Origin of the sequence: Streptomyces sp. PA03-5A, from assembly GCF_033792725.1 — a bacterium.
GTDB lineage: Bacteria > Actinomycetota > Actinomycetes > Streptomycetales > Streptomycetaceae > Actinacidiphila.
In genome coordinates this window covers 57,672-99,492 of sequence record NZ_JARAVL010000037.1, presented here as the reverse complement: position 1 = coordinate 99,492, position 41,821 = coordinate 57,672, and the positions used below count along the sequence as shown (strand labels likewise).

Here is a 41,821-nt window from a genome sequence, read left to right as displayed (position 1 = left end):
AAGTCATCAGGGACAAGATCATCGGACACTCCGCAGACCCTGCCGATGAAGATCATTGACTGCCAGCCGACACGCCGATCTCATTCTGAAACGATCAGTGAGTCGGGCACGTCCGTTAACGACATCCATCACGCCGGCTCTCCACCGCCCCGCTCTGGGCGGCCTCGTGAAGGGAAGCGCGGGGGTCGCGCTGCATTTCGAGCCGGCACGTCGTGCACCGCACCTGTCCCCTCGGGGCGTAGGCCGCCCGCGCGTGTTGCCTGCTCGGACGTGCCGACCGCGAACCGGCCGTCCGTGGCTTCGCTCTCTGACTGCCCGACCGACCGAAGTCAGCCGCAGCACCTGCGGCTATGAGTAGCTATCGAGATCCCCGCGGACCCTCGGTACGAGGAGCACCGGGACTGTCCGGACGGCTCGGCACTGGGGCCAGCGGACCACTTCTGGCTCACTAGCGCCACCCGGGCCGACTCTGCAACGTCGGGCCCTGCGACCGTGCTGGACTACACGTGCTGCCGCCCGCCCTCGCCAGCCGATTGGAGCCGATGGCCATCACCTTGTCGGTCGAGAGCAGTGACCGTGCCTTCCCCGTCGTGGACAACCGGAGCCAGGAAGGGGCTGGGGATGCCGTGGCATGAGACGAGGAGGTCCTCGCGGGCGCGTGTGCAGGCCACGAAGAGGAGGCTCAGCTCGGTGGCGATGTCCTCCTGATGCTGTTGCGGGTCGATGTCGGCCGGCGTGATGGCCGCGCGCATCGGCAGTGTGCCCTCGTTCACGCCGAGGACGGCCACGCAGCGGAACTCCAGACCCTTCATACGGTGCATGGTCGCAATACGTACGCCTGGCTGGGGTGCGGAGTTGCCCAGGACGTGAGCGGAGGCGCCGGCGCGCTCCAAAGCAGCCGCGACATCGCGGCCCAGCTGCATGAAGCGGACGGCCACGACTATGTCTTCCGGGGCCACGCCCGAGGCTGTCCACTGTGAGATCCGGGTGACGGCCGCGGTGATCTCCTCGGCCTTCGACGGGTGACGTGTGAGGGTGGGGCGGCGACCGTGAAGGGTGGACCGGTAACCGGCCAACGAATCGTCGTCCTCGGCGGTGGGACCGACGGGGTTCGCGGTGAGGAGCGCCGACGACCAGTTCAGGATCTCGTGCGTGGTGCGGTAGTTGATGCGCAGCAGGTGAGAACGTCCGAGGACGGAGATACCCAGGGAGCGCAGGGAGGTCTTGTTGCCGTATATGCGCTGGTGGGTGTCACCTGCGATGAACAGATCGTCGTGCCCCACGGGGACGAGCGCACGCAGGAAGCGCCACTGGGCCGGGTGGAGATCCTGTGCCTCGTCCACGACGACATGGCGGAAGGGCGGACGGGTGTGTTCGGCGAGGATGTCCGCCGCTTCGGCACAGATTTGCAGGAAGGTGCGCTCACGGGCCTCGCGAAGCTGCTGCTCGAAGGCATCGACGGCGCGCCACACCTGAAGTCGGCGGGTGGGAGGCAGTGCAGTGCCGCGCCCGTGGCGGGAAGCCCTGAGGTAGCTCTCGGGAGTGCGTATGTCTTGTGCCAGAACGACATGGCGCCACTCCTGATCCAAGAACACGTCGGCGTAGGGCAGTCCGAGCCGGCGGGCGATGCGTGCCCAGCGTGCCGTGATCTCTTTCTGGTCGGCGAGCAGTTTGAGCGAGCCGCCGCCCTGTCTGTTGCGAACGATGTCGTAGGCCAAGGCATCCAGGTTGGCCACCGTGATCTTCGCCCGCAGCTTGGCGTCAGGGATCAGCAGGCCCAGGCAGCGTTCCAGCTCGGCAGCCAGTGCCCGGGTGTATGTGGTCAGCAAGACACTGCCATCCGGCGCGTCGGCGGGCAGCCGTTGGGCCAGGTGCAGGGCGCGGTGCAGGGCCACCACCGTCTTGCCAGTGCCCGGGCCGCCCTTGACCTGCGCGGGACCGCGGTACGACTCGTGGTACGCAATGCGGTACTGGCTGGGGTGCAGGAAGACACGCCAAGCGTCGAAGGGCCGGTCCAGGATCTCGCGCAGCTCGTCCGTTCCCGACACGAGGGCGATGCGTCCGCGGGCGTGGGCCATGGCCGAATCCAGCGATCCGGCGGACTCGCCGGTGGTGTCACGTGCTGTGCCGGCGGCGTAGACCTGCACCACCTCGCGGTCCACCTGCTCCGGCGACATCCCGGTAGCCAGTCCCAGCAGGACGTCGTACTGCTGCTCGGGGAGGACGCGGTGCAGGGCCTCCAAGTGGATCTCATCGGGGATGAGCCGGACGATGGGGATGATCTCGGTGTCGATGCCGAGGCTGCGCATCACCTTGTCCGGGTACGTGACCTCCGGGAACAGCTGTGTGGCGTGCTGCCGGGTGACAGCCTGAAGTTCGGTGGTCACCCGCTCCAGTGCTACGTCGTCGCGGATCTCGATGCCCTGGCTGGCCGCGTTGACCGAGGCACGGTGTTTCTCCGCCCAGCTGTTGGCCTTGTCGTGGGGAAGCACCTTCAGTAGCAGGTACCCATCGCCTTGATCGGGCTTGAGGACCACGCCACGCCAGAAGCCGTTGATCCGGATGGTGCGCAGGCGCGGATCGCGCTGGTGCGTCAGCTTCTCCAGATGAAGGCCAGCGTGTGTGGCGTTGGTGAACTTCTCGAAGACCTCGAAGACACGCTTCTGCACGTGCTTTTCGAGTGCCGCGAACTCCATCAGGAAATCACGATGTATGCCGAGCTTCGCCATGCCGTCCCCGGAGTCCGCTTCGTCGCCCCGATAATGGCGATCACTGTACTGGGTGGAGGGTGGACGAGTGCGTCGGATCGGCCGTGGTGACGTCTTCGGGAAGCGCTACGAACTGGAGGTGCCTTTGGGGCGCGGCTCCATGGGGCAGGTCTGGCGCGGGCGTGATCGGGATCTGGGACGTCCGGTGGCGGTGAAGCTGGCGACTCTCCATTCCTCGGCCGATGACGTCGCGCGGTCGAGACGGCGTTTCGAGCGGGAGGCCATGGCGGCGGCAGCGCTCGACAGCGCCAACGTGGCCACGGTGTACGACGCAGGTACGGACGCCGGTAGAGATGGCGAGATCCACTGGCTCGTGATGCAGCTGGTCGAGGGAGCGACGCTCGGCGAGCTCCTCGACGAGCGGGGAACGTTCGACCTGGCCACGGCTACTGCTACGGCGGCGCAATTGTGTTCCGGGCTCGCGGCCGCTCACTCTGCTGGGCTCGTCCACCGAGATCTGAAGCCGGACAACGTGATGGTCCGGCGTGACGGCGTGGTCAAGGTGCTGGATTTCGGGTTGGTGAAGGTCCTGTCGGAGGTCGGGCCCCGGCTGACCGCCACCGGTGAGCTGATCGGCAACCTGATGTACGCGTCGCCGGAGCTGCTCGGCGGCACGGCCGAACTGGACGCCCGTAGCGATCTCTACGGCGTCGGTTGTCTGCTGCACCGCATGCTGACTGGCGTACCGCCCTTCCCGTCGAAGGTGCCGATGGAGATTTTCGACGGGCATCTGGCGCAAGAGCCGCCGTCTTTGGCGAGCAGGGGTGTTGTGGTGCCGGACGGGGCGCAGGAGCTGGTGTCGTCGTTGCTGGCCAAGGACCCGCGGGAGCGACCCGGCTCGGCCGCCGAGGTCTACCTGGCGTTGCGGCCGTGGCTGCCGGAGCCCCCGGGCACGACGGGCGCCGGGGACGGCGATCTTGGCTCGGCGGGCACGGAGGACCCTCGGCGGCCTTTCCTGCTGCCTCAGGCGCCTTTCCTGTTGTAGCTGCGTGATGGGGCACTGGAGACGCTGTTTCTCAGTGTGCCGGGGAGACAGATGCTCCCCGTGTGCGGGGTGTCCGTCCCGACGGCATTTCCGACGGAGAGGGTGACGCGGGCCGTGTTCGGGCGACAATGCCATGGTCGATGCGCGTGAGAGACGATGAGCGGCAAGGAGCACAGGGGCTTTGGGGGAGACGATCGGCGGGCGCTACCGCCTGGAGGACAAGCTCGGACACGGCGGTATGGGGGAAGTGTGGCGCGCTCGCGATCTCCGGTTGCAGCGGGACGTGGCGGTGAAGCGCATGCTGGCCGACGGTCCCTTCAGCCCTGAGAAGGCGAAGAAGCGCTTCATACGGGAGGCCAAGCTGACCGCCCGCATCGCACATCCGGCGGTGCCCACCGTCCACGACTGGGGGAGGGACGGCTCCGGGCACGCGGAGAGCCTGTACCTGGTGATGGAACTCGTCCGCGGACGGACGTTGGAGGACTTGCTTCACGAACACGGCCGGTTCTCTCTCGCGAAAGTCGTCGCCGTTGCCGACCAGGTTTCCGACGCCCTCGCCTACGCGCACCGTCTCGGTGTGGTGCACCGGGACCTCAAGCCGTCGAACGTGATGCTCACACCCGACGGCCTGGTGAAGGTGCTGGACTTCGGCATCGCAGCAGCGCTGGAACCCGAGGAGGGGGAGCCCGTGCTCACGGGCACGGGCGATCTGCCCGGTACGCCGGGTTTTGTCGCCCCTGAGCGTGTCAAGGGCGGCGCTGCGATGCCGAGCGGCGACCTTTATTCGCTCGGTTGTCTGCTGTACGAACTGCTCGCCGGGAAGCCGCCGTTGACCGCCCTCAATCCGCTGGCACTGCTGTACGCACACGTGCGCGATACTCCGCCTTCGGTGACGTCGCACCGCGACGACGTCCCCGCGGACCTCGCTGGCCTTGTGGACGCCCTGCTGGCGAAGACCCCGGAGGACCGTCCCTCCGTCGCCGGTGTCCGTGCCGTCGCGGCGAATTGTCTGACGCCGTCGACGCAGGGTAGGCGGGGTAGGCAGGCGGTGCCGCGACAACAGGCGGGTGACACGGTGCTGCAGGAGGGCCGGCGTGCGCCCCGGGCGGAACACCCGCTCCGGGGTTTCGCGACCCCCGATGGCCCGGGAGGTGTGGCGGACCGCCTGCGCGGGCTGCAGGAGCTGCTGGCCGAGGAGCGGTTCGCAGAAGCGTATGACGGATATCACCGCCTTGGCGCCCAGCTGCGGCGCACCCGACCGCAGACCGACCGGGACGTGCTGATGTGCCGCGCAGGCGTGGCCACGTGCCTTGCAGAACTCGGGAGCACCCCTGAGGCGCTTGCAGACCTCGAGCGGCTACTCCCGGCTCAGGAGCGAGTCCTCGGAGTGAGCAGTTCCGAGGCCTTGGACACGCGGTTCCGTATCGCGGAGCTGCGCGCGCGTATGGGGTTGACACGTGAGGCGCGTGATCTCCTGGCCGACCTGCGAGACCGGCAGGCGGGAGTGCTGCCGGACGACGACCGGCGCCACGCACGGGTGGGATCCCTGCTCGACCGGCTGGACCGCGTGCTGGGCACGGCGAACTGACAGCGGTCCACGGGCCGAGAACCCCCCAAACGGGTAGCGGTGAACTAAGTTCACAGATATGCTCTCCTGTGTAGCGCACGGGCAGGGGGTGGGCCCGGAATGCGTAATCTGTCAGTGGCGAATCAGGTGCCGGCGGGCCGGGTAGGCCCGCCGGCACCTGCCATCGAAGAGTGGGGACGAGGCGGAGCGGCGATGGTGCGCACCAGTGAACATGAGGAGGCAGGCGCCGCGGCATCGCCGCAGCAGCTGCCGACGGAGGGGGAACTTGTCGAGGTACGCGGCCAGAACTGGGTCGTAGCCCGGGTCGAGCCCTCCGCCCACCGCGATGAGGACGAGAGCGAGCCCACACAGGACGGCACGACGGCGCGTACCGCGACCCTGATCCACCTCGAGTCCGTCGCTGACGGCCGCTTCGGCGACTCCCTCTCGGTGATCTGGGAGGTTGAACCCGGTCGACGCGTCCTGAACAGCCGTACGCTGCCCGACGCCTCCACCGGCCGTTTCGACGGACCCTCGCGGCTCGCCGCGTTCCTCGACGCCGTGCGCTGGTCGGCCGTCGCCTCCGCCGACGTGCGCACCCTCCAGGCCCCGTTCCGTTCCGGCGTTGCTGTCGAGCCCTACCAGCTGGAGCCCGTGGCGCGGGCCGTGCGCGCACCGCGCGTCAATCTGCTGCTCGCCGACGACGTCGGCCTCGGTAAGACCATCGAGGCAGGCCTGGTGGTGCAGGAACTGCTGCTGCGCGGCCGCGCCCAGCGCGTCATGATCGTGTGCCCCGCCGGCCTGACCCTGAAATGGCGCGACGAGATGGCCGAGAAGTTCGGCCTGGACTTCACCATCGTCGACGCCGAAGCCTGCGCGCGGCTGCGCCGCACCCACGGAAGCGCCGCCAACCCCTTCCGCGTCCACCCGCTTACCATCGTCTCGCTGCCCTGGCTGCGTGGCCCCAAGGCACAGCGACTGCTCGATGAAGTGCTGCCGACAGGTGGCGACGCCCAGGAAGAAGCTGGCGGTCGCCGCTTCTTCGACCTGCTCGTCCTCGACGAAGCCCACCACGTTGCTCCCGCCGCTCCCAAGCAGGTCTACGCCGTCGACTCGCAGCAGACCAAGCTGATCAGGCGACTCGTGCCCCACTTCGAGCACCGCCTGTTCCTGTCGGCCACCCCGCACAACGGCTACTCCGAGTCGTACACCGCCCTGCTGGAACTCGTCGACGACCAGCGGTTCGTGCGCGGCATGGAGCCCGACGAGGAGGCCCGCAAGGAAACGGTCATCCGCCGCCTGAAGTCCTCGGTAACCGACCGGGACGGCAACCCTCGATTCCGGTCCCGCAAGACCCGCGAGATCCCGGTGGAGTACACGGCCGAAGAGCGTGAGGTTCACGCCCTGCTCACCGCTTTCGCCGAGCTGCGCAAGCGCCGCATGGCGCCGAGAGCGCGCGGCGGCCGGCGGGCCGCCGACCTGGTGACGCTGCTGCTCAAGAAGCGCCTGTTCTCCTCGCCGGCCGCTTTTCTGCACACCGTGCGGATCTACCTCTCGCACCTGGAGGACACCGACGGCCGCCCCCGCGCGGCCGCACTCGACGTGCCCGAATGGATGGAGGAATTCTCCGACCTGATCGCCGAGCTCGACGACGACGAACTCGTCGACGCCGAGGACGACGCGCTCACCCGCTCCACCAGCCTCACCCCCCACGAGGACGGCCAGGAACTCAAGCTCCTGCGCGACATGCACGACTGGGCACTCACCCACGAGGCCGCGGCCGACTCCAAGGCCGCCCAGATGATCAGCGACCTCAAGGCGATCTGCATCCCGGACGGGAAGAGCTGGCTCAACGACCGTGTGGTCGTCTTCACCGAGTACCGCGACACCCAGCGCTGGCTGGTCGATCTCCTGCGCCAGGAGGGCCTGACCGACGGCGGCCGCGTCGCACAGCTGCACGGCGGCATGAACGCCGAAGAGCGGGAGGACATCCGGCTGGCCTTCCAGGCCCACCCCACCTCGGACGAGGGCAAGGTGCGAATCCTCATTGCCACCGACGCCGCCGGCGAGGGCATCGACCTGCAGAAGCACTGCCACCGGCTGTTCAACTACGACATCCCGTTCAACCCCAACAAGCTCGAGCAGCGCATCGGACGCGTCGACCGATGGGGCCAGCGCAACGACGTGGAGATCGCGCACTTCATCGGCGCCGACTGGCAGAGCGCGAAGGCCGGCTCGTACGAGGCCGACCTGGAGTTTCTCTCGCGCGTCGCCAAGAAGATCGCCGTCACCGCACAGGACCTCGGCGAGGTCAACGCCGTCCTCGCCGACGCCGTCCAGCGCCGGATGAGCGGCGACACCACCCCGGTCGACATCGACAACGCCAAGGCCAAGCGCATTCCCGGCCGCCACACAGGTGGCACCGTCGCCCCGGAGCAGAACGTCACCGCGCAGGCCAAGCGCCTCGCCGAGCAGTACGACACCACCGTCGACGTCCTCGGCCTCACCCCCGCCAACATCAAACGGGTCGTCGACACCGCTCTCGACCTCAGCCACCAGTTGCCCCTCACCCCGTATTACAGCGAGGACTTCGACGAGCCGCTGTGGGAGGTCCCGCCGCTCGCCGGCACCTGGGAGCGTGCCACCCGCGGCCTGACTCACAAGCTGCGCGCAAGCGAGCGCCGCCCGGTGACCTTCGACCCGGCCATCGCCGCTCAAGGCCGCGACGACGTCGTCCTCGCGCACCTCAAGCACCCGCTGGTGGCCCTGTCCACCAGACTGCTGACCGCCGCCGTGTGGAACGCCGACACCGTCGGCCTGCACCGGGTCGCCGCGGTCGTCAGCGACGACCCCCGCCTGGAGACCTCCCTGGTCTCCGCCTACGCCCGCTACGTCCTGGTCGGCGCCGACGGCACCCGCCTGCACGAGGAAGTCCTGTGGGCAGGCGGCTGGATCGGCGACACCGGCCGCTTCCGCCGCTGGGAGAACGTCCGCGACCAAGGCCAGGTGCTCGCCGCAGCCCTGGACGCCGGAGCCGACGCCACGCACCTGGGCACCCAGCTCGCCGAAGCGTGGCCACGCCTGGAGAAGCCCCTGTACGACTCCCTCGCCGCCCGCTCCCGGGAGCGCGGCGACTCGCTCCGCGAACGGCTTACCGAGCGCCAGACCGAGGACGAGAAGCGCATCACCGCCACCCTGGACCGCTTCGAAGCCAACGTGCGCGCCAAGCTCAAGGAAGAGGGCGACGGCGCCGACGAGCAGATGGCCCTGTTCGGCACCCGCGAGATCACCAGTGCCGAGCAACGCCAGTACCAACTGGACAGGGATCGTTGGCAACAGCGCCTGGAGAACCTGCCCGCCGAACGCGAGCGCGAACTGGCTCGGATCGCCGCCCGCTATCGCGAGCCCCGCGCCCACCTCTTCCCCGCCGCCGTCGTCTTCGTGATCCCCGCAAAGGAAGCCCGCCGATGAGCCGCCGCACCCCCGCCTCCATGGGCCTTGCAGCCGCCCGCGCCAAGGCGCTCGACGGCCGCGGTCAGCACCAGCGGTGGCTGGACCTCACCGAGGTCTCGGGCCCCTTCCTGACCATGCCGGTCCTGCTGGATGCCTGGCCCCAGCTGGACGCCCTCGACAAGACCGAGCGGACGCGGCTCCGTGCCCGCCACGCCGACTGGCAGACCGACACCACCGCAGGCCGTGACGAGTGGATCGCCTACATCCTGCGCACGCTGCTGGGCTGGGACGATGCCCTCACCCTGCGCCAGGGCGAGGACGAGGACCTCGCCCTGGACCGGCTCAGCCTGCCGGTACCCGAACACGACACGACCGTGCGCCCCGACTTCGTGCTCACCGAGCCGGGCGCACCCCTGGCCGCCGAACCGGACGCCGAAAGCGCCGCCAAGCGCGTACGCCTCCTCGGTCTGGTCCTGCCCACCGGCACGGCACCCACCGCGCGCACCACGCGCGACGACTGGGCCGCCACCCCCGCCGACCGCCTCGCGCGCCTGTGCCGCCACCACGGCGTCCCGCTGGGCCTGGCCACCGACGGCCGCTGGTGGTGCCTGGTGTGGGCACCACTCGGCGGCGTCACCACCACCGCCGTCTTCGACGCCATCGGCTGGGGCGAAGCGGCCGAGCGCGACGTCGTGCGCGCCTTCACCTCGCTGCTCTGTCGCCGGCGCTTTTTCTCCTACGACGAGCCCGAGACACTGGTCGGCCTGCTCAAGAAGAGCCTTGATGCAGGAGACGACGTCACGGACGCCCTCGGTGTCCAGGTCCGCCAGGCGGTTGAACTCCTCGTAGACGCCATCGGCCGCGCTGATGCCCGCGCCATGGAGCGCGGCGCACAGGGACTGCGAGCGGAAGGCGTATCCGCCGGAACGGTCTACCGCGCCGCCGTCGCGGTGATGATGCGCGTCGTCTTCCTGCTCTTCGCCGAAGAGCGCGGCCTGTTGCCCGCCGACAACCCGGTGTACGCACAGTCCTACTCGGCCCGCTTCCTGCGCGACGAACTGAGGAAACGCGCCGACGCCGAGGGCGAGGACGCCCTCGACCACACCACGTCCGCCTGGCACCGCCTCATCGCCCTCTTCCACGCCGTCCACGGCGGCGTCGACCACCCGCAGCTGCGCCTGCCCGCCTACGACGGCTCCATCTTCGACCCGCGTACCTATCCCTGGCTGGAGGACCGGGCGCCACTCCTGCCCATCGACGACCGCACTGTCCTGCACATGCTTCAGTCCGTGCAGGAAGTCCACGTCGGCACCGGCAGGCAGCGCGAGGTGCGCACCTTGTCCTTCCGCGCTCTGGACGTCGAGCAGATCGGTTACGTGTACGAGGGCCTGCTCTCCTACGGTGGCGAGCGCGCCGTCGAGCCCATGGTCGGCCTCATCGGCCCCGAGGGCAGTGAGCACGAGGTCCCGCTGCGGGAACTGGAAGCGCTGGCCGCGCAGTCCAAGGACGTCAAGGCCCTGGCGAAGAAGATCCACACGAAATGGAAGGAGCCCAAGCCGCCGGCCTCGGAGGTCACCCTTTCCATGGCGCTCGCCCCGTTCAAGGACGCCCCGGAGGCGGAGGAGGGCCGTCGCCTGCTGCAGGCTGTCTCGCGTGACGCCGCGTTGACGGGTCGACTGATGCCCTTCTTCCGCCTCATCCGGCGCGACCTGCGGGGCCTCCCGGTGGTGATCCACTCGGGGGCGCTCTTCGTCACCGAGTCGGTCCTGCGCAAGAACACCGGCACGCACTACACACCGCGCTACCTCGCAGAAGAGGTCGTCCGGCACGCCCTCGAGCCACTTGTGTACGAGGTGGGTCCGCTCCAGACCGCCGACGAGACCAAGTGGAAGCCCAAGTCGGCCGACCAGATCCTGAAGCTGAAGGTCGCCGACATCGCGATGGGCTCTGCGGCGTTCCTGGTGGCCGCCTGCCGCTACCTTGCGGACCGCCTGATCGAGGCCCGGGCACGGAAGGGCGATGATGAGCGCGCCGTCAAGTACAGCGCGGGGCGCACGGTCGAGGCCGTGACCGCGGTCGACGCAGAGTCGGACCCGGTGGTGATAGAGGCCCGCCGCGAGATCATCGAGCACTGTCTGTACGGTGCCGACGTCAATCCCATGGCCGTGGAGATGGCCAAGCTGTCGCTGTGGCTGGTCTCCATGGATCCCGAGCGACCCTTTACGTTCCTCGACGACCGACTTGTGGCGGGCGATTCTCTGCTGGGTGTCGCCAGCATGGCCCAGATCGAGAGCCTCCACCTCAAGCCCACCAGGCAGGACGACGTGTGGGCGGCGGATGCACGTGCCCGCGTCGACGAACTGACCCGCGAGCGCCTGGCCATCACGGCCATCAAGGGTGTCGACTTGGAGGCGCTGCGCAGGAAGCGCGAGCGGTTGGCCCTCGTCAATGAGCACGCGGAGCGTCTGCGTCTGGTTGGCGATCTGCTGGCGGGCGCGGCGCTGGCGACGTGCGCTTCGGGGCGTGTGCCGTGGTACGAGGCGGAGGGGGGCGAGCGACTGCGCGACTTGTTCCCTTATGCGGCCCAGCTCGCGGCTGCCGTGGTCGCGGACGGCGTCGAGGACGACGCGGAAGTCGTGCGCGTTGCTCGACAGACGGCCAAGGACTGGCTTGCGGCCGAGCTCCCGGACGACGGCCTGGAACGGACACCGCTGCACTGGCCGCTGGCGTTTCCAGAGGTGTTCACGGAGCGGGGCGGATTCGACGCGATTGTGGGTAATCCGCCGTTCCTGGGTGGGCAGAAGCTGACCGGGGCCATGGGGGAGGCCTTCCGTGAGTATCTGGTGGACTTCCTGGCGGATGGTAAGCGCGGGAGCGCCGACCTTGTGGCGTACTTCGAGCTTCGGGCGCACGGACTCCTGAACCGCCGGGGGCAGACCGGGTTGATTGCTACAAACACGCTGGCGCAAGGTGACTCGCGCGAAGTCGGGCTGGATCAGCTTGAGCGTGACGGCGTCTCGATCCGCCGGGCGCTCAAGAGCGCCAAGTGGCCCTCCCGGTCAGCAAACCTGGAGTACTGCGCGGTCTGGACTTCGCGAGAGAAACCGGGGAAGTCGGCTGAGTGCATCCTAGGTGGCGAGATTGTGCTTAACGGGATCTCCACTGCGCTCAACCCTGGGACGCGGGTCACGTCTTGGGGGGAAAGGCTTGAAAGAAATGGGGGCATCTCGTTCATCGGCTCTTACGTCCTGGGCCTCGGCTTCACGCTCCCCGAGAGGGAGGCGCGGGCGTGGATCGCTGAGGACGAGCGGTACGTAGAGGTGCTGTTCCCGTACCTCAATGGCCAGGACGTGAACAGCCACCCCGAACACGGCACTGACCGCTGGGTAATCGACTTTGGTGATCGCAGCCAGCAAGACGCTAAGCGGTACATCAAGCCGTACGAGAAGGTCCTGCGGGAGGTCAAGCCTGAGCGAGATCAGAACAACCGGAAGGTATATCGGGACTACTGGTGGCAGTACGCGGAGAAGCGCCCGGCGATGGTGAAGGCAGTCGGGATGCTGGAGCGGTGCATCGTCATTACGCGAGTGAGTAAGGTCGTAATGCCGGTGATGGTGCCGACGGGCAGAGTGCATAGCGAACAGCTCGTCATCTTCGCCTCCGACGACCGCGCAATCCTCGCGTTTCTTAGTAGCGCCCCGCACTACTGGTGGACTATCGATCGGTGCTCGACCCTGGAGACACGGGTTCGATACACCCCCAGTGATGTCTTCGAAACCCTGGTGCGTCCTCCGCTCACCGCCCGCCTCCGCATTGCTGGCAGCCGTCTTGACACCTATCGCCGGGACCTGATGAAACGCCGCAACATCGGCCTCACCGACACCTACAACCTCCTCCACTCCGAGGCCTGCCAGGACGCCGACATTGTCGAGCTCCGCCAAATTCACGAGGAGATCGACAAGGCGACGATCGAGGCGTACGGCTGGCTTGACTTGCTCGACGACACGGGGGTCGAACCAGTCGACCCGACGCATGAGCGGGTGCCGCTGGACCACGGGTTCCACACCACTGACCAAGGTCCGCGGTACACCATCGGCCTGCTCGCCCGCACCGAGATCATCGACCGGCTCCGTCAACTCAACCACCAGGCGTACGCCGACGAGGTCTTCCTCAATCTGCACAAGAAGCCAGCGAAGCACCCCGACATGCCGCCACCCTCGGCGGAAGCCCGCCGCAAGAAGGCCGAGGGGCGCACCGCACCGTCGGAGCCTGTCGACTTCGATGATGGTGGACTCTTCCGCCCCGACGATTCTCTCTTCTGATCGACCGAAGTTATCGCGAGGGTCTCTTGTCCATACCATCCTTCGCTGACCACCGTCTCGTCCAGACGGCGGTGGTTGGCGAGCCCCGCTCCGACAGGCCGATCATCCTGCCCATGGATGCTCACGAGTTGAAGCTCTGGCGCCACCAGCACCCGAACTACACGTACTGGTGCGGGTATGAGCTCGGCGGCTGTGGGTGGAAGCTCGTCGACAAGTTGTATCGAGACAGGGTGTGCCACTTTGCCCACGCTGAAGGCGGCCCGGTCTGTGCCCGCACCGCCACTGGTGAGACCAGCGCCGACCACCTCTTCGTGAAACGCGGTCTTCGCCGACTCCTTGACCGGCATGATCTGCGTGGCACAGTCGAGACACGCAGCCAGCGCTCTGGCGCCCCTGGCATGGTGGACGTCTACCTGCCGACCGTCCGCCGTCGGATCCGCTTCCAGCTTTCCCCGCTTGACTACCGAAGCTGGCGGGCCGCGAACGCTGCACTTACGGAAGACGTCGACGATGTCGACTGGCTCTTCGGCACCGAAGGGCCCCTGACCAGGGAGCTCTTGGCCCGCAACGGCTTCGGCCTTCGCTTCCGCCTTGAGACGGTTGGCGGGGAGCGCCATGTCCACATCGGGGCACAAACCCGCCAGGGGTCCATCCATTGGACGCCCCTGGACGAGTGTGAGCTGCGTCCTGATGGGTTGTGGACTCCCGCCACTGAGGAGTTCCGGGAGATCCGCGCTTCTGCGCGCCGCGGGCAGCCAGGTGGCTTCACTCTCCAAGGTGGCGTGACTTTCATTCCCGACCTGGACGCGCCGGTCCCTGACGGTTCACCATTCTCCGGTGGGGATCGGCGCTTTCTGATGGCCGACGTCAAGCCATCTGCCGGCCCGATCGTCCGAGCAGTCCTCTCCCTCCCGGCCGACGCAGAAGTGTCGCGTGACCACGCCTACCGGGCATCGGACTCTGCCCGCCTACTCGTCCACGAGAACGGCGGCTGGGCCCTGCGGCTGAACGGCTATATCCGACTCAATGCCACGGAGGCCGCTCGCTCGGGCCTCTTGGGGGTACTGCCTGAGCCAACGGAGGTGGCCGCGTCGAACTCGGTCGTCCGGGATCGGGCCGTAGCAGCCATCAAGCCTGCCGACAAGCAGCAGCGGGCAGCCGCGGACCAGCCCCGGCAACTGAAGAGCCCCTTGAAGCTCACTCAATCCGAGGCTGTGGTCCGCGCCCGAGAGATACTGCTCAGCGCGGCTGCAGCGGGACGCACCCTGAGCTGGTCGAATGTCGCCTCCCAACTCGGCGCACGCTACTCGTCCATGCGTGAGCAGGACCGAACCGCCTTCCTCGTCGAGGTCGACACGCCGCTCTGGGAGTCCAAACCGGTCCTGTCAGCCATACTCCGAGACAGCGACGCCCTATTGTCCTGTCTGCCCGCCGTTCTGGATGGGCTTGGGGTGGCTGGTGCCGCAGCTGTGCCGGCAGAAGCGCCGGTCTTGCGTCAATGGGCGGAGCGTGAGCAGGAGCGCGCCTTCGCCCTGTACGGGAAGCCGCCGCGTGTGATGCCGCCGCGCCTGGACCTGCGACCGGCGCGGACCGCAGCCAGGCTGACGGTGAGAGAGAAGAAGGTCGTGGATGCGTTGACCAAGCGCATCCGCCAGGGCACGGTCAAAGATCCGTCGGCGAATCGCAGACGCCCGGTAGGCAGTCCTGAAGAGCGGCGGAGGGTCCGCGAGGCGATCACCCGCGTGGAGAGAAAGATGGTGCCTTTGAGTAAGGCGCTACCGGAAGTCAAGAGCGCGCGCGAGATTCTTACCCGTGCGCGCCTGTGGTTGAAGTACTCCACTCCGGGAGCCGAACTACCCTCCATCCCCACCGTGCTGGAACAGCGGGCCCTCGGGGCGAGCTCGGCCAGCATGCTTGCAGCTCTGAAGAGCGCACAGTCGAGGCTGGAAGGAGCCAAGACCAGGGACCGATGACACGGCGACGGATCACTTCGCGGTCCGTGTCGGCCTATAGCCGACGGCGCAGCAATCAGTAGGCGAGATTCGGGCGGGGTTACAAGGGGTGGGGATGGATCGGTTCGAGGCGGAGCGCGCCACGTGGTTCATGAGCACGTACGGGGCGGTGGCCGAAGTGCTGGATGAGATCGCGCCGGAGGTGGCAGCGCTCGTGCCGGACGATCTCGGGCCGCGGCGGCTCGTGGCGGCCATGGCGTTGGCGCGGCTCGCTCAGATGGACGCCGAAGGCCAGGAGTCGGCTACGGCCGCCGACTTCCTGGAGCGGCTGTCGGGTGGGATGGCTTACAACGGGAAGCGCCCGCTGGACGCCGTCCTTGACCTGTGGGCGAAGCTACGGCGACCCACCATCCCCCTGCTGCATGCCTGGTGGCGGGACCCCCTGGCCGAGGGCCTCCTGGCGTTCTGGGCGGAGCGGCGGGCGGCGAGCGTGGGCTGGGCTCGAGTCCATGCCGAGCTGCGGGAGCGGTGGTCGGTGGATACCGATGGCATCTGGCGGCGCGGGCTCATGCCGCCGGAAGAGGAGCGAGGCGGCTGGGTCGGCATCCTTGAGGCGCTCGATGTCGATGCGGAGGATCCCCGCTCGGCCGACCTAGCCCGGATGCTGCTGACGCGCCTGGACGGATTCGCCGACGAGATCGAGGCCTACGCCTCCGAGCGCGCCCGGGACCTGGCGGCCGCGCCGCACTTGGACCACATCCACCGGATGAAGTGCCTCGCGGAGTCCCTGGGCGAAGTGGCCAAGGGCAACCGCAGGGCGCTCGAGGGACCCGGTGCCACGCCAGAGGATGCCAGGCTGCGAGCGTCGCTCGCCGAGATCAGCGCGGTCGCGGAGCGCTATCGGGACTGGGTGGACAAGTCGTTCGTTCCGGGCCTCACCCCGTTGGAGCGGGTCTTGCTCGAACTGGGTGGCGCGCAGGCCCAGCGCGCTGACGACTACCTCCAGGCGTACGCGCGAGTGTGGTGCGTGCCGGGGATGGGGGCACCGGACACCCCGCTTTTCGGCGAGGAGGAGTTCGCGGGGCTGAAGGCCAGTGAGCGCCCTGAAATTCCGGCGCCGCTGTGGATGGCGCAGGCCGCCTCCAGAATGCGGGGTTCGCAGTTCGGGCTCGCCTGGGACGTCGCCTCTCAGCCCTGGTGGGCGTACGGGGTCGAGGCGGGCCTGCCGTCGGCTGCCACCCTGCGTTTCAAGGAGGACGGCGAGGTACGGATCGGCTGCCGCAGTCTCGACGAGGCCCACGATCTCCTCGTCGGGTTCCCCGCCGGCCATCCCGACGAGCGCACGCTCGTGATGCGTGTCCAGTACGCGGATGACGATCTGCTCGGGATGTGCCACCTGCTGGCACTTTCGCGCACGGGCAGGGCTCGGCTCGCCTTCCTCACACCGGCTCCTGGCGGAAACTGGCGAGTGCTTCGCACGGTGAGCGTCCCCGTGCAGGGGGAGCTGCGCGCCGCCATGGGGCGTAAGGCTGTCGCCGAGCTGGACCGACACACGGGCGGTGACCCAGGAAGACTCCAGGATTTGCTGCAGTCCGACCTCGAAGTGGCGGCGGCAGCGGCCGACGTGCCACCTCCGCAGACACCTGAGGGGGATACCTGGGACGAGTCGGTCGACGGGGCTTTGTTCTCCCCGCCGAACACCCTGTTCTGACGGGGACGACGAGTCCATAATTCCACGAAGTGGCTTGTGAACTCAGTTCACGCATGTCATTCTTTGAAGTGGGGCTGCAACCCCGTTCCTGCCGGTAGCCTCAGCCTTCGGCGTCCCCCGTAGTTCGTGCTTGCAGAAAGGCCTCGCATGGCAACCCAGTCCGCAGCCACGGACGTACCCCACCCCATCGAAGGGGTGCCCCAGACCTTCCTCAACGGCGACTCCTACGACGTGCGCGACGGGCTGGAGCGGTACATCGCAGACGACCTGCTCGGCCCGTGGGACGGCGAGACCGAAGAGCTGCCGAAGGTCTGGGCGGGCCCGCGGGACCGTTACCTGGCCGGCATGCTCGGCCCGCGCCCCGACGACGGCGAGACCAGCGCCGCAATCGCGTTGGCAGCCGCCCAGAACACGGACTCTGAGGAGAGCGCGGACGAGGGGCACGAGGAAGGCGGCGGGCTCTCCGAACGGATTACCCCGCAGGCTGCAGGGCGGATATGGGCCTCCTCCATGGGGCTGTCGTTCGTGGTGCCCGTCTCGATCGGCATGCTCAGCGTCACCGCGCGATGGGGGCGGTACACCCTGAGTGAACAGGTCGGGGAGGGCGGCCTGCCTCAACGCGTATGGGGACGTGAACCGGTCAAACAAGATGCCGACATCGACGTGACCAAGACCGGCGGGCACCGCTTCACCCTCGACGGTGACGACTCCGCCGGCATTCATCTCGACGTTCAGGTGCGGCACCGGGATGCGAGGACCGACGGCGAGGACCTGCGGGTCGTCGAGGTCAGCCTCGTCAACCGGCAGCCGGAGGCCACCGGCCGGGACCGCGACACCCAGTGGCTGTTCCAGACCCGCCTGGAGGTCGCCGCCTTTCCCGATGGAAAGGCGGCCGTCTTCCTGCCCATCGACGATCCGCTCGACCCCCGCAGCGTCGATCCACATGACGACGACGCCGAGGAGCGCCGCCTACGCCTGCTCTACCGAGACGAATTGCGCCACGCGCTCGGCCGGAACGTCGCGGTCCATGCCGAGGTCCGCCCTGGCGAGCGGCGCGCCCACCGTCTGAGTACGACCTGGCTGCCCACGTACGACGTGCGAGCCACTACAGCGCCTACCGCCGCCGAACAGCCGCTGCTCGCCGGGCTCGAACTCGGCATGGACGAGCTGGCCGCTCTTGCAGTGCCGTCCCGGCGCGCTGAACTGTCCGCCGCGCTTGCGCCGCTGGCCGACGGATACAGCGCATGGCTGGCCGAACAGCGGGCAAAGGCAAGTGCGCTGCCCGAGCATCTGCGCGTCGCCGCCGAGGCGGCCGTCGAAGAGGCCGAGGAGGTGTGCCACCGTATCGCTTTCGGCGTGGCCGCCCTAGAGACCGACGACGACGCGCTGGAGGCGTTCCGATTTGCCAACCGGGCCATGGCGCTCCAGCGCCGTAACACGGACATCGCCGCCGCTCGCACAGGGCGGGAGAACGACCCCGCCTCCTATCGGGACGCGTACGAGAAGGTCTACGCGAAGGGGAAGGAAGGCGCCAGCTGGCGGCCCTTCCAGCTCGCGTTCGTCCTGCTCAACCTCGCGTCCCTAAGCCGGACCGACCACCCGCACCGTTCGACGAGCCGCGAGGCCCTGGTGGACCTGCTGTTCTTCCCCACCGGTGGTGGCAAGACAGAGGCGTACCTCGGGCTCACCGCCTTCACCTTCGCGCTGCGTCGCCTTCAGGGCGTCGTCGGCACCGGAGCAGAGGCCCGCGACGGTAGCGCCGGCGTAGCCGTGCTGATGCGCTACACCTTGCGGCTCCTGACTGCCCAGCAGTTCCAGCGCGCCGCCGCGCTGGTCAGCGCCTGTGAGGTGCTGCGCCGCGAAGAGTTCGCCGAGGACGTGCGCTGGGGGCGGACACCGTTCCGGATCGGCCTGTGGGTGGGAACCGGGGTATCGCCCAACTGGTTCGGCGAGGCCCAGGAGCAGATCGCCGGAGCGCGCGACAGCGGCAGCGACAAGTACGCCCGTGTCATCCAGGTCCTGACGTGCCCTTGGTGTGGGCAGGGCCTCAGTGCCCACGCCGATATGAAGGCCGACGAAGACCGTCGGCGTGTACTGCTGTATTGCGGGCGCGGCGAGGGCGAGGACCGCTGCCCGTTCTCCCGCCGTTCCGCGCCTGGCGAGGGAATTCCTGTCCTCACCGTCGACGAGGAGATCTACCGTCTGGCGCCCGCCATGGTCATTGCCACGGTCGACAAGTTTGCCCAGCTTCCGTGGAACGGCTACGCAGGCCTGCTCTTCGGCCGGGTCACCGAATGGTGCCCCCGCCATGGTTACCGGCACGCCGACCTCGACGAGCAGACCGGATGCCGGTCCCGCCACAACCGCAAGAGTGACGACCTGCCCGCCGTTGTGGCGCAGTCCGTAGGCCGGCTGCGCCCACCGGACCTGATCATCCAAGACGAGCTGCACCTCATCTCCGGCGCGCTCGGCACCACCGTGGGACTGTTCGAGTCCGCCGTCGACCAGCTGTGCACCTGGACATACACCGACTCGCACGGCACCAAGCGCGAGGTCGGGCCGAAGATCGTGGCATCCACGGCGACCACCAAGCGGGCCACCGATCAGGTCCTTGGGGTGTTCGGCCGCCGAGTCGCGGTCTTCCCGCCCCAGGTCCTCGACGTCGGGGACACCTTCTTCTCGCGGAGTGTCGAAACCGACCGCAACCAGCCGGGACGCCGCTACCTCGGTATCTGCGCACATGGCACCCGGCTGAAGGCCGCGGAGATCCGGGTTGCCGAAATCCTGCTGCTCGCAGCACAGCAGCAGTTTGACGACTACGGTGCCCCCGCGGACCCCTACATGACGCTCGTCGGGTACTTCAACGCCACGCGGGAACTCGCCGGCATGCGGCGGTACATGGATGACGACATCACCACGCGCGTACGCTCCACGGGAGGACGCCGCGGCATCAACACCCTGGCCGACCGCATTCCCACCAAGACGGGCATGCTCGCCATCCAGGAACTGACCTCGCGAATCTCCTCAGCGGAGATCGGCGCCACCCTCAAACGACTGGAGAGCTCCTTCGACCAGGAGCGCGATACCACGGCGCGACGCCGCGCCGTCGCGGCTGAAATCGTCGCGGCCACCAAGGAGAAGCGCGATCCTCGCGTCGAGCCCACCCGCTTCGAAGCCCGTGCCGTCGACGTGGTCCTGGCCACCTCCATGCTCCAAGTCGGCGTGGATGTCTCCCGGTTCGGGCTGATGCTGGTCGTCGGCCAGCCCAAGAACACCGCTGAGTACATCCAGGCCTCCTCCCGAGTGGGACGTGACAGGACACGGCCAGGCCTCGTCGTGACCCTCTACAACTGGTCCCGCCCGCGAGACCTCGCCCATTACGAGGACTTCAAGCACTACCACGCCACCTTCTACCGCCAGGTGGAGGCGCTGTCTGTGACGCCCTATTCCCGCCGCGCCCTCGACCGCGGTACCGCGGCGACGTACATCGCGGCATTGCGTCATGCCGAGTTGGATACCTCCCGCAACACCGACGCCCACACCGTAGATCTGCACGGTCCGCTGGTCGCGCGCATCGACGCGCGGCTGCTCGATCGCGCCGAACTGGTCGGCGGCGCCCCCGCTCGCCAGTACTTGAAGGAACGCATCGATGTCCTCAAGGAACGCTGGGAGGAGGAGCGGCTGAAGGGTGGCCGGCTCGGATACCGTGCCGAGAAGCAGAAGGACACTGTGGTCCACGGCCTGCTGCACCGCGCAGACGGCTCACGCTGGGACGAGCTGACCGTACCGATGTCGATGCGTGAGACCGAGAACGAGATCAACCTCCTGCTCCCCGGCGGTGACACGCTGGTGGACCAGCCCACCTACGCAGGACCCGACTGGACCTTCCTACCGAAGGACGACCAGCAGGGCGGCGAGGCGACGGCGCCGACTGACGCTGGCGAGTCCGGACAGGCCGCCGCAGCGGCTGGAAAGGGACGATGATGAAGGTCAGAGACAACCGACGAGTCGGGTCGGCTCGGCCCAGCCATCTTATGTTCACAGCGGGAGTCGGCTCGCTTGTCGACCTGCCGAACTTCTCGGTGCTCGTCAAGGGACTCGAGTCCTGGAACTACGGTGGTCTGACCGGCTACACCATCGACGAGCCGCGGCTGCGCACCGCCGTCAACCGCAGGCTCCAGCTGTATGGCAACACCCAGGTCACCGAGCTGCGCTCCGCCCCCTGGACGGCCGGCAAAGACTCCGACCCCAAGGGCTGGCACGCCCAGGGCGTTGGCGTCCCCGTCACCCCGTTCCCCCAGTGGCTGCGCTGCACCGGATGTAACCTCCTTGCCCCTATCGACAGCGAGGCGTTCGACTTCCTCAACCCCAACCCCCACGCCCCTCATGAGGCCCGGTTCGTCCATTCCGAGTGCGGTCGCTACCGCCGCAAGCCGCTCGCCGTGACCGCCCGCTTCACCCTTGTGTGCACCAACGGACACCTGGATGAGTTCCCGTACACGCATTTCGTCCACCACGGCCGGCAGTGCGCCAAGAACCCTCGGCCCCTGCTGCGGATGACCGACCACGGTGGAAACCTCGCCGCCAACGTCACATTGCAATGCATCGCATGCCAGGAGAAGCGCAACATCCGCGACGCGCTGGGGGAGCGGGGCGCGGTTGAGCTGCCGCGCTGTCGGGGCCGTCATCCCCACCTGGCCTCCTTCGCCCCCGACGGCTGCGAAGAGCAGGCCACCCTGATGATCGCCGGGGCATCGAACCAGTGGTTCCCGTTGACGCTGAGTACCCTGGCGCTCCCGCCCGCGCCGGACAGCGGAATCGACAAGCTGCTGGACGAGCGATGGAGCGAGCTGCAGCACATCACCGCCCCTCCGGTGTTCGATGCACTCGCCAAGATGCCGGGCTACGGATACCTGAAGGAATACGACCGCGACGCGCTCCTCGCCGCCATCGAGACCCGCTTGAACGGCGAGGCCGCGACCGAGCAGCAGGCGGAGACCGTCCCAGATCTGCTCGGTCCCGAGTGGGAAGTTCTGGCGGGCAGGCGTCTTCCCACGCCGAGCGACGACTTCGCCATGGAGGAGGCCGAGATAGCGGGGCCGATCGCGGACCTGTTCGCATCCGTGCGCCAGGTGCAGCGGCTGCGTGAGGTTCGCGTTCAGATCGGTTTCACCCGCCTCGACGCACCGGACCCGGACAACCGAGAGATCGCGCGCCCGGTCCGGCCGTGGCGCAGCTCCCAGAACTGGGTGCCGGCGAGCGAGGTACGTGGCGAAGGGATCTTCGTCCGCGTCCGCGACGACCTCATGGAACAATGGACGGAGCGGGTCCAGAAGTCCGCCGTCATGCAGGCCCACCGTGAGGCCTACGCTCGGTTCCGCACGAACCGGCGGTCCAACCGCCTCAGCGCCGACGCCGAGTTCGATCCCACCTCGGGCTGGCCAGGCGAGCGCTACCTCGCCCTACACACCCTCTCCCACGCGCTGATCCGCACCATCGCCCTGGAATGCGGCTACAGCTCGGCCAGCCTTGCCGAGCGCATCTACGCGGGCGACGAAGAAAACATCCGCACGGGGATCCTGATATACACCGCCGTACCCGATTCCGAGGGCACCCTCGGCGGGCTCGTGGCCCTTGCCGAGTCACCACAGTTCGACCGCATCGTGCGGAGGGCGCTCAGGGACGCCTCTCGCTGTTCCTCCGACCCGCTTTGCTCTGAGCGCCTGCCCCGGAACCACGCCGACTACCTGCACGGAGCGGCCTGCCATGCTTGCCTCTTCGTCTCCGAGACCACCTGCGAGCGCGGCAACCGGTTCCTCGACCGCCGCTTTCTCGTACCGCTCGGCGACGACGGCGACACGGTGCTCACGCCGCAAACGCTGCTGCCATGAGTCGGAGGGACTTCGAGCGGGCCGCGGGGCGGGTTGCCCGCCTGCTCGGGCCCGCCCGTACCAAGGACCTCGCCGGACTGCTGGCCCTAGGGCGGGGCGTGGAACGCGCCCTGCTCGCCCTGCCACAGCCGCACGCGGCCGAGGCACTGCGCGCGGTCTACGCGGCGGCGGAGGACCAGGCTGTTCCGCTATCGGAGGCCGCGGCCTACTTGCGAGGCTACGTTGCCGGATGGGGCGGAGAGCAGCGGTCCGAAGAGGTCCGCATGGTGTGGAGCGGCCCGGACACTCCAGGCGTGCCGGTACGTTCCACTGCCCGTGTACTGGTGGAGTTGGTGAACGGCGCCCAACGTGAACTGCTGGCCATGACCTACTCGGCCCGCGCCTACCCGCCTCTGACCGCCGCGCTCACCTCGGCCGTCGCACGGAAGGTGGACGTCCACGTCGTGGTCGAGACCCGGCAGGGCGCAGCCGGACTGCTCAGCGGACCGGAGCCGGCGGCGGCCTTCGCCGGCGTACCGGGCCTGCGGCTGTGGCACTGGGCGCCCGAGGCGCGGCAGGACACGGGGGCGCGGCAGCATGCCAAGCTCGCAGTTGCGGACAGGCGCACCTTGCTCGTCGGCAGTGCCAATCTCACGGAGTCGGGGGTCCGACGCAACATCGAGGCCGGTCTGCTCGTGAAAGGCGGGACAGCTCCCGAGCGGGCTGCGGAGCACATCAGGGAGCTCCAGCGCCGCCGCCTGCTCGTGCCACTTGCCTTCCCCGAATGAAACCAGAGTGATGAGGGGCAGACCAGCTGGTCTGCCCCTCATCACTTGGCTGTGTGGAGCTCAATTGAGCGGGGTGTCGGGAGAGAAGGTTACGGAGAACAAGGACAGCTGCTCTTGCTCGGCCTCCGCTTCCGGCTCCGGTTCGCGGGCCATGCCCGGGGCGGCCGCGGAGTCAGGGTCGGCGTCGTCGGCCGGCTCGGCGTCCTCGGCAGCACGGGTGGGCAGCACGTACTCCTGTGCCAGGCCCGCCAGGTGCAGCGGCAGCGGCAGGCTGAGCGCATCGGGGAAGTCCGGGGCCTGGCGCAACTGATGCACGGCGAGCGCCAGCGCTTCCGGCTGGTCGCCGTCCTCCACGTGGCAGCCGAGTACGGCGAGTTCCACCAGACCGGGGTTCCAGGCGTTCTTGTCCGTGTCGACGGTCAGCCTCCCCTTGGTGTTGACGCGCGGGGCGAGCTTGTCGGCCGCGACCGACAGTTTGAACGTGCGTGCCTTCGGCGTCGTGGACCAGAAGACCCGAGCGGTGGCCGCATCGGCTTCCGGGTCCGTCCACAGGTGGGCGGCGAGCCCGTTCGCCCCGTCCGGGTTCACACCCCACCACTGTGCGGTCTCGCGCCCGCGGGCTGTGCGTACCCGGACCAGCCGCAGGTCCGGGGGGAGCCGGCGGGCCATGGCCCGGCCGTCGCGGAACTTGTCGGCGGCCACCTTGCCGTCCTGGAGCCACGTCCAGTGCGACCGCATGTTCTGGGCATGGGCCAGCAGCAGGGTCGGCGCGCCACGCAGCGAGCGGACGACCTTCTGCAACCACTCCTCGGCGGCCTGCCGCTGTTCGACCATATCCGCCCACCACGACATGCGTGGAGCGGCGGCATCCTCCTCGCGGGGGGCGGGCACCGGGCTGCGCGGCACCTCGGCTCGCCGGGTCAGGTCGAGCAGCATCACCGGATACGGAACCCAGGCCCCGGCGCCCTCGTCCCAGCCCTCCACCCGTGCCATGCCGCCGCCTGCGGGCCCCGGCGTGACCAGGACCGCGACCGGCACGTGCCCGGCCCAGCGGGTACGGCTACGCGCGTTCTTGCGGACCATCCACACTGCGAGGTACCGCATTCCCTCGGGCAGTCGCTGACCGAGACGGTGCTCGGGGTGCACCCGCACGCCCAGCTGCCGCAGGCCGTCGTCCCAGGCCTTCGCCGCCCGGAAGTCCGCGTTCTTCTCGCTGTCGTAACCCTTGGTCTTCTTCGGCACGGCCAGGAACTGCGTCAGCACGCCGGCGTCCGCGCAGCCCAGCCGCAGCGCGAACTTCGGGTCGTGTGCCGCGGAGGTGAAGTCGTCTGCCCGGTCGATCTCGACCAGGGCCAGGGAAGGCCCGGCGGACGGCCCGTCCTTGGCGAGGAACGCCGACATCTGTGTGCGGCGGGCGGCGAGCGCCGCCGTCACCGACTCCCGGGAGTGCCGGGCACCGTCGGGTAGCGGCAGGTTGCCGCCGAGGGATCCGGTCAGCTTGCGGCACCGCAGTCGCACCGTGAGCTCGGGCGTCTGCCACTCCAGCACCACGGTGGCGTCGTCGTAAGCGGCCGGAGAGTTCGGTGCGCTGCCGTCGCCCTTGAGGTCCAGATGCGCGATGAGCGCCGCGATGGCAGTCTCGCGCATGGCGGAGGTCTGCCACAGCAGACGGGCCTCCAGCAGCGGGAGTTCATCGTGCGCGCCGTCCGCGGCAAGGTGGCGCAGGGCGAAGGCGGCACCCTCGCGGCGCGCCTGCGCGCGCTTCTGCTCCTCGACGGTCTTCTCCACCACTGCGGAGGGCTCGCGGCGCGGATTGGCTGGGGTACTGACCGACAGGCGGGTACGGGCCAGCGCAGGCGCCGGGCGCAGCTCAGCCGGCAGGGCTTGCTGCGCCCACTCCACGATGGCGGAGCGCTGAGCGGGCATCAGGCCCGCACCGACGCCGTGCGATCCCATGGTGGTGCTGTACACCACGGCCGCGCGCATGTCGTCCTGCAGCCAGGTGGCGGGGTCGCTGAGGATCGCCTCCGCATCCGGGAACGGCTCCGAGAGGGAGAGATTGCGCAGCATGCCCGCCGGGCCGCCCGCTACCCAGTCGTGGCCGCCCTTGGCCCAGGCCAGGCGGGCCACGGCGAAGCGGTCGCTGACCGGCGCACCGCGGAGCCACGGGACACGCGGGCGCAGCAGCACCGTGGTGCGGCGGCCATAGGGGAGGTATAGCCGACCCGTCTTCGCGCTCGTCCTGGTCGCGTACCGCCGGATTTGGCTGTGCAGATGAAACCTGGGCAGGGGGTCGAACGGCACCGTCTGCAAGGTGATGTTGAGGACCACCGAGAACCACTCGGTGGTGCCCCGGGCGTCCCCATAGGGCAGGGCCTGCGAGACCAGTTCCGCGCCCTGGTCGCGCGGGCCGCGCGGCACGGCGCGGAACTGCAGCCGGCCCGCGCCGAAGTCGTACGCTCCCAGGGCCTGGATCCGGCGGGCCAGCCAGTCCGTCGTCAGCTGGAACTGTCGGGAATCCGGGGCCGCGGTGCCGCCGTCGGTGGGCGGGCAGCGCAGCAACTCCACCTCGACTCCTTCCTGCCACGTCGGCGGCGCCTGGGCGAGCAGCGCCCGGGTCTCCCCGAGCAGGGCGCGGTGCTCCGGCTCCGGTCGCAGGTCGCGCAGCCAGGCGCCGAGCAGTCCCTGGAATGCGGCCGGCGGCAGCGGATCGGCGGCGTCCTCGGGCGCGTACAGCCAGAAGTCCGACGCCTGGTCGCCGTGCCCGAACGGGCGCGGCCGTACCAGGAGGTCCGGGGCGAGGGTCTGCAGCACCTGGTCCATACGGAAGGTGGGGATCGGCTTCCGCGGGTCCTCGCGTCCGGCGTTGTAGAGAGCGAGCAGCGGGCCGCGCCACTGCTCGGGAAAGGGCAAGGCGCGGTAGCGCGCGACGATGGAGGACTCGGCGGAGATCGGCCGCCAGGAGGCGGTGCGGATTTCGTCGTACGAGGCCATGCGAGCGGGCTCCTCGGGAGGGGTCAGGAGGCGTGGTGGGTGATGTCGCGCAGCGCCTTGTACAGCGGTGCATACAGCAGGCGGACGACGGCCGGGTCGGCCGGGTCGGGCCAGGTCTGCGGCGGGGTGTCCAGGTCGAAATACGGGGCGAGAATGTCGCGCAGCCCGGTCAGCAGGCCGTCCTCGGTCGGGAGGCTGTGCTGTTGCGTGCCGGGGGCGAGGGCTAGGGCGGTCTTCGGCGCGAACCGGGCATCGACGAACACCACCCGGGCCGGCACGCCGCCCCGGACCAGTCGGCCGATGACCTGCCACAGGGTTACCAGCTGGTCCCAGGTGAAGGAGCGCTTCTCGCGTTCGGACAGCCGGGAGTAGATGTAGCGGCGGGCCAGTAGCCGGCGCCACTCGGCGCGTGCCACGTGCCGGAACGCGAGTCCTGCCGCGTCCAAGCTGTCCGCGCCGGCGGCAAGCTTGCCGAAGGTGCCCTGGTCCAGTCCCGGCTCGTCGCGTACGAAGCGGGCCGCCCAGTCGTTGATCGCGTACATGGCGAGTGCAAGGTCGTCCGGGCGCGGATGCGGACGGGCGAGGAACAAGGCGGTGCCGAAGGCCGCGTTGTGCTCCCTGTTGAGGATGTTGTGGCCGCGCTCGACCGCCATCAGCGGTGCCACCAGGATCTGGGCGTTGTGATCGTCGGCGAACGAGGCGAGGTCGCCGCGGCGCAGCGCGGTGGCGCGGTCGCCACCCGAGGCTGTGGTGGTGCCGCGGACGGCCTGGTCCAGGTCGGCGTCGTCGGCGGCCAGCACCCGCACCCGGCCGTGCCAGCGGTTCATCTGGTGCAGCACGTCGGCGGCGGTGTTCGCCTCTTGGTAGCTGCCCACCAGCAGGAGGGCCCGCTTGCGTTCGTCGTCGGTAATCTTGGCGAGTTCCTGTTCGAGCGGGCTGGGGGCTCCGCCACGGCCGGGGGAGCCGAGCCGGCTCACCAGGGCGCGGGCGGCGGCGGGCCTGGCCTTGGGCTCAGTACCCGACAGACTCATCGGGCGTCCCTGGTCGTCGTAGAGGAAGTGCGTGGAGAACACCGACTCGCTCACCGCCTCCAGCGAGCGCTCGGACGGTTTCAGGACCGCGCCGACCGGCGCCGGCACATGAGCCCGGGAGGACGTGCCCGCCCAGCTGGTGCCCGACATCAGCACGACGTGCGGTCCGCGCTGTCCGCGGCCCGGGTCGGCGCCCACCTCGTGCAAGGACAGCAGAAGTTCGCGGCCCACGCCCGCACACCGGAAGAAGCGCAAGGTGCCGCTGTGTCGGCCGTCGGCGTCCCGCTCCCGCTCGTCAGGCAGGTACTGGAAGCCCAGGACGTTGCCCATCGGGGACTCAGGTACCAGCGGCGCGTAGTCCAGCGGCGGGCGGCGCGAGAGGTCGTTGCCCGTCGAGTCCAGGTGCAGGGCCGCCTCGACCTGCGGCCACAGGAACACCAACCGGTCCAGGCGCTGGTGGAGCGCGCTGAGCAGGAGCACGAACTCCAGGCGCCGGGCGGTCAGATCGAGCCACTGCTCTTCTGCGACTCGGGCGGCGGTTGGGGTGTCGGCGAGTAGCTGGTGCAGCACGGCCAGCACACGGGCGCGAGTGTCGGATGCGGACAGCGTGGTCAGCAGGTCGTGCGCGAGCCGCACCAGGTCGTCGGTCAGGTCGCCGTAGGGGCCGCGGCCGCCCAGCGGGTCATCGCGGAAGTTGTCGAAGCGGTCGGTGAGTTCCGCGCGGCGAGCGTCAGTCTCCGGGGCCCGCTCCGGTTCGGCCGTGTCCTCTTCGTATGCCTCGTACAGTTCCGATTCGTCCGCTACCCCGTCCGGAGCGCCAGTCTGGTCGGCGGTGAACCAGTCGCTCAGCAGCTTCTCCTGCAAGGTCCACGGGCTGAAGTACTCGATGTCGGCCCACGCGCGCAGTTCGGCGTCGGAGATCAGCAGCTTGTACAGCCGGTCGGTGGCCGAGTGTGCCACGGACAGCGAGGCCGACCAGCGTTCGATCTCCTGGTCGGTGAGCTGGAGCCGGCCCTGCTTGGACAGCTCCTCGATCCGGTGGGTCTGCAGCTGGTCCAGCCAGGAGTCCAGGCCCGGAGAGACCAGCGCCGCCGACGGCGCGAAGATCTCGTCCAGGTTCATCTGTACTGCGTCGGCCTCGTCGACGATGATGATGTCGCTGCGCAGGCAGGCGAGCTCGAGGTGGCGTAGCCGCTCGTCGCCGAGATGGCGCGGCACCGCCGACTGCACCAGGCTTGCCGGGTTCGCCACCCAGATCAAGGCTTCCACAAGGTCGCGTGCCGGGCGGTGGCGGGGACAGGCGTGCCACAGGGGGCATCCGTGAGGGGTGCCCTTCGGCTCGGCGGGGCGGGCGTCCGAGGACTGGTCCGGTACCTGGCTGCCGGGCCGGTACGGCTCCGGCAGCGCCCCCGGCGCGGCGTCCTTGTCGTTCGTGTGGGGCTTTTCCGGGAACAGCGAGGTGCACGGCGCGTCCGCGAACCGCAGCGGCTCGGCGGCCTCGGTACCGCGCAGGGCGTCGACCACACACACGGTGCTCAGGTCGTCGAAGCCGGGGTCGTCGTGGTCGAGGAGATTGCTCCGGCCGCGGGCGGCCAGCCGCCGGTGCAGGCGCTGCACGTGGGTCTGGCGCGTGGTCATGCCCAGTACGGGAGTGGCGGGCAGGCCGAGGTCGCGCAGTAGCCCAGCCAGCCGCAGCTGCTCGGCCACGTCCCTGACGACAATCGTGGTGCGCAGTCCCCGACGGGTGGCCCACACGGCGACCAGGGTCATCAGTGTCGACTTGCCCGCGCCGACCATGCCGGCCAGGTGCAGCAGTCCGTCCAGGCGGAGGGTGTCGGAGTCGGTGAAGGCGATGCCGTCCGCGTTGCGCGGGGCGATGCGCAGCTCGGCCAGGCGTTTCTGCCAGTGCCCGGCCTTGTCGATCTGAGCTGCCTGCTCCTGCTCGTCCATCCACCGTGCGGTCTCGACGAGATCGCAGCGCGAGAGGGTGAGCGGTGCGCCACCGCCGGGGCGTCCGGCCTCTGGGTCGTGGCCGGGCACCGGCTCGGGGCGCAGCCGTTCGGGAAACGTCACCGAGGTGGGGCGGCGGCGGGCGATGAAGGTCGCCCGGCCGGACGGGGCGAGTGGCAGTTCTTTGCGGGCCAGTGGGGGAAGGGCGGACAGAGCGGCGTCGTACGCCGTGAACCGGTCCGAGGCCACGGGCGGTTCCATCCGCCGCGCCGGCAGGTCGATCGAGGGCACGTCGTATCCGCGCAGCCGGGGAGGTAGCCCCTGGTAGGTCGCCAGTGCCTGCTGCCAGGCCCGCCGGCGGCGCAATGACCACAGCAGATGACGGCCTGCCGTGAGCATCGTCTCGTGATCGGTGGTGACCGACAGACCGCGTGCCCGGGCGAAGGGATAGCCGCTGAGCAGGGCGTACGCTCCTCGTGCGGGTTCCCCGGGAGCGATGTGCTCCAGCAGCCGCAGCGCCAGCTCGACCTGGCACAGCAAGGAGGGTTTCACTCCGGACAGATCGTCGCGGACCTCGCTCCAGTGGCGTGAGAGCTCCTTGCCGACCGGACGGTGCCAGCTGTCGCGGTCACGCATCACGTCCTCCTTCAGCCGTCTTGCGCAGGCGGGCACGGGCCCGGTCGGTCAGGTGCGTGTCGGTGAGCAGCGGCAGCTCGCGGGCAGCGGCGGGGCGGTTGCGTTCGTAGGAGGCGACATAGCCGGGCCGGTCGTCGACGCGGTCCTGCGGCACCACCCAGAACGCCTCGTCGTACGGGGGCTCGGGGCGGATAGGACGGGCGGCCCGGCCCAGGAATGCCGGATGAGCCCAGTCCTTCACGTCGACGGCCCACACCCAGCCGTCGGGGAAGGTGATGTGGAGGTCGTAGGCGTCGTACCCAGGCCACATCCACACCCGTAGACCCAGGGCGGTCAGCCGTTCCTCAAGCTGGGTCTCGGCTTGGCCGGGGCCGGTGACGAACTGCCGCAACGGCCGGTCCAGCTGCAGCAGTTCCCCGGCCTCCTCGCGGTCGATGCGCCGGCCGATCGGTGGCGGGCCCTGGCGACGGCAGCGGTCCCGTTCGCACCACCACGTGCCGTCCCGGACGGGAGTGAGCAGGGTCCGGCAGCGGGCGCAGACCGCGTAGGAGCCGTTGCGCAGATAGCTGTCGGGCACGGGCTGGTAGATGAGGTTCACCAGTTCCCGGACCGGGTCGAGCACGTGGTCCATGGCGACGGCGAAGGCCTCGGCGGACGTCAGTACCGGCCGGGTGACCAACAGGCGCCGGAACTCGGTGTACGCGTCCTGCTCACCGTACTCGCGGCACAAGCGGAGCGCGGCATGGATGACCTCGCGGTCGTGATGGGTGGCGGCGCTGTCCGCCGCCCGTTCCGCCCACAGATGGCACAATTCCGTCGGGCGGGAGGAGACAGGGTCCAGCAGCCGGTCGTCGTCGCCGACGGCGTCCGGCGGCAGGTTCACCGGCCAGTCGGCGACCGGCCGCTCGCGGCACCAGTGCACCAGATCGGGCAGACTCGCCGGCGGCTCCGCACCGCGCTCGAGGCAGGCAAGCACCGTGCGGTCCAGGGCCTGCTGGACCTGCGGCGGATACGGCAAGGCGAAGGCGTCCAGGTCCGTGGCGGCGTCCAGCGCGATCAGCGCCGAGGCGATCGTACGCATCAGCGGGACACCGCTGTGGGCGGACCATTCGGCAGCGGAAGGAAGCGGGACGTCATCTGCGCGCATGGACCTCACCCCGCTGCTACGTGGGCCTGGCCGGCGTCGCAGTGACGCAGCATCTCGCATCCGGCGCAGTGGTTCCCGGGGCGTGCACGGTAGGTCTCGTCGAGGGCCCACGGCCCGGCCAGGCCGGCGATGATCCGTCGGGCCTCGGCCACCGTGTCCGGTTCGCCCGGGTCGATCTCCTCGTAGCGGACGTCGTCCTGGTACAGCAGCTCGAGCTCGATCAGAGACCGACGCGGGTCGCCGCCGGGCACGCCTGCGGCCATGAGCAAGACGGCGAAGGCGAGCTGGGGATGGCTCCCCATCAACTCCCAGCCCTCCCGCGGGCGCCGACCGGCGGTTTTGGTCTCGTGCCAGATCCATCCCCGGGAGCGGGTGTAGAGCAGGTCGGGATCCGCGATGAGGACGACGTCGAGTTCCGGGTCGTAGGCGGTGAGGCGCTTTTGCACGTGCACCTCCTCGTCGGCCGGAAGGCCGTCCAGCGGGCACATACGCAGATGCTGGGTGAGCATCGCGAGGGCGGACGGCTGCTCGGCGGCAGTGAGCCCGGGTAGTGCCTCGGGCAGGGTGACGCCGCGGCATCCTCCCTGGCGGTGCCGCCGGTTGAGCCAGTCGTCGACGGCACGGCCCCTGCGCACCGGCTCGCTCTCCGGCTCCGGGGACCTCAGGTGCAGGACCCGGGTCAGGTGGAACAGCGCGGGGCAGCGGGCATGCACCCGCAGATCGGTGGCGGACGCCGACCGTCGCCTGCGGGGGCGGGCCGGGCCGGGGACGCCGAGGAGCCCGGGCGTCCGGGGCGGCTGCCCGCATCCGGCGAGCGCCTCACACCGCTCACATCCGGAGCCGGGGTGCAGCCGGCCGTCGGCGATGACGCGTCCGAGGACCGGCTTGGCGTGCTCGCCGAACTGACGGGCCGTCTCTTCGGCGTCCCAGTCCGCGAGGACCGTTCTGTCGCCGTCACCGCAGCTGACGCCGACGACCCGCACCCGGCGAGGGCGGACGGTACTCCCGGCGGTCGGACGGTGCACGCTTCCGAAGGCCGGATGCGTGGGTGTGCCGGTGGCGATGACGGATGCGGCCTCGGCGATCTCGGCCGGCGGCCGGTCCTTCTTGAGGGAGTTGACCGACAGCAGCCACAATTCGCGCTCGGAGCCGTCGATGGCCGCGTAACGCCGCCCCCAGGCCGTACGCTCGTAGCGGATCGCACCGCGCTCGTCGGGGGTCTGGCGTGCATGGATGAAGACCCACTGGTCTCGTATGGCGGCTGTCGCGGGCCGTCCGAGCCTGTGGCGTTCGTCCTCGGCGTCCTCGCGGGCCGCAAGGTAGTTTCGGACGGCCTTCACGGCCCAACGGGCGTGAGCCGGGTGGTAGTCACGGCTTACGGCGAGATCCCGCAGCGCCTCCTCCGCGTCCGCGGAGCGCAGCTCGATGGCGTCCAGGGTCCTCATCACCGGCGCCAAGGCGAAGTCCTCTATCGGCTGGCGGCGTGACCGTTCGGGGGCTTGCCGCACCAGCGGCCGGGCGCGCAGAGCGTTACCGCGTGGGCAGTCCTGGGGGTCCTCGCGCAGCAGCGGAAGCGAGGTTCTGATGACCCGGATGTCGCCGTCCGTACCCGGCGGAGGCAGCTGAAGCATCACGACGTACCTCTTAAGACAAGGAGGAGTGGCGCCACCAGGGAAGCGCATAGCTGTGAACTCAGTCAAGCGATACACTTCATTTGGCTTGAGTAACGGTATGGTGTTCGGTAGACGCGTCACGAAGGGGTGTGCGTGGAAGCTGGGGCAGTGCTCGACGGCCGTTTCCGCATCGCCGAGCCGATGTACCAAGGCGGCATGGGGACCATCTGGAAGGCGGCCGACACCGCCACTGGTGAGACCGTCGCCGTCAAGGTGCTACGCCTGGACGCCTACACGCAGGGCCGGTTCAGCCCCGGCGAACGGGGGCGACGCAAGGTCGAACTGCTCAAGCGGTTCGAACGCGAGGGCGCGATCCTCGAGGAACTGGACCACCCCGCCATCCCCAGGCTGTTGCATCGCGGATACCACCGTGAGGAGCCGTACCTCGTCATGGAGTACGTCGACGGTTGCACCCTCCGGGAGTTCCTGGACCTGCGACGTCCGCTTCCGCGCGGCACAGCGACGGCCATCGCGGTCCAGGTCGCCGAAGCTCTTTCCCGCGCCCACGCCCAAGGAGTGGTGCACCGGGACCTCAAACCCGGCAACGTCGTCATCGCCGCGGAAGGATCGGTGAAGCTGCTCGACTTCGGTATCGCCTACCTCACCGATCCCGACGCGACCCGCTATACGGCGCTCGGCGCCACGCCAGGGAGTGCGGGCTACATGGCGCCGGAGCAGCTGCGCGGGCAGCAGGAGGTCACGGCCGCGGTCGATCTCTACGCCTTCGGCTGCGTGCTCTTCGAACTCCTCACCGGACAGGCGCCTTTCGAGGACAAGCCCGACCGCAACAAGGACATCCAGCATCTGGAGGACCTGCCGCCACACATCCGCAGCATCAACGCCGGCCTGCCACAGGAACTGGACGATCTCGTCTGGGACCTGCTGGGCAAGGCTCCCGCGGACCGGCCCGCCGGCATTCACGACGCGCTGGACGTTCTGCGACCCCACCTGCCTGCGCCGGGTGATCCGGTCCCCGAGCCCGCACTCGCGCCCGACCCAGGTGCCCGCTATCGGCTCCCGGCCATGCCGACCCCGCAGGCCGCCCGCCATTCCGATCCGCCGATACGGCGGCGCTCTGTCCACCGGCGCCAGGGCTGGCTGGGGCGTCGGGAGTTCGCCGACCTGCTCGCCCGGGCCCGCGCCGAGCTCGCCGCCCACGGGCCCGCCAGCCAGTGTGCGGCCCTTGCCGGCGCCCTCCCCCGGGCGGCCGCCGAATGGGGGCTCCGGGAGCTGCTCGTCGCCGACGCGCAGCTGGTGTGCGCCGACGCCTCACGCCAAGACGGTGAAATACAGCATGCGCTGCGGCTCTACGAGCAGGCCGCAGCCGCCCTCGGCAACCTCGGAGATCTCCCCGCGCGGGAACGGGCCTTGGAAGCCCGGTTGGGCATCGCCGAGTGCCGGATTCCCGAGGGCGACCTGCCGCGCGCCCTCGAAGGCTGGGTCGCGGTCGTCCGCGAGGCGCTGAGCCTCGCTCCCGTCCCCGCCCCACTAGTCGAACGATGCCATGAGGTCGCTCTGGAGCTTTGCGAACGCGGCTGCGGGGCAGCGGTGGAACCGCAGCTCGCCCGGCTGGCGCACCAATAGCCTCAGTGACCCGGCAGGCGGCCTGCCGCCAGCAGGTCGCCGAGTGATCCGACCAGCTCGCCGCCCACTGTCCGCAATCCCAGCAACTCCCTTTCGAGGGCGGCGAGTTTCCGGAAGATCTCGCCGTACCGCTGCTGTTCCTCCAGGGAGAACCGGGGCACTTGGAGCCGGCGGACGTCGACGCGTGAGGACGTCGAGGCGTGCGTGCCGGCCTGGCGGGCGTTGGCCGGGGCGCGTAGGCAGCCTGCCAGGAACCACGGGTCCAGGACCCCCGGGTCGGTGCGGAGAGCGAACAGCTGGGGGCCGAGCACGGACGGGGCGCGAGTGTCCACCCAGACGTTGAACGACCGGGTGAGGCCGACCACGACGACATCGTGCGATGCGGTCACCATGAGGGTGCCGTCGGCGTTTCCCCTTGCAACGTCAGGGGCGGGCAACCAGTGCTCGGGTTCCCCGGCGGTCAGCAGGTCCGGGACGGTCACGACCGGAACGGCGCCGTCCGGACGGTCGCCTCGTTGCAGTAGTGGTTCGGGCAACGCTTGGCCGTTGCGGATCTCAAGGGCGCCGGCGCGCTCCAGCTCGGCCACCGTCGTGTGCCGTGCGCCGTCGTCGCCTTCCAGGGGGGTGAGCGTGGACAACGCGGCCGCCAGGTCTTTCAGCTCGCTCAGGTGTGCGTCGAACTGCGTCCACGACCGGCGCAGGTCGACGATGCTCGCCGTGTCCGTGGCGCGGATGTGCCGGGCAGGGGTGAGGTCGACTTGATCGTCGAGGAGCTCGATCACCGGAACGGACACGCTGCACGGGGTTTCCTCGCCCCGCAACGCAGCCGTGGCGGCTGCACGGACCTGTGCCCAGTCGATGCCGGATTTGCCGAGGGTCGTCGGGTCCAGTTCCCGGGCGGTGTCCACCAGGAGCAGCCGGCCGGACGAGCGCCCCGAGTCCGGGGCCCGGAGCAGCCACAGATGCAGGCCCACTCCATGAGGAGGGGCGGCGCCTGGTGGCAGGGCGATCACGGCTTGGAGAGCGCCGTCACGCAGCAGAGCGGCCCGGATCCGCCGGCCCGCTCGGCGAGCCGCGACGGCGGGCGGGAGCACCAGCACCGCGACCCCGCCCGGCGCCAGAGCGGCGATCGCATGCTGAACCCAGGCCAGTTCGGACTCGGTCCGCGGTGGTTGCCCGTACACCCAGCGTGTGTCGGTAGCGAGTTCGGCGTGTCCCCAGTCCCGTTCGTTGGACGGCGGATTGCACAGCACCACATCGGTCCGGACGCCGGCATGTGCATCGGCGCGCAACGTGTCCGAGGCCGTCACCCTTGCCGTGTAACCGTTCATGGCAAGCCGAGCAGCCGTCAGCGAGGCGAGCACGGGATCGTTGTCCTGACCCAGCAGGCCCTCATGACGTGTCCCCGGCCAGCATCGGGCGGCCACCATGAGGAGGGAACCGGCCCCGCAGGCGGGATCAAGCATCGTGAGGACGTCGCCGTCGTGGACGAGTGAAGCGAGATCGGCCATAAGCTCGCCCAGCGGCTCCGGCGTGACGGCGACCTGGCGTACGTGAGTGCGCAACCAGCGTTCCAGGAGAAATTCGAAGGTCCGTGCCACGCCTTCGCCGTCGGCCAGTGCGACGGCTCGCTCCATGAGGTCGATCTGCCGGTCGTCGAGATGCGCTGGCTCGAATGCCTGGCCCTGACCAGGTGACCCGGCAAGACGCGCGCCTATGGCAGCCACAACCTGCCCCATCGCGTCCCGGTCCCCCAAGGCATCGAACTCCGGCCACAGGCGTTCCAGGGATCCCAGTGCGATCTTGACCTTGTTCTCCTTGTGGAGCCAGTCCTCGACGTCGGACAGGGAGAAGAGGGGGCTGGCATCGGTGCCGCCGGTAGGAGCTGGGAAGTTCTCGTAGCGCCGTCGCCAGTTGCTGACGGCCGCGCGGCCGACACCGGCGAGCCGTGCGATCTCTGCGAGCGTCACCGCCACGGCTGGCCGAGTGGTTGTGGACATCGGATCCTCCGGAACGTCAGTACCCCCCGACCTGCTGCCATGCCACCCTACCGACCCATGGCGCTGGAGGGGCTGTGCGTCGTTTTACTGAGTTTACGGATGTTTCGGATTGGCGCCGGCCTTGGGGGTGGGTGTTGCCTCTGCGGATGATTGGGACTCCGATCAAGCATTACTTCTTTCGTGAACTGAGTCAACGGATGTACTGTGTCTCTCGGTGCTCACCCAGTGCCGGGCGGTCTGATGCAACGCAACACCTGCATGTCAGGTTCATGGAGATGCTGTGTAGATTCTGCGGTCACGGCGGTGACTGGGTGTGGCCTGGTCGACGTCGTGTCCCGGGGGCGTACGAGGGGGCGGGGATGGGGACGGAGCCGAAGATCTCGTCGGCCGCGCAAAAGATCGCTCGACTGGTGGGGGAATTTTCCGACGGCGTGGACCTCCGCACGCTGACAGTGGCCGCTGTCCGGCGCTATCGCACGTTGCCGGAGAGACGAGTGCCCGCCCTGGTGGAGGAGGCCCGCACTGGTGGTCTGCTCGTCGTCGCGAACGGCCGGGTCGCCCTGGCTGATCAGGCCGCCGAGTCCAAGGAACCCGCCTCTGCCGCTCCTGCCCCGGAGGTGGCGACGCCGCGCGTCGTCCTGCGAGCCGTCGTGGTCGACCTCGAGAGTGTCGTACGCACAGTGGCCACGACCCCCTACGCGGAACGTCACGTCTTCGAGGTGGCCGCCCAGCGCCTGGGAGCCGACCAGGAGTGGGTGACGTCCGCCCCCGCCTGGCAAAGGTACTTGCGATTCCCGGGCGACATAGACGAGCTGAGGGACGAACACGTGCGGGGCGCCGTGCGCGACCACGGGGTCCTGGCGGCCGACGCATGGATGGATCTGGGCACCTACCTCTCAGACGCGGACGTCGTCATTGCCTACAACGGAACCGGCCTGGACTTCGACGTCATACGACAGTCCGCACAGGACCTCGGGATCGACGATCCGCTGGGCGGTCGGCGCTTGGTGGACGCCTTGTACCTCACCCATGCGCTGTGGCCCACAGCCACCACCCACCGGCTGCACGACCTCGCCGGCGAACTTGGCGTGTCCGTAGCCGGTGCCCGCGCCCACACCGCCTCCGGCGACGTCGCCCTGCTTGCCGCGCTGCTGCAGCGGGCTGCCGCCGAGCTCGCCGACCGGGGAGCGGACCTGGCAGGTCTCATCGCCGATGTATGCCCGGACTCCGACCGCTGGCGGCTGCTGCGAGAGCTCCATCAAGGCCCGCAGGCGGCCGAGCGGGAGCCGTTGGCATGGGAGCAGGCCGACGTCGCCCGCCTGCTCGGTGAAGAACTCGCCTGGCACACCCCACGACGTACGCCGGACCTGCGGGCACCTGGGCGTCGCCCGGTCGTTGTACCGGACGGGTTGCGTGGGGCCGAGGGGCGGGTCGATCCCACGGAACTGGCCCGCGTCGTCCGCGGCGCGCAGGTCCGCCCCAGGCCCGCCCAGCAGGAGATGGCCGCGACGCTGCACGCCTGGACCGACCAGGGCGTTGGCGGACTCCTCGAGGCGCCGACCGGAACCGGAAAGAGCTACGCGGTTCTGGCCGCCGCCCTCGACTGGCTGGCGGGCGGTGCCGACCGCACGGCGGTGATCGCCACCTACACCAAGCAGCTCCAGGGCCAGCTGGCCCGCGACCTCGACGATCTCCAAAGGGCCCTGCCCGGGCTGCTCGACTTCACGGACATGGTCAAGGGACAGGCCAACCGGCTGTCCCTGGCAGCGCTGACCAAAGTGCTCGCCGATGCCACCCGCGGCGGCACCGGCAGGCCCCGCATAGGACGTGGCACCCATCGGCGCAGCACCCGGCCGGTGGAAAACCCGCGCTACCGCGAGCTGGCCGTCTACCTCGTCCTGCGTCTGATTGCCGCGACCGCACCCCCATTGTCCTGGACCGCCCGGTCCGTCGACCCGGTCGACCTGCCGCCCTTCTTCGCCGACTATGTTGGGCGGGCGCTGCCCACGTGGCTCGAGTCCTTCTCCCAGCGCGACGGCGACTATGCGCCCGGCGCCGGCAACCCGCTGGCCCGCCACACCGATACCGCCCGGGAGGCGCTCGACGGTCACCGGCTGATCGTCGCCAACCACGCCCTCGCGCTGTCGCACCTGGACGACCTGCGCGCACTCGGCCCGCAGACCCTCCTGGTGGTGGACGAGGCACATGAGCTGGAGAACGCTGCGACTTCCGCCCTGACGACCGTCGTCGACTACCAGGACCTGGAGACGCTGTCCGCCGAGTACCAGGTGCTCAGCGGCGAGTGCCGTCCGGGAACGGCCGCCGACAACCTTGCAGCCACCGTCGCGGAGCTGGAAGGGGTGCTCGACGACACACGGCTCCCGCGGATGGCCGCCGAAGCGTTCGACGCGCACGGCAAGGGAGTCGGCGTGCGCGTCGGCAGCCGTACGACGACGCTCGCCAGTCCCCATACCGGGTCCGCGGGCAGCCGAGGGGTCCGGCGACTGCAACGGCTACTGACCGGGATCGCCCGCGCGGCCGCACGCTGCCGCATCGACGCCGAGCGCTACGCAGCGCAGGAGCAGGCGTTCTCCCTCGATCCGCAGGCCCGTGACCGAGTGACGGCACTGTCCCAGCGAACGGACACGCTCGTCTCGGCCCTCGACCGGATCACCACCGATCTCGACGCGTTCCTGGACCCGGCCGCAGACCTTGACGAGAAACTCCCTTCCCGCGTCGTCCATATGGAGGAACTCGGTGAACCCGAAGTCGACCTGAGGGCCTACCGGTTCCGTATCGCCACCAGCCCCGTGGACCTGCCCGCCGATCCGGAATGGCGGCGCTTCCTCGACTCCTTCCAGCGCGTCCACTACGTCTCCGCGACGCTGCGGGTCGGCGGCGCGTGGGACTTCGTCCGCGAACGGCTCGGCCTGCCGGCCGACCTGCCGGAGCTCGCGCTGCCCTCACCGTTCGACCTGGCACGTCAGGCGGAATTGGTCTGCTTCTCCGACTTCCCCTCCTGGGCCGAGCAGGAGGAGGGCGCCATGCGCACCGTCGCCCACCACCTCGCCGGATTCGCCCAGGAGATGACACACCCCGACGAGAACGGCAACGGCTACACCGGAGGCGGCATGGTTCTGACCACCGCCCGCTCCACCGCCGCCGGCATCGGCGCGCACCTGGTGGAGCAGCTGCGGGCGCGCACACTCGAGGCCCCCGTCGTCGAGGCCATGACACTCGGCAACGGCCGTGCCTACCAGACCTTCACCGACCCCGAACACGGCGGCGGATTCCTCGTCGGCACCAGAGGGCTCTGGCAGGGCGTGGACGTCGCCGACGCCGAACGACTGCGACTGGTGTGGATCAACAAGTTGCCGTTCGCGCCCTTCGCGGCACCGATCATCGCAGCCCGCCGCGCCTCGGTACGGGAGACCGCCGAACGGGCCGGCCACCCGGACCCCGATGGCTTCGCCACCCAGCACTACTACCTACCGCTCGCCGCCATCCAACTGCGCCAGGCCGTCGGCCGGCTCATCCGCTCCGACCGGCACCGCGGGGTCGTCATCATCAGCGACCGCAAGCTCGCCGGGGACAGCGCGCTGCGCCGGTCCTACCGCCGCGCCTTCCTCGGCAGCCTCGACGAGGGACTGGAGCGCCCCGGCCCCGAGGAGGGCGACACCGGCGGTGACAACGTGGCGACCATGGCCGAAGGATGGCGCCGCATCTGGACCTTCTTCGCCAGGGAAGGACTGCTGGACCCCTCCCGCGCCGCCGAACTATGCACACCGCAGGCCCTGGCCGCCCAGACCCTGCTACCGCAGACCCGGCAGATCCGCGAACTTGAACTGAGCGAGGAAGAGGTGCAGCGGCTGCGCACCGGAGGCCGCCTCGTCGAGGAGGTCCTCGAGCGCTGCGCCCGCATCGGGGGACTGCTCCGCCTGTCAGACGAACCGGTGGAACTCAAAGCGGGACAGCGGGCCGTCATCACCGCGGCCGCCGACGGACAGAACGTCCTCGGACTGCTGCCCACGGGGTTCGGCAAGAGCTACACCTTCCAACTGCCCGCGCTCGTCCTGCCCGGCGTCACACTGGTCGTCAGTCCGCTCGTCGCCCTCATGCACGACCAGGCCCTCGAACTCAACCGCACCATCGGCGGCGCCGTCCGTGCCCTGATCTCCCCGCTGCGAGAATCCAGCAGCCGGGCTGGTAAAACGGAAGTCGCCGACCAGCTGCTGGGACGGCACGACCACGGCATCCGACTGGTGTACGTCAGCCCCGAGCGACTGAGCCAGCGCAGGTTCCGCGAGCTCGTTCGGCAGGCGGCGGCCTCCGGACGGATTTCCCGGATCGCCGTCGACGAGGCCCACACCTTGGCCCAGTGGGAGGACTTCCGGCCCAGCATGCGCCGGGTCAGCCGGTTCCTCGCCGAACTGCGCCGCGACCATGGGATCGCTGTCACCGCAGTGACCGCCACCGCCAACCGGACGGTCCACCAGGCCCTGCGAGAGGCGCTGTTCGGACTGACCGGCGAGATCCCCGAACCGGGCACCCCCCAGGAGAAGGACGAAGCGGAGCAGACGAGCACTCTGGGCGGGCTGGTCACAGTACGGGAGAACCCCATCCGCCCCGAACTGGCGGTGCTGCGCCGGTCACTCGACCGCTTTGGCCAGGGCGGTATCGCGGGCCTGGTGGAACACGTTGTGGACTCGCTGGATGGACACGCCATCCTCTACTGCCTGACCGTCAAGGAGGTCAACACCCTCTACACCCACCTCCGCGAGTACACAGGCGGCACGGGAGTACGCGTACTCCGCTTCCACGGAAGGCTCACCGAGGCCGAGAAAGCGGCCGTCATGACCGAGTTCCGCGAGGCGCCGCGCCAGGGCGACGAAGCCTTCGTCCCCGTCGTCACGGTCGCCACCTCCGCGTTCGGGCTGGGCGTCAACAGACCAGACATCCGCACCGTCTTCTGCGTCTCCCCGCCCACCGACCTGGCCGCCCTCTACCAGCAAATCGGCCGGGCGGGGCGCGACAGCGCAGGGCGAAGCACGACGGCCGAGGGCCCGGTCAACGCGGGCCTGGCACTGGCGACCAGCCGAGGACTGCGGATGGTGCGCTTCATGACCGGTCAGGAGCTCCCACAGCCGCTGATGCGACGGATGGGATCACTGATCCTGTCCCAGAACGGCAGCAGCTTCGACCCCTTGCAGTTGGCAGAGCTCCTCATGGAGCAAGACCTCGCCGAAGGAGTGCTGACCGAGCAGGCCCTCGACGACCGGCACGAACAGGAGCGCTACCGCAGCGGTGTCATGCGCGCTTTCAGCGTGCTCGCTGACCTCGGCGCGGTGAGTGATCTCGGGGACTACCCGCCGTACTGCGCGGTCAAGCCC

17 protein-coding genes (1 of these 17 running past the window's edge) are annotated in these 41,821 nt (G+C 69.4%); 11 read left to right on the top strand and 6 right to left on the bottom strand.

What is annotated here, in order from left to right; all coding sequences use genetic code 11:
• Positions 1–500: 500 nt before the first annotated feature.
• Positions 501–2,729 (bottom strand): UvrD-helicase domain-containing protein, encoded by a 2,229-nt coding sequence (locus tag PV410_RS35295; protein ID WP_500330038.1) that lies wholly within the window; start codon positions 2,727–2,729, stop codon positions 501–503.
• 67 nt (positions 2,730–2,796) lie between these two features.
• Here PV410_RS35295 and PV410_RS35290 point away from each other — a divergent pair, with 67 nt between their 5' ends.
• The 9 genes from PV410_RS35290 (at position 2,797) to drmC (ending at position 23,416) form a co-directional block, all read left to right on the top strand.
• Positions 2,797–3,753 carry a serine/threonine-protein kinase gene (locus tag PV410_RS35290; protein ID WP_500330036.1) on the top strand — a complete coding sequence of 319 codons (957 nt, stop codon included), beginning with the start codon at positions 2,797–2,799 and terminating at the stop codon, positions 3,751–3,753.
• A 181-nt stretch (positions 3,754–3,934) separates the two neighbouring features.
• Complete coding sequence (locus PV410_RS35285) at positions 3,935–5,341, top strand: serine/threonine-protein kinase (RefSeq protein WP_500330034.1); 1,407 nt, start codon at positions 3,935–3,937, stop codon at positions 5,339–5,341.
• A 192-nt stretch (positions 5,342–5,533) separates the two neighbouring features.
• Entirely contained in the window at positions 5,534–8,791 is a 3,258-nt protein-coding gene (drmD, locus tag PV410_RS35280) for a DISARM system SNF2-like helicase DrmD (protein ID WP_500330032.1), read from the top strand.
• Positions 8,788–13,095, top strand: coding sequence for an Eco57I restriction-modification methylase domain-containing protein (locus PV410_RS35275; protein WP_500330030.1), 4,308 nt, complete (start codon positions 8,788–8,790; stop codon positions 13,093–13,095). The genes drmD and PV410_RS35275 overlap by 4 nt, the downstream gene beginning before the upstream one ends.
• A gap of 113 nt (positions 13,096–13,208) precedes the next feature.
• Positions 13,209–15,068: a hypothetical protein gene (locus PV410_RS35270; RefSeq protein WP_500330028.1), complete on the top strand. Its 1,860-nt coding sequence runs from the start codon at positions 13,209–13,211 to the stop codon at positions 15,066–15,068.
• Between the two features lie 94 nt (positions 15,069–15,162).
• Positions 15,163–16,758 (top strand): hypothetical protein, encoded by a 1,596-nt coding sequence (locus tag PV410_RS35265; protein ID WP_500330027.1) that lies wholly within the window; start codon positions 15,163–15,165, stop codon positions 16,756–16,758.
• Positions 16,759–16,905: 147 nt separating this feature from the next.
• Positions 16,906–20,742: a DISARM system helicase DrmA gene (drmA, locus tag PV410_RS35260; protein ID WP_500330025.1), complete on the top strand. Its 3,837-nt coding sequence runs from the start codon at positions 16,906–16,908 to the stop codon at positions 20,740–20,742.
• Positions 20,739–22,649, top strand: a complete 1,911-nt coding sequence (gene drmB / locus PV410_RS35255) for a DrmB family protein (protein WP_500330023.1) — start codon at positions 20,739–20,741, stop codon at positions 22,647–22,649. Before drmA ends, drmB begins: the two co-directional genes overlap by 4 nt.
• A complete protein-coding gene (drmC, locus tag PV410_RS35250; RefSeq protein ID WP_500330022.1) occupies positions 22,646–23,416 on the top strand; it encodes a DISARM system phospholipase D-like protein DrmC in 771 nt (256 codons plus the stop codon). Before drmB ends, drmC begins: the two co-directional genes overlap by 4 nt.
• Positions 23,417–23,476: 60 nt before the next feature.
• Here the strand turns inward: drmC and PV410_RS35245 are convergent, their stop codons facing one another.
• From PV410_RS35245 to PV410_RS35230, 4 genes are read right to left on the bottom strand one after another with little or no spacing between them, the layout of a single operon-like run.
• Positions 23,477–26,410, bottom strand: a complete 2,934-nt coding sequence (locus PV410_RS35245) for a pPIWI_RE module domain-containing protein (RefSeq protein ID WP_500330020.1) — start codon at positions 26,408–26,410, stop codon at positions 23,477–23,479.
• 23 nt (positions 26,411–26,433) lie between these two features.
• On the bottom strand, positions 26,434–30,027 hold the full coding sequence (locus tag PV410_RS35240; RefSeq protein WP_500330018.1) for a pPIWI_RE_Z domain-containing protein: 3,594 nt from the start codon (positions 30,025–30,027) through the stop codon (positions 26,434–26,436).
• The gene (locus PV410_RS35235) at positions 30,020–31,174 is read right to left on the bottom strand and encodes a pPIWI_RE_Y domain-containing protein (protein ID WP_500330016.1); all 1,155 of its coding nucleotides are present in this window, start codon (positions 31,172–31,174) and stop codon (positions 30,020–30,022) included. Before PV410_RS35235 ends, PV410_RS35240 begins: the two co-directional genes overlap by 8 nt.
• Positions 31,175–31,179: 5 nt before the next feature.
• A complete protein-coding gene (locus tag PV410_RS35230; RefSeq protein ID WP_500330014.1) occupies positions 31,180–32,805 on the bottom strand; it encodes a PD-(D/E)XK nuclease family protein in 1,626 nt (541 codons plus the stop codon).
• Between the two features lie 135 nt (positions 32,806–32,940).
• Here PV410_RS35230 and PV410_RS35225 point away from each other — a divergent pair, with 135 nt between their 5' ends.
• Positions 32,941–34,431, top strand: coding sequence for a serine/threonine-protein kinase (locus PV410_RS35225; protein WP_500330012.1), 1,491 nt, complete (start codon positions 32,941–32,943; stop codon positions 34,429–34,431).
• A gap of 2 nt (positions 34,432–34,433) precedes the next feature.
• Here the strand turns inward: PV410_RS35225 and PV410_RS35220 are convergent, their stop codons facing one another.
• On the bottom strand, positions 34,434–36,407 hold the full coding sequence (locus tag PV410_RS35220; protein WP_500330011.1) for an N-6 DNA methylase: 1,974 nt from the start codon (positions 36,405–36,407) through the stop codon (positions 34,434–34,436).
• A 518-nt stretch (positions 36,408–36,925) separates the two neighbouring features.
• Here PV410_RS35220 and PV410_RS35215 point away from each other — a divergent pair.
• A protein-coding gene (locus tag PV410_RS35215) for a DEAD/DEAH box helicase (RefSeq protein WP_500330009.1) crosses the window boundary here: on the top strand, positions 36,926–41,821 show its 5' portion. It continues 930 nt past the right edge of the window; the window shows 4,896 of its 5,826 coding nt (coding positions 1–4,896); it begins with the start codon at positions 36,926–36,928; its stop codon lies beyond the right edge, outside the window.

Excerpts from the sequence above, each read along its gene's own strand:
- PV410_RS35295 (WP_500330038.1), bottom strand. The coding sequence starts at position 2,729 with ATGGCGAAGCTCGGCATACATCGTGATTTCCTGATGGAGTTCGCGGCA.
- drmD (WP_500330032.1), top strand. The coding sequence starts at position 5,534 with ATGGTGCGCACCAGTGAACATGAGGAGGCAGGCGCCGCGGCATCGCCG.
- PV410_RS35275 (WP_500330030.1), top strand. The coding sequence starts at position 8,788 with ATGAGCCGCCGCACCCCCGCCTCCATGGGCCTTGCAGCCGCCCGCGCC.
- PV410_RS35270 (WP_500330028.1), top strand. The coding sequence starts at position 13,209 with ATGGATGCTCACGAGTTGAAGCTCTGGCGCCACCAGCACCCGAACTAC.
- PV410_RS35265 (WP_500330027.1), top strand. The coding sequence starts at position 15,163 with ATGGATCGGTTCGAGGCGGAGCGCGCCACGTGGTTCATGAGCACGTAC.
- drmA (WP_500330025.1), top strand. The coding sequence starts at position 16,906 with ATGGCAACCCAGTCCGCAGCCACGGACGTACCCCACCCCATCGAAGGG.
- drmB (WP_500330023.1), top strand. The coding sequence starts at position 20,739 with ATGATGAAGGTCAGAGACAACCGACGAGTCGGGTCGGCTCGGCCCAGC.
- drmC (WP_500330022.1), top strand. The coding sequence starts at position 22,646 with ATGAGTCGGAGGGACTTCGAGCGGGCCGCGGGGCGGGTTGCCCGCCTG.
- PV410_RS35245 (WP_500330020.1), bottom strand. The coding sequence starts at position 26,410 with ATGGCCTCGTACGACGAAATCCGCACCGCCTCCTGGCGGCCGATCTCC.
- PV410_RS35240 (WP_500330018.1), bottom strand. The coding sequence starts at position 30,027 with ATGCGTGACCGCGACAGCTGGCACCGTCCGGTCGGCAAGGAGCTCTCA.
- PV410_RS35235 (WP_500330016.1), bottom strand. The coding sequence starts at position 31,174 with ATGCGCGCAGATGACGTCCCGCTTCCTTCCGCTGCCGAATGGTCCGCC.
- PV410_RS35230 (WP_500330014.1), bottom strand. The coding sequence starts at position 32,805 with ATGCTTCAGCTGCCTCCGCCGGGTACGGACGGCGACATCCGGGTCATC.